Source organism: Gemella sp. 27098_8_149, assembly GCF_041433745.1.
Lineage (GTDB): Bacteria > Bacillota > Bacilli > Staphylococcales > Gemellaceae > Gemella.
On the sequence record NZ_JAPWCB010000010.1, the window covers coordinates 1 to 57,671 of the forward strand.

Below are 57,671 nucleotides of genomic sequence, written 5' to 3' on the forward strand. Positions count from 1 at the left end.
AACGGCACAGTTCCAAACGCAGAAGACAGTGTAAACAAAACCGGCTTACCGGAAGGTACGACTGTAACATGGAAAACAAATCCAGAAGTAAGTACACCAGGAAGTCATCCAGGAGTAGCGTTAGTACACTATCCAGACGGAACAGAAGACGAAGTCGAAGTACCAGTAGTTGTTCGTCATAGTAATGAAAAAGGAATACCAGAAGTTCAGCCAGCCTTACCGGAATTCAATGGAGGAGCGAATGGAGAACCAGAGGTTCAACCAGTCTTACCGGAATTCAATGGAGGGGTAAATGGAGAACCAGAAGTTCAACCAGCACTACCAGAATTCGCTGGAGGAGTAAATGGAGATCCAGAGGAACAACCAGCCTTACCGGAATTCAATGGAGGAGCGAATGGAGAACCAGAGGTTCAGCCAGCCTTACCGGAATTCAATGGAGGAGCGAATGGAGAACCAGAGGTTCAACCAGTTTTACCAGAATTCAACGGAGGAGTAAACGGAGAATCAGAGATTCAACCAGCTTTACCAGAATTCAACGGAGGAGTAAACGGAGAACCAGAGGTTCAACCAACCTTACCAGAATTTGCTGGAGGAGTGAACGGAGAACCAGAGGAACAACCAGCTCTACCAGAATTCAGTGGAGGAGTTAATGGAGATTCAGAAACTCCAGAATATGTTGAAAGAATAAATGATGAATCAAAAGTTCAACCTGTTATTCCGAATAAATCTTCTAAAATTACTAAACGCCTAGCTAATACAGGAGAAACTACAAATAATAGCGAATTGGCAGGGCTTGGCCTAGCTATAGTAGGGTTATTTGCGGCGATTAAACGTCGTAAAAACGATGAGGATTAGTTTGCAAAATAGATTCTTTTAGAAAAACACATAAAAATCCCTTGGAAAAACAAAATTCCAAGGGATTTTACATATTTTTAGTATTAAAAAAGGTCCGACATTGTCAGACCTTAAAAATTTAATTTATTATTTTTTTAGTAAATCACGGATTTCTTTAAGAAGTTCTTCTTTAGCATCAACTTCTTGTGTTTCTGCTTCAGCTTCTTCTTTAGACATTTTATCTTTAGCTGTGTTGATAGCTTTAACGAAGATGAAGATTGCGATTGCTGTAATTAAGAAGTCGATTGTGATTTGGATAAAGTTACCGTATTTGATACCTTCCCAAGCTAAGTTTGTGAAGTCTGGTTTAGCTGGGAATACAAGAGCGATAAGTGGCATCATAATGTCAGTTACTAATGAACTAACGATTTTACCGAAAGCAGCCCCCATGATAACCCCGATAGCTAGGTCTAATACATTACCTTTAAATGCAAATTTTTTAAATTCGTTTAACATGAAATACATTTCTCCTTCTAAAAATTTTTAATACTTCAGTATAATATATCAAAATTGAAATAAAATCAAGTATAAAGTTTAATTTTTTTTAAAAAAATTAAAGAAAACGTATCTTTATAATAATTTTGGCATTATTTAAATAAATTATTTGAAAATTAAAGGAGTTGACTATACAAATATACAACACTTAATATATAAATAACAGACTTAAATATATTAATAAAATAGAGAAGAAACATTATATAATTTCTTCTCTATAGTTGTATATTATTTTTCTTCTTCAACTTTATCTTTCTTTAAGAATTTGTTAAGTAGATTAGAAGCCTTAGCTTTATTTTCTTCTACTTTTTCAGAAAGATTTTCAATTTTTTGATCTGTATTTTTTTTGAATCCAGTAACATTAGATTTCATGTTATCTACAGATGATTGTAAACCATTGATAGATGTTGCTAATCCTTCTGCAGAATTGAATAATGGATCTAGTTTTTCAGATTTAACTTGTAAGTCTTCTGCTAGAATGTTTGTATTTTGTAATAAAATATTAGTTTCTGCCATGATTGGCTCTAAGTTACCTTCTACTTTCTTAACTGTTTCATTAAGATCTTTAGCAAGATTTAGTGCATCTTCTGCAATGTTTGTTACATCTTCTACACATTCAGTAGCAACAGTAAGTGATTTTCTAACAGTTCCAAGTGTGATTGCTGCGCTTATGCATAGGATTAATACTCCTACTCCCGCTAAAAAGATTCCAGCATAAGCTAAAATTAACCAGTTTATATCTAACATAATGTTTCCTCCTTTATAAGTCTTTATAATCAATTATATTTTAATATTGACTATAATACAACTAAATTATTTTGATTTTTGTTCGATAAATTTATGACAAAGTTTATTAATATTACCAGCTCCCATAAATAGGAATACACTATTGTCAAAGTTAAGTTTATCAAAATCATTTTCACTATTTATTATTTGAGCGCCTTTAGTTACTTTTTGTAGATCTTCGATTCCAACAATTTTTTCTTTCTCACGTACTGAAGCGAAGATTGGGCAAAGGAATACTCTATCTGCAGTTTCTAAGCTTTCAGCGAATTCATTTAAGAATTTAGCTGTACGTGTATAAGTATGAGGTTGGAAGATAGCGATAACTTCTTTTCCTTCATATTTTCTACGTGCGCTGTCGATAGTTGCTTTAATTTCACTTGGGTGGTGAGCATAGTCATCTACAATTACATTATTTCCAATTTTATGTTCGCTAAATCTTCTTTCAGCGGGTTTGTATTGATCAAGTGATTCTAGAATTTTTTCAACACTAATACCATTGATATCAGCTAAAGCTATAGCTGCTGTAGCGTTAGAAATATCGTGTAATCCAAATACTGCCATAGTAAATGTTCCTAGTAATTCAGAATTTTTATAGATGTCGAATTTACTGTGTTCTGATGTAGTTTGAACATTTTTTATTTGGTAATCATTTCCTTCATTGAAACCGTACTTAATAGTTTTTGCATTTGCAGGTTTAAGTTGAGAGGCTAAACGATCATCTCCACAAATTACTACAGTATCTTTTACTTGATTCACAAAGCTTTGGAATGCGTCAAACATATCATGTTCATCGTTGAAATAATCAGGGTGATCGAAATCAATATTAGTAACAATAGCGTAATCAGGATGATACGCTAGGAAATGTCTGTAATATTCACATGCTTCAGCTATCATAAACTCAGAATGTTTTTCACCATGTCCAGTACCATCCCCAATTAGGTATGATGTAATATGGTTATGTTTAAAGATGTTACTAGTCATAGTAGTTGTAGTGGTTTTTCCGTGTGCTCCAGTTACTGCAATTGATGGAATTTCAGAAAGTAATTTTCCTAAAAATTGAGAATAAGTGTAAGTTTTTAAACCTAATTCTTTAGCACGTCTATACTCAACATGTGTTTCATCAAATGCGTTACCTAAAATTACATCATATCCTTCTTTAATATTTTCTGCTCCATAGTAGAACATTGGAATGTTTCTTTGTTCTAGTTTTTCTTGTGTAAAAAAGTATGTTTCTTCGTCTGAACCTTGTACTTCATGCCCCATATCATAAGCAATTTGTGCAAGAGAGCTCATTCCAGAACCTTTAATACCTATAAAATGATATTTACTCATTATCATATCTCCTAAGTTGTCTTTATAAAATAAAAAATTTCCTTAATATTTTTTTCATAAGCAATTCAATTTTACACCAAATCTGATAAAAATTCAATAAATAGGGATTTTTTATATCATGGTATTTTCAAAAATTTTCTGTTTTTTTCATGTGATATATTATAGGAAGTGAGGGTAAGTTAAGTATTAACTTTAATATATTTGCTAAAGATTAACATATGTGTTTTTTAAAATTTTACTTAATATTTTCTATGTAGTATAATTTTAGAGTAAATATTTTTGTAAGGAGAATATGATGACTAAATTTTATGCGGTAAGAAAAGGAAAAAAAACTGGAATTTTTTCAACGTGGGATGAGTGTAAAGAGCAGGTTACAGGCTTCAAGGGTGCAGTTTATAAAAGTTTTAAGACTTTAGAAGAAGCAGAAGAGTTCGTAAAAGGTAATGAAGAAAAGATAGAGAATGTGGAAGCAGTCGATGGAGTGTATGCATATATAGATGGTAGTTTTGATAGAGTACGTGGCATCTATGGTTCTGGTGTAGTTATAGTAGATGGAGATAAGAAATATGAGTTCAAACATGCTGGGAATAGAGAAGATTATGCACAATTACATAATGTCGCTGGAGAATTAGAGGCGGCCAAATATGTAATGTGGTACGCAGTAGATAGAAAAATCAAAGAAATCACTTTATTTTATGACTATCAAGGAATAGAATCTTGGGCAACTGGGGATTGGAAAGCAAATCTTCCTTATACTCAAGATTATGTGAAATTTTATAATAAGGTAAAAGCAGTAGTGAAGGTTAATTTTGTAAAAGTTAAGGCACATACAGGTGTTGAACTTAATGAAGTAGTAGATAAGCTTGCGAAGGATGCAATTGAAGAATTTAAAGCGAATTAAATAAGAAATAGATTAAGTTGGGTAATGATTTGAAAATATAATTTTTGAGTCTTACCCTATTATTTGTTTAAGTGTTTAAATGTGTTATAATTATTAAAATACATAAATAAAGGAGGGTGAAAAATGGACAAAACGATAAATAATAAACAAATATTCAACAAAATTGCGACTCTTATATACAGAGATAAAAAACGTATAATAATTGCATTGATAGTCTCAATTGCATCTTATTATTTTACATTATACCCAACTGACAGATTGAGTTATATTGTTGATGGTATAGCAGGAGGAAATATTGACTTCGATGGTGTAGTTAATGAAATTCTAAGAATTGTTTTAGCCGGAATAGCACTGTATATAGTCTATTTCTTTAAAGAATACTATACGTTTATAGGATATGATAAAGTAATTAAGGATATGACCTATGATATTCAATATGATATTTATAGACATACTCCAGTATTTTTTAATAAATTTAGTATAGGTGAGGTAATTAGTAGATCGACCAATGATATTACAAACTATATTGCACCACTTTTTGGTTATGGTATTTTATTAATTTTTGATGGGATAATTTACAATTTATTTATAAGTGTTCTTATATTTAACAAATCGAATTTTATCTATTTATTGCTAATTCACATACCACTAGTAATACAAACTATTTATTTAGTAAGTAGACGAAAAGTACAAGAAAAGTACTATAATGAAATGGCGAAAACTATGGATGAAATTACAGAAGAGACTTTAGAAAATGTTAAAGGTATTCGAGTTATTAGAGCGTATAGCTTACTGGATAAAGTGAGAAATAGTTTTGTAGGAAAACTTAGAAGTTATGCTAGAAGTAATGAAGAATACATGAAAAAAACTCTTGTCTATCAACCGCTTAATACAGTATCGTTAGCGACAAGTTATGTTATAGCTGTAGCTTGTGGATTTTATTTTATTAGTTTAGGAATGATGACATTAGGGGAGTTAATCTCAGTCTGTGTAGTTATAGGTATGATTCAGTGGCCATACATTGCTTTATCTGAGTTAGTTATTATGATTATAGAAGTTCGACAAGCTACGAAAAGAGTCTTAGAGATCTCTGATAAAAAAGCTGATGTTAATAATGAACTAGCTGAAAGTAATTTTGAGTTTAATAGTAGTATTGAATTTAAGGATTTTAATTTCAGTTACGAGGATAATACTCATGTGCTAGAAGATATTAATTTTATTATTAATAAAGGTGAAACTATAGGAGTAGTAGGGAAAACTGGTAGTGGGAAAACGACATTTATCAAGCAACTATTGCGATTATATCCAATAAAAGAAAATACGTTACTTCTTGATGGCAAGGGGATTGAGAGATACAATGATTATTCAGTAAGAGCCAAGATAGGATATGCACCTCAAGAGTATCAGTTGTTTTCAAAATCTATAAAAGAAAATGTATTATTTTATAGATATGATTTAGAGGATAGATTAGACGAGGTGTTGGAACAAGCGGATATCAAGAAAGATATTAGTAGATTTAAAGATGGTATTAATACTCTTGTAGGAGAAAATGGTCTATCTTTATCGGGAGGTCAAAAACAACGTCTAGGTATAGCAAGGGCATTGCTATCTGATCCTGAAATATTAATACTTGATGACAGTTTAAGTGCGGTAGATTCTAATACAGAAAAAACTATTATAGAAAATATTAAGAAAACTCGAGAAGGTAAGACTAATATAATAGTAGCCCATAGGATTTCTGCAGTAAGGCATGCTGATAAAATAGTTGTATTAGATAATGGTAGAATATTAAATTTCGGAACGCATGAAGAACTTATTGAAAAATGCCCTTGGTATAAACAACTAGATGAGTATCAGAATAAGGAGGTAGAAGATGATGAAGAATAAAAATCCGTTATTTCAATTTCTTCCTTATATGAAAAAAGCAAAGAGATCTTATATAATAGGTTTTGTCTTTTCATTACTAAATGTAGGGCTAGGTGTTGCTGGTGTGTACGTGTTGTCGAAAGTTTTTGATGGAATAACTGGAGATTTAACACGTCAGATAATTCTAAAATCATTGGTGGTAGTAGCTGGTTATGGACTTATACTATTATGTTCGGGGATATCTAACTATATTAGAAATATTTACTTAGTAAAAGGAGCTAACGAGGTTTACGTTAGAATTCAGATGCAGGTATACGATCATATTCAAAGTCTGCCGATTAAGTATTTCGATAATATGCCCGCTGGTTCTGTAGTATCTAGGATAACGAGTGATGTAAACCAAATTAGAACATTTTTCGTTTCGACATTTGTGCAGATATTAATAATTGTGCTAAAGATTATTTTTTCTTATGTTATATTATTTTATGTGGATGTACGATTTGGATTATTTATGCTAGTGCTATTCCCGGTAATGTTTATAGTATTAAAAATTTACAACAAGTTATCTATAGATAGTATTAAGGGGTATCGACGTAAGTTTTCTCAAAGTAATGGAATAATAAATGAAAATTATCAAAACTTAGAGATTATTAAAGCATTCAATAAAGAAAAAGAAAGTATCGAAGATTGGAATAAACACAATGAAGAACGCTATAAATATTGGAAAAAATTAAATCTAGTAGATAGTCTATTACTTCATAATATAACTGGAGTATTTAGAATAGTGATTTTCATAGGTATTGTTTATTACTATTCGTATTCACATTTTAATAATGTTTATGGTATTACATTGGGTATGGTATATCTATTTATAAATTATACTACTGATATAATTTATAGAATCGCAGACTTTACGATGGGGATTTCTAATTATATAAGAGCGCAAGGTGCGGCTATAAATATTCAAGAGATACTTAAGTTAGATGTAGAGGAAGACAGTCACAACGATATTATAGAGGATGATTTCCGAGGAAATATTAAATTTGAAGATGTGTATTTTTCTTATAAAGATGATTTTTATGTGCTTCGTGATTTGAATCTTGAAATTAAAGAAAATCAAACTGTAGCCTTTGTAGGTCATACAGGAAGCGGTAAGAGTACTATTATGAACTTAATTGTTAAGTTTTACAGTGCGACTAAAGGTAATGTCCTAATAAATGATAGAAATATAAATGATTATAGTAAGGAGTACCTAAGAGAAAAAACTGCAATAGTCTTGCAAGATTCATTTTTATTCGAGGGAACTTTACTTGAAAATATTACTACTTCTAATGATGAAAAGATTGCCAGAGAGGCCTTGGCTAGAGTTGGAGGAGATTTCATATTAGAAAACCGCTCGTTGGACTCAAAAGTAGAAGTAGGTGGAAATAACTTTTCTACAGGTGAGAAGCAACTTATCTGTTTAGCTAGAGCTTTAGCTAAGGATCCTAAGATTTTGATTCTTGATGAATCGACGGCTAATATCGATAGCGAAACAGAACAAAATGTAAGTCGGGCTATAGAAGAATTAAAACAAGGACGAACAACGCTTATAATAGCTCATAGATTATCGACGATAAAAAATGCTGATATGATTTATGTCCTTAGAAAAGGAAAGGTAATTGAAAGTGGAACACACGAACAATTATTAGTTCTTGAAGGAAGTTACAAAAAAATGTATGAAACTCAAGTAAAAGGATAAAAAAAAGAGTGATTCGAAAATCAGGATTCGGTCAAACCTGATTTTTCGAGTCACTTCTTTTTTAATAATTATTTTTTGAATACAAATTCATATGCTAAATCGATGTCTTTGAATGAAATCATAACTGTTTCATAACCAAGTGGTTTGAAAAGTTCATTAACAGCAGTAGCAACTTTTTCACAAACTTCAACTGGACGGTGAACCCAACCAATTTCAAGATTTGCTCTGCTGATTTCTTCTCCATCAAGAATAGCAACACTCTCAACTAAGTCTAATGTGAATGCTTCGCGTGGTCTTTCGATTATTTCAGCAATAGTATCGAAAAGTTCAGCACTAACTTTTTTTAAGTCCTCTTTTTTAAATCCTCTAGCAACTATACGTGGCATAATAAACCTCCATTATTTGAATTCGTTTACTACAATTATATCACAATATTTTATATTTTTGTTGGGAAATGTTTAGAGATAGGATTTTTAAAGTTTTATGAAATTAAATTTCTGTTTATAATAAATATTTATAAATTTCATTATATGAGTAATTTGAAGAAAATATTGTGTTTTTTAGATGGTTAGTAGAAAGTGAAAAGTAAATTATTGATTATTTTACTTACAAATATTACCATTTATTAGAATAATATGGTATGATAGAAAGTAGGAAAAAAATATTAAAATAAATACTAAGGAGAAATTTTTATTAAACTTTTATATAAGAAATACTTTTCATTAATAATATTAATTTTAGTTTGCCTGGTGATATTTTTATTTTCTAGTCAACCGGGTGAGGAATCATCAAAGATTTCTAATGATTTAATCATAAGAAAATTAGGTCACTTTAGTGAATATATGACTTTAGGTTTTTTCTCTTTTTGTTATTTATCTAATTTTTTTATAGGAAATAACAAGATAAAAGATTTTAAAAAAACTGTTATATTAAGTTTTTTATTTTCTGTTATCTATGCCACTACTGATGAATTTCATCAAACTTTTGTTGTAGGAAGAGATGGAAATATTGTTGATGTATTAATAGATAGTAGTGGATCTTTAGTAGGGATATTACTTTCTAGTATTGTATATTTTCTCGTAATAAAAAAATAGTAAAAAATATTGTAGTTTTTAGTTGTATTTTTTTTAGAAAAGTTATAAAATAATTATTTAGATAAATAAAATTAAATTAAAGGAGGAGTTATTGATGCTTAAAGCGCTTATTATAGAAGATGACAAATTATTAGCTGCATCATTGAGAGCTGCAATTTCAGAAAAATTTGATGCTGATGTTTGTTATAATGGATTAGATGGACAAAGACTTATAAATGAGAACGTGTATGATTTTGTTATAGCTGATAGTATTTTACCAGGAATGGGCGGAATAGATCTACTGGATTACATTCGTGAAGAAAAAGAACTTAAAACACCAGTAATTGTAATAACTATAGCTGAATCAACAGAAGAAAAGGCTAGAGTTATGAAGCATAGAGTAACAGAATATCTACCACGTGTAGCGGATGCTTCTCTTTTATTGACAACAATGTCAAACTTACTTCAACGCGAAAGTAATTTGAAAGGTGAGAATGAGATTACTTATAAAGATTTAGTATTAGATCTTAAAAATGAATTGGTATCTTCAAATGGAGGTTCTTTAGACACCATTAAAGGAAAATACCTTGAATTATTATCATTCTTTGTAATCAATAATAATATCGTACTAGAAAAAGAAGAAATCTTCGATCGTGTATGGGGTGTTGATTCAGAAACAACTATTAATGCTATTGAGGTTTATATTTCTGGATTAAGAAAAGAATTAAGAAAAATTGGTTACGATAAAAATCTAAGAACTGTTCGTGGTGTTGGATACACATTTGAGTAGGTAGAGTATGGAATTTAATTATCCGATAGATTATACATTATACAATACTGATGAGATAACTATTATTATTAAATTTTTAGATTTAATTGAAGAATGTTATTTGACAGGGGTGGAACTTACAGAGTTTAAATCTGCATATAAAGCATTTAAAAGTGTAGTTCGAGCTAAGTCTGAGGAAAATACGTTATATCGTGAATTTAAAGAAATTACTGGATATGATGGTTATCAAGCAGTAAAAGAAATGAAAAATGAAAAACCAAAAATTAAGCTGTAATGCTTAGTTTTTGGTTTTTTCATTTGTTTCAAGAAATCCGAAATGAAACTTAGTGTTTTTTCTAACGATTCTAGTGAAATTATATTTTTCAAATATATTGTCTTTAAAGTGAGCTTTAATAATTATTTTATCTTTTCCGACGCGACTAGCTTCTTTTATGAATTCTTCGTATGGGAAACTTTTATCAGCTAACGGAGTAATCCCTGATAGATTTTCAGATTCTTTAATATTATGCGAGAACATTGGATCAAAGTATACTATATCAAATGAATTATCAGGAGTACTCTTTAAATAATCTATACAATCGTAGTTATAAGTTATGATTTTTCTCATCGCTTTGTTTATTTCCTCACTAGGAGACACATAATTTTTAAGTCCATTACTCGTAATGAGATGAATAATCTTATTCTTTTCAATAGCAGTAACATTGTGTCCGTAATAACTTAATAAAATACTATCACCTGCAAGCCCCATGGTGCAATCTAGAACACTTTGCTTTTCTTTACCTATTATTTCAACTAAAGGCTCATTGTCCGAATTTTTTATTTTTAATGCAGTCGTATCCAAATGGAAGAAAAATTCTGAATCGTTTTCGAAGTAACTTAGTTTATTTTTATAAACGACTATTACTCCTTTTGTGGTTTCTAGCAACTGTTTGATAGTAGTTTTATTTCTTTTGACATATTTCAAATTTAATTCATCAGCTAGTTTTTGTGCCGTATCATTTAATTCTAAGGTGGTTTTTACACTAGTTGTTACAATTATATTTTTCATTTATTATTAAAGTTTTCTCCTCTGTAATAATAATATCTACATTTTTATCGTACTGATCTATTGGAACTTTTTCTTGGAGAAGCTTATCATATGATAAACCTATACTTGTTTTATATTTGTTTTTTGCAAAATATTTATCGTAGTAGCCTTTCCCGTAACCAAGTCTATAGCCGTTCTTATCAAAAACAATCGAAGGAGTGATTACTAGGTCAATATTACCGTTAAAGTACTCGCAACTTGTTGGCTCGAGTACCCCGAAATGGCCTTCGGTTAATTCCTTCAGAGAAGTTATATGTACAAGATTCATCGTATTGTTGTCTATTTTTGGAACAAAAATTTGCTTTTTATTTATCCACTTTTTTATAAAAGGTATAGTTGCTATTTCGCTACCAAAGCCAACGTAGATAAACACTTTTTCAGCTAATTTGAATAACTCGTTGTTCTCAATAGTTGAAAAAATTTTAGTAGATGCATAGTCTCGATACTCTTCAGATAGCTTGTTTCTCTCAATAATAAACTTTTTTCTAAGTTCTTTTTTCATAGTAGATTCACCTCAATTTATATTATATCATAAAATTAAATACAATTTTAATTTGATTGTAGCATACGGGACATCTGAGGTTATGTAAATGAAAAAAAGTATATTTTATGTGTAATAAAAATTTTTAGCCTTTATTATTTCTAAAAGCTAATATAAAAACAAATATGGATTTTAACAATAAATATACTTATGATGAGAGTATATTTATTATGTATTAATTTTTAGAATTTTTATAATAATGTATGTACAAGTATAATCAAAATTTTAAGAAAATATAAATAAATGTAAAATCAGTTAATGTTGATACAAAAGGATTTCAAATTTTCAAAATACTAAGGCATTTATAGAAATAAAAAAATCTTAAATTATGATTTGATATATGTAAAGAAAGAAAGTAGTAAAATAAAAAATAATTATTCATTATTTAATGGAAATAATAGTATAAATATGATATAATATAAAAGAAAATTTATGAGAAAGGAATCTTCTACAAATAATGACAAATTCAGAAAAAAATAAAGATATATTAAGCACTGATGAATTGGGAAAAAATAGTAAAAAAGCAGATGATTATTCAAGTTTACTAGAAAAGATTAGAAAACAAGTAGACATAGAAAATTCTTCTACTTACACTAGAAAGCCGCATGACGAACAAACAGGTCTTGAAGAAACAGTCGTGATGCCTACTGTAAGTGAAGAAGTAGATGTTCATGCTGAAACAGTCGTACTCGACAGAAATGAAATAGTTCATGCGATCGAAAAAGAACAAGCAAAAGAAGTGAAGAAAGAAGAAGTGGAAGAAAATCCAGTTGTGTTAGAAGTTTTAGGACTTAAAAAACGTATTGGATTAAAAACAATAGTTGAGGATATTACTTTTGACATGCGCGAAGGTGAAATTATCGGACTATTAGGGCCAAACGGAAGTGGTAAGACTACTATAATGAGAATGATGGTAGGATTAACTAAAACAACTAAAGGGGATGTTTATTGCTTTGAGAAACCTTTAGGTTTAGGAAAAACTGCTATGCTTAAAGAAGTTGGAGCGATGATCGAAACACCTGAGTTTTATAACTATATGTCTGGATGGTCTAACTTAAAACAAATTGCTCGTGTTTGTGGTAAAAAAGTAACAAGAGCACGTATGAAAGAATTAGTAGAATTTGTTGGACTAAAAAAAGTTATTAGAAAGAAAGTTAAAACTTATTCTCTAGGTATGCGTCAACGTTTAGGATTAGCGCAAGCATTACTTAATGATCCTAAGGTACTTATTCTTGATGAACCTGTAAATGGTCTAGATCCACAAGGGGTGCAAGATTTCCGTAATAAACTTAAAGAGATAGCAGCTACTGGAGTATCTATTTTAATCTCGTCTCACCTATTAGACGAAATCGAAAAGGTTTCTGATAGAATTATCGTTATCGAAAAAGGAAAAATCATTGCAGATGATAAACTAGAAAACCTTGTGTCAGATGAAATTATTAAGACATTAATAAAAACACACGATGTAGAAAAAACAGAATTATTAGTAAGAGAATTAGGTATTAGATATGAGTTGACTAAAGATGGATTTGTATTCGAGAACTTAAGTCGTGAAGAAAAATCTCGTATTATTTCATATCTAGTTAATAATAATGTTGAGTTAGATACAATTCGTGAATTACATACATCATTAGAGGATCGATTCCTACAAATTACAGGAGGGGAGAGAAAATAATGAAATTACTAATAAATGAGTTTATAAAAGATTATAAAAAGAAAACTACATGGTTATATTTCTTACTATCATTTGGGATTATTTTATTAAATAGTTATTTTACAAAAAGACAGTTTGAAGACGGTATCGATGCTGTGAAAATCTTAAGCGGAATAACAGTAGTTTCTGCTGCATTAGCTATGGTATTTTCATTAATTATGTTAGCTAATAACTTATCGCAAGAATACTCAAAAGGAACTATTAAATTTTTATATACAAGACCTAAATCACGTTCTGCAATACTAACTGCAAAAATAGTTTTAGCATTTATCAACTATATTATTTTCTTAGTGGTAGGAACAGTATTTGACTTTTTAACAAAGTATTATATATTTTTCGATAGAAAAGTAGGATTAAATCACTTGAATGATACTATAGAAGAAGGATATTTTGGTAGAACAGTTGCTAGACAACTTATCATTACAAATTTATCAGATCTAGCGGTATATATCTTCTTTGTAGCTATGGTAGTATTGGTTTGTGTAGTGTTCAAAACACAAATTTTATCACTAGTACTAGTAATGTTATCTCTTTTAGGAACTTCGTTAATTCAAGCATTAACAGTTTTTGCAGTTTCAAAATATTCATGGGCAAAATACCATATGTTCGATGTACCGTTATTTAGCTCATATTATGCAAGTGAAGCAGGAAGACAAACTGTAAAAGAAATATTCAAATTTGATAATGCAAATGCATTAATTATTATGTTAGTAGCATATAGTGTTGTATTCTTTACAATTTCATATATTGTAAATGCAAGACGTGATATTACAATAGATTAAAATTAAAAGTTGTTAGGAGGTAGGTAAGATGAGAAGTTCATTAAAGAAAATTGAGCGAATTAAGGATATTTTAGATTTAAATGGAGATGTATTGACTTATAAATATACGGATGAAGAAATCCGATTTAATTTAGGGGAAGAACAGTTAAGTAGTATTTTTAGTAGATTTATTAAGAGAAATTTACCTAAAGTAAAAGAAGGACTAAAGGCTGGTAAGTTAGTAAAATGTCAAAGTGGATTAGGAGTTTCTTGTTTATTCATACCAAGTGAGAATGAAGAAGATTTCTACCTAATTACCCCATTTTTAGAGTACTTAATTCCAACAAAATTATTCCAAGAGTCATTAACTAAATACGGAGCAAGTATCAATGAATTAATTTGTGATGTATACTTTTCATTACCAATTACACCACGTAAAAAATTCAACTACTTAATAGAGTTATTAGTAGAAGATGAAAATGTTGACTTCTTAGACGCTATCGTTTTAATTGAAGACTCAAGTGTGAAAAACGTAAGAAGAGCATCTTCTAGAAAAAACACATATTTAAATGGAATTTTAGAGAGTGAAGTTAAATTTAAACGTGAAATATTAGAAGCTGTAGTAGATGGAAATATTTCTCGTGTAAATATGTTATTTGATCTACGTCATAGAAATCATGGAGTGGAAGAAAATCATATAGAACAAGGTGTTAATGTTCGTCGTAGAAAATCATATAATATGAATGATTTATTACGTTATGCTTTAGAACAACATAACGAAGATTACCTAGGGATTGAAGAACTATGGGTTAAGATTAAAAACAAACTTGATAACTACGATTTATCAGAAGATGTTATTAGAAGTTACTGTTTACTTGTAGATAGAAATAAATACAAAGATAAACAAGCTGTAGTGCGTAACTGTATTGCATATATTAATGATCGTATTTCTGAAAAAATCAGCTTAGACAACGTAAGTGATTACTTAGGTGTTAACAAGAGTTATCTATCTTCGATTTTTAATAAAGACATGGGGATTAGTATTGTAGACTATATTCACGATAAACGTATTTCTAATGCTTGTTATCTACTAGCGAATACTGATTTTTCTATCTCAGAAGTAGCTGATTATATTGGATACTTTGATACAAGTTACTTCATTAGAATATTCAAAACTCTAGTGAAAATGACACCTCTTAAATATAGAGAGTCATTATCGAAAAGATAATAATAAAAAGATTGTTGGCTAATATATTAGTCAATAATCTTTTTTGTTTTTCTGGTAGTTTAATTTATTGACTTTAATATATTTGTATTTTACTATTTGCATTAGAATAATTGTGGTATAATATAATCATTCTTAAAATAAGTTAATCATAGGAGATTGTAAATGATTTTTGCATTAGATGTTGGAAATACGAATATTGTACTTGGAGTATTTGGAAGTGATTATAAGATGCTGCACTCTTGGCGCATTGCGACAGATAATACTAAGACTGAAGATGAACTTTATGTTATTATTCGAAATTTCTTCATTGATAAAGGGATAAAGTTTGAAGATTTTGATGGAGTAGTTATATCAAGTGTAGTGCCTAAGATGATGTTTGCTCTAGAACTACTGAGTAAAAAATATTTTAAAAAGGAACCTATTATTGTATCTGCTGAAATTAATACTGGTATAAAAGTTCCGGAACCGTATAGTAGTAAACTTGGAGCGGATCGTGTTGTTGATATCGTAGGAGCGAAAGTTAGTTCATACTTACCTGCAATTGTTGTAGATTTTGGAACAGCGACTACATTTGATTGTGTCGATGAAGATATGAATTACTGTGGAGGAATTATTTGCCCAGGAATGAATATTAGTGCAGAAGCATTGTATGCAAGAGCTGCTAAGTTACCAAGAGTAGAATTTGAAGCTGTGAGTACTTCATTAGGCTTAGATACAACTAGCCAGATGCAAGCGGGATTATTCTATGGCTTCTTAGGACAATTTGAAAATATTATTAAGCATCTTAAACAAGATTTAGGTAAAGATTATAAGGTAGTATTAACAGGTGGTTTATCTAAATTTATCGCAAAGCATAGTAATGTAGTTGATATAGTTGATGAAGAATTAACTCTGAAAGGTATTATTGAATTATATAAAATAAATAAAGAGCAATAATATTATTTGTTAATAAGAAGAATTGAAGATTTACCACTTGAAAAGTAGAGGTAAGTCTTTTATTCTGAATATAGTAAAAACAAAGATTTTAGTGTAGTTTAAAAGGAGATAAATTGATATGAAAATTACTGTTTTTTGTGGTGCGAATAATGGTAGAAATGAAGCATATAAAGAAAATGCTAAAGAACTTGGAAAGTGGATTGCTGACAATAACCACACTCTAGTTTACGGTGGGGGTAAAGTAGGATTAATGGGTATTATAGCTGATACTGTATTAGAAAATAATAGTGAAGTTATTGGTATAATGCCTCAATTTTTAGTAGACAGAGAGATTAGCCATACCGGCATAACTGAATTTATTATTGTTGATGACATGTCTATAAGAAAAGAAAAGCTTGTTAATTTAGGTGATGTATTTGTTGCTTTGCCAGGAGGTCCTGGAACATTAGAAGAAATATCACAGGTGATTTCATGGGTTCGAGTAGGAAAAAAAGATGCACCATGTATTTTAATGAATGTTGACGGATACTATGATTTTCTGGAACAATATTTTGATAAGATGGTTGAAGAAGGATTCTTAACTAAAGTAGATAGACAAAGAACATTATTTACTGATAGTGTAGCTGAGATGCACGAGTTTATCGCAAATTATAATAATAAATAAGAAGTAGTTATGTTAGGGAGGTTGACTCAACAAAATCTTGTTTCTTAAGAAATCACGATTTTTGAGTCACTCACATAAAAAAATAGACAATAATAGAAATTAAATGTATAATAGAAAATCGTAAGAAATTTTTAGAAGTATAAGAATTTGAAAGGAAAATATTTTAATGAAAGATTATTTAATTAGAGGACTAGCCTTTAATGATGAAATTAGATTTTTTGTAACAAAAACTACAGATTTAGTAGAAGAAATCAGACAAAGACACGATGCGTATCCAACGGCGATTGCAGCAGTGGGACGTACTGCTACAGTTACTACTATGATGGGAGCTATGCTTAAGAGTGGAGATAGAATTGATGTAGCTGTGCGTGGAGATGGACCTGTAGGAACTATATATGCTTCATCAAATGAACTTGGAGAGACTACAGCATACGCGAAAAATATGCAAGTTCATATTCCAAGCAATGCACAAGGGAAACTTGATGTAAAAGGAGTAGTAGGTGGTGGTAATATCACAGTGGTGCGTGATTTAGGATTAAATGAAAAATACACTACTACATCACCAATTGTATCTGGAGAAATTGCTGAAGACTTCACATATTACTTCGCAGCTAGTGAACAAGTGCCTTCAGCAGTCTCTTTAGGGGTGTTAGTAGAAACTGACAATTCTGTAATAGCTGCAGGTGGATTCATTCTACAAGTACTTCCGAACGCTACTAATGAGACAATTACTAAGATAGAACAAGCGATAAGTAATATTAAACCAATTTCTACGCTTATTCATGAAGGGAAAACTCCAGAAGAAATTGCAAATATTATCTTTGGTGGAGAAGAAAACTACCGTATCTTACATAAAAATGACGTAGAGTTCAAATGTACATGTTCTAAAGAACGTTATGCTGATGCTCTGGTAACATTAGGTAAAGAAGAATTAGAAGATATTGCTAAACAAGAGACAACAGAATTAGTTTGTGCATTTTGTAAAGAAAAATATCATTTTTCTCAAAAAGAAATAACAGACTTATTAGAAAATTTAAAATAATATTATGAATAAAGAGCCTTAATGAATAACATTTCATTAGGCTCTTGAATTTTCAATGAAAGTTTGGTATCATAAATAAAATTACTCAAAGTTTATATAGGAGGAGTTATGGAATTACTAAGAGAAATGGTTATTACCGATGGTAAAGTTTATGATAATAATGTCCTTAAAGTTGATTCATTTTTAAACCATCAAATCGATGCTGGTTTAATGATGAAAATGGCAGAATCTTTTTACGAGTATTTTAAAAAAGAGAAGATAACGAAGATTTTGACAATTGAGGCAAGTGGTATTGCACCAGCAATTATGGTTGCTAATTTATTTAAAGTGCCGATGGTGTTTGCTAAAAAGAGTAAGCCATCTACTTTGAAAAATAATGATGTGTATACTGCAGAAGTTCATAGCTATACTAAAAATATAACTAATACTATAGTAGTTTCTGAAAAATTCATTAATAAAGATGATAAAGTTCTTATAGTCGATGATTTCCTTGCTAACGGGCAAGCTACATTAGGACTTATGGAAATAGTAGAACAAGCTGGTGCCGAAACTGTGGGTGTTGGTATCTTAGTTGAGAAAAGTTTCCAAGATGGTAGAAAATTATTAGACGAGAGAAATGTAAATGTTTGTTCTTTATGTAGAATAGCTTCTCTTGAAAATAACGAAGTTAAATTTAATATATCAGATGATGAAAAATAAGAAAGGATTTTAATAAAATGTGGGAAAATAAATTTCAAAAAGAAGGTTTAACATTTGATGACGTACTATTAGTACCAGCAAAAAGTGATATCTTACCTAAGAAGGTTGATTTAAAAGTTAGTTTAACGGAGAAAATCAAATTATCAGTACCTGTTATTTCTGCTGCAATGGATACAGTAACAGAACACAAAATGGCGATCGCAATGGCACGTGAAGGTGGTCTAGGTGTAATTCACAAAAATATGAGTATTGAAGAACAAGCAGAGCAAGTAAGAAAAGTTAAACGTTCAGAAAGTGGAGTAATAACTGATCCTTTCTTCCTTACACCAGATAGCTTAGTATATGAAGCAGAAGAGTTAATGCAACAATACAGAATTTCAGGTGTACCTATTGTAAACAATGAAAAAGATATGAAAGTAGTAGGAATCATCACCAACCGTGATATGAGATTCTTAACTGATTTTGATATTAAAATTAGTGAAGTAATGACTAAAGAGCACCTTATTACTGCTCCAGAGAAAACTACTTTAGAAGAGGCTAGTGAAATCTTACGTAGCCACAAAATTGAGAAATTAATCTTAACTAATGAAGAAGGAAAATTAACAGGATTAATTACAATTAAAGATATTGAAAAATTAGCTAAGTACCCTAACTCAGCAAAAGATGCTAAAGGACGTTTATTAGTAGCTGGATCTGTTGGTATCACAAACGATACAGTAGACCGTGTAGATGCTTTAGTAGCCGCTGGAGTAGATGCTATCGTAGTTGATACAGCTCACGGGCATTCTAAAGGAGTATTAGATGCTGTTAAAACATTAAGAACAAACTATCCTAACCTAGACATTATCGCAGGTAACGTAGCAACTGGAGAAGCTGCTCGTGATTTATTCGAAGCAGGGGCAGATGTTGTTAAAGTTGGTATTGGACCAGGATCAATCTGTACTACTCGTGTAGTTGCAGGGGTAGGTGTACCGCAAATAACTGCTATCTATGACTGTGCGACAGTAGCTCGTGAATTAGGAAAAACAATCATAGCTGATGGTGGAATTAAATATACTGGTGACGTAGTAAAAGCTATCGCAGCTGGTGGACATGCTGTAATGTTAGGTTCTATGCTTGCGGGTTGTGAAGAATCACCAGGTGAATTAGAAATCTTCCAAGGTAGAACATTTAAAGCATACCGTGGAATGGGATCAATTTCTGCGATGGAAAAAGGATCTAAAGACCGTTACTTCCAAGAAGACGGTAAAAAGTTAGTTCCAGAAGGAATCGAAGGACGTACACCTTATAAAGGTGCTGTTTCTGAAACAATTTACCAAATTATTGGTGGATTACGTGCAGGTATGGGTTACACAGGTTCACGTGATTTACGTGCACTTCGTGAAAACTCACAATTTGTTCGTATGACAGGAGCAGGATTAATCGAATCTCACCCACATGACGTTCAAATTACAAAAGAAAGTCCAAACTACTCTAAATAATAATTATGAATAATAAAGAAGCTAGGATCTTGAATTTCAAGTTCCTAGCTTTGTTTTATTTCTTAGATTTGTTTAGTTAAATCGATCATCTCAAGAAGGCCTTGGGCGCAGTCGCTACCTTTGTTTCCTGCTTTTGATCCAGCTCTTTCAATAGCCTGATCTATGTCTTCAGTAGTTATAACACCGAACATAACTGGAATGTCGCTATTAAGACTAATGTGACCAACACCTTTTGCAACTTCGTTACAAACTAGGTCATAGTGACTAGTGCTTCCACGAATAACACTCCCTAATGTAATAACACCATCGTATTTATTTGTAGCTACTAATTTTTTAGTGATAAATGGAATTTCAAATGCCCCAGGAACCCAGTAAACATCGATATTTTCTTCTTTTACTTCGTTTCTAATTAGGGTATCCTTAGCTCCACCTAATAATTTAGATGTAATAAATTCGTTAAAACGAGCTACTACAATTGCTACTTTAATATCTTTACCTATAAATTTTCCTTCAAATGTTGTCATAATAATATTCTCCTTATATGTCTAAAAAGTGATTAAATTTAATTTTTTTTGTTTGTAAATAGTGTTTATTTTCTTTTTGTGGTTTTATATTTATTGGAACACGGTCTACCACATTAATTCCTAGAGAGCTTAGTTGCTCTACTTTGTCAGGATTATTCGTAAGAAGTTTTACCGATTTAATCCCTAAGTAATCAAGCATGTCTACGGCTATAGTATAGTCTCTTTCATCGGGAGCAAATCCTAGTTGAACATTGGCCTCGTAAGTATCAACGCCTTGTTCTTGTAGTTGATAGGCAAGAAGTTTATTTCTTAATCCTATTCCTCGTCCTTCTTGTCGTAGATAAAGAACTGCTCCGCGACCTAAGTCTGAAATCTTTTGTAGAGCAGCATGTAGTTGTTCCCCACAGTCACACCTGTGTGAAGTGAAGACATCACCAGTTAAGCACTCTGAGTGAACACGTATTAATAAAGGCTCTTCAGAAGTCAAATCACCTTTACTAATTATTAAATGTTCTTTATTAAATTCGTCTTCGAATAGCTGTAAATCAAAATCACCAAATTCTGTAGGTAATTTTACTTTGACACTATCTTCAAATGACAAAAAACGTGTTAGTTCATCCAAATCAACAACCGTTAAATTCCATTTTTTAGCGAATTCATATAAGTCATCTCTTCTAGCCATAGTGCCATCTTCATTCATAATTTCACAGATGTATGTAGCTTCTGTACTATTAGCTAATCTTGCTAAGTCTAAACTTGCTTCTGTGTGACCGCGACGAACCTTGATTCCACCGTCACGACCGATTAGTGGGAACATATGTCCAGGTCTATTGAAATCATCAGGTCTAGAATTAGGACTTGCTAATTCTTTTATAGTTGTTGCTCTTTCGAAAGCTGAGATTCCCGTAGTTGATGTTTTGTGGTCGACGCTCACAGTGAATGCAGTCTCATGTGGATCTGTATTTTTATCTAGCATAGAGTGCAGATTTAATCTTTTAGCTATTTCAGTTGAAACTGGTGCGCAAATTAATCCACGAGCATGTTTTGCCATAAAATTAACAGTTTCACCTGTAACGAATTCTGCTAGTCCTACTAAATCTCCTTCAGCTTCTCTGTCATCATCATCGATAAGAACGATTAATTTTCCAGCTTTTAAATCTTCTATTGCTTGTCTTACGTTATTAATCATTAAACTTTCCTCCAAATAGTTTTAATTGAGCTTTTATGTATTTTGCTAATATATCTGTTTCTATATTTACACTATCGCCAATTTTTAATTTTTCTAAATTCGTATGTTTAGCTGTATGTGGAATTAGCGATACCGTAAATTTGTTATTATCACAAGTTACTACTGTCAAACTTATCCCGTTAATTGTAATAGATCCTTGGTTAATAATTTCACCTTGGAATTTACTTGGATAAGAAAAAGTAAGTAGGATGGCATTTTCGTCTTTTTGTCTTGCTGCTAATTGTGCTAAACCATCACTATGTCCAGAAACAATATGACCTTCAAATCTATCTGAATGTCCCATTGCAGGTTCTAGGTTGACAGCGTCATTTATTTTCAAATCTTTAAATGTCGTTCTTTTATAAGTTTCTGGCATAATATCTACAGTAAACTGTGATGAACTTTTTTGTACACATGTTAGACATACACCGTTTACCGCCATACTATCACCAATTTTGTATGTTTCTAGTAAATTCTTACTCGCTTGAATAGTTAGTTTTATACTGTGGCTAGACTTGATAATTTTTACTATTTTACCTTGTTCTTTTATTAATCCTGTAAACATTGAGATATTCTCCTTCCTGAGATACGTATATCTTCGCCAAGTTTAGTAATCTTAGTATCATGAAGTTTTATTTTTTCATTTGTTATTCTACTACTAGTGAATGATGAAGTATTGTTCCCCCCTAAAAGAATAGGTGAGATATAAGTTATGACTTCATCCCAATAACCGCTAGCTAAAAATTGATCGTGAATGTTAGGTCCACCTTCTACATAAACCGATTGAATACCTAGTTTCGCAATTTCTGATAAAATTTCTTTTATGCTGAAATCATTAGGTGTGATAAGAGTCACATGTGAAGGTAAGTTTTCGTGTTTAACTTTTGTGAAAACTATAACTTCAGATGAACTATTGTTAAATAAGTTAAGATTACTTTGTTCAAAGATAGAGCCTTCAGCATCTAGGACAATTCTTTTTGGTGGGAACAGTGATGTATTAGCGCCAAGTAATGTTGGATTATCTATTAATACCGTTTTGGCACCTACGAGAATTGCTTGATAATTATCTCGTTCATTTCTGACAAAATCATAGACTTCTTTACCGGTAATCTGTGTTCTTTCATCGGTAAAGGCTAGCTTTCCATCGAGACTAGTAGCTTGTTTTAAAACTACATAAGGTCTTTTTTCAGTATGATATAGATTATAAGCGTAGTTTAAATTATAAGCCTCTTTTTTAAGAATACCAGTTATTACTTCGATACCATTGTCCTGCAAGTATTTGATACCTTTTCCACTAACGATAGGATTAGGATCTAATTGAGCAACGACTACCTTTGAAATTCCCATTTCTATGATAGCATCTGTACAAGGTGGTTGTTTCCCTTTATGATTACAAGGTTCTAGCGTAACGTATAGTGTTGAATTAAATAATTTTTCAGGAGTTTTGCAAGTAGAAATTGCATTTTTTTCAGCATGTTCACAGCCGTATCGAAGGTGCGAACCTCTTGCGATAATTTCATTATCTTTTATAATAACTGCTCCAACCATTGGATTAGTATGTGTATACTTAGCACCACGCTTGGCTTCAAGAAGAGCAAGATTCATAAAATATTCATGCATATTATCAACTCCTTTCTAAAAATAAAAATCCCAATTACATTTGAATTTCAAATTTAATCGGGATTGATGGTTAGTTTTATATTCGATTAATACACCTTAGTACTCTTAGATGCACCATAGGCTATAAAAATATTCTCGATAAAGCATTAGGTATTTTTATCCTAATACTACTAATTTCTTCTCCCATCCAGACTTTACTGTCGGTTCTGGAATTTCACCAGATCAGCTTGCGCTCACGGACTTCTAGTAAACTAGTCACCGCCGGTTGGGACTTTCACCCGACCCCGAAGAAATATTTAATTCATGACTTAATATTAACACTAATGAAAACGGTTGTCAATGATAAAAAATAAAAACTATCACAAAATATGAAATATACAATGTGATAGTTTTATTTAATTTATTATAAGAATTGTGCTAAACAAACGATAAGGATAATAATTGGAAGTACATATCTTAGTAAGAATAACCATACTTTGAATAATGCTAGGCTAGATTTTTTATTTTTGTCGATGTGTAATTGTTCTAAAGCTACTTTTTTATCAAGTACATATCCTGTGAATATTGATAAAGCAAGACAACCAAGTGGCATTAGAATATTAGAAACTAAGAAATCCATTAAATCAAAAACTGTTTTTCCAAATATTAATGTATTAGATAATGAACCGTAAGATAGGGCAGAAGGAATTCCAACGATAAAAGTTAAGATTCCGATAATGATACTAAATTTAGTACGATTAGTATTTCTTTGATTAGTGATATTTCCTACATTAATTTCTAACATAACTACTGATGAAGTAATAGTAGCGAATAAGAATAATATTAAGAACAAGATGTAGAAGATTTTACCAAATGCCATATTATTGAATAATTGAGGTAGCACGATGAATAATAAACTTGGTCCACCTTCAGACTCCATACCGAATGAACTCATTGCAGGGAAGATTGCAAGACCAGCCATTACTGAAACAGCGATGTTCATTAATACAACTGAGATACCAGATTGAACAAGATTAGTTCTTCTATCAAGGTAAGAAGCATATGTAAGCATAGCTGTAACCCCGATTGATAGTGCGAAGAATGATTGTCCTAGTGCGAATAATATTCCAGAACTAGTGATTTTAGTGAAATCTGGTTTTAAGAAATAAGTTACTCCGCTCAACGCATTAGGTAATGTTAATGATCTAGCGATAATTACTAAGAAGATAATGAATAATAGTGGCATCATGATTTTTGATGCTTTTTCAATACCTTTTTGAACACCACGAGATACTATATAAATATTCAATAAGATGAATAGTGCTTGAGCACCTAATGCAATCCAAGTGTTAGAAATAATACTAGTGAAAAGTGTTGCGTGATCAGTAGTAGCGTGGATGCCAAGTGCATCCGCGATTGAAATACCAAGATATACTAAGATCCATCCACCGATAACACTGTAGAATGATAGTAAGATAAATAGTGCGAATCCACCGATATAACCAATAACATTGTATTTTTTATTTTTTCCTAATTTACCAAAAGTTCTAATTGCTGATACTCCCGCACCACGGCCTAGTACGAATTCAGCTAGAAGAAGTGGTAAACCAATTAATAATGTAAAGATAAGGAAGACCAGTAAGAATCCACCTCCACCATTAGCTGCGGTCATATACGGGAACTTCCATACTGCACCTAGTCCTATTGCAGAACCAGCAGAGGCAAGTATGAATCCTATTTTAGAACTCCATTTTGAATTATCTGACATAAATTTTTCCTCCTAAATTTGATGTTAAAAATAAGTAAAAGCTATTTAGAAAATACTAAATAGCTTTTTAGAAATATATATTATTATACTCAAAGACCATTTAGTATTTTTACCAATGGCCGAAAACAAACTTAACTAGCCATTGTAGACATCGTTGCACTTATATCTACAATGCTATGAGATATAAGTGCTGCTAAAATGGCACAAAAAAGTATTCTCTTTTACTAGTTAAAATTGTGTTTTTCATAATTGAGTAGCTCCTTTTTATAATTGTTGATAAAATCTTAACATTTATCTGAAAATTTGTCAATTATTTTTTTGTAATCTTTATGAAAAAAATGAAATAGGTATTAAATTTTCAATTGTAAGTAGAATCATTATTCTATGAATTAATGTTAATTTATGAAAGTGGTTTTAATTGATAAAAAATATCGAATAGGGGATAAGTTAAATAATTAATATGATTAAAATTTTTATTATAAAAAGTTAAAGAAAGCTTAATATAATAAGGAAAGTTGAAGTTAAATGAATTTTAATTATAATTATTATTTAAAAAATTGTAAAAAAACCTTTAAAAATTTACGTAAAGTGTTGCATTGAATTTTGATATATGTTAATATTGTAACTATATGAATTTAATGCATAAATTAATGTATTTATAGAAAATTTAGGAGGAAGTTTAATAATGAACAAAAATGTTAAAAAATTAGTAGCAGCTACAGTAGTTGCTGGATTAGCAGTAGCACCAGTAGCAGCTCAAACAACTACAACAGTAGCACAAGCTGCTGAACAAGCTCAATCAAAACACGTTGTAGCTAAATTCGTACAAAACGCACAAGGTAACTTCGTACAAGTTACTGCAACTCAAGATGTACAAGATGCAAAAGTTACAATCTCAGTTGACGGGAAAGGTCAACACGTAGTAAACGTTGGAAACCTTAAAAAAGGTGAAACTAAATTAGTACCTTTCAACGTTGATGCTAAAAAAGTAGGAAACGGATTTGCTCCAAAAGCATTACCAAAAACTGCTGCAGTAACTGATCACGTAACAATCTCAAAAACTATCAACTCTCACTTAGTAAGAGCAACAGTTTCTTACAAATATGAAGATGGTAAAGCAGCTGTTAAACCTGAAGGTAAACCAGGAAACAATGATGGAAATGGTAAAAAAGAAGAAGGTAAACCAGGAGATCGTCCAAGATTTGATGAATTAGTAGCTGGAGGAGAAAAACCAACTCCAACACCAGCACCAGGAAATGATGTGAAACCAGGACCAGCTCCGGCTCCAACACCAACTCCAGAACCACAACCAGCACCAACTCCGGAACTAAAACCTACTCCAACACCAGCACCAGGTGAAGGATCAACTACGAAACAAGAAAGACCAAAGTATAAAACAACAATTGGTCACGACGCTGACGAGTTCCACTTCTAAAACTTGATTGATAATCTAATTATTATTCCAATCTAACATAGATATTTCAAAAATGGATGTAATCCTTAATTTAGGATTGCATCCATTTTCTTTTAATATCTTTTATTACACAGAAAACAGACTCTAGAACTCTAGAATCTGTTTTTCTTTATTTTATTCGTTATCTAATTGCATGTAAACAACCTGAGTAGTTAAGTATTCTTCTAAACCGTGTTTACCGTCTGCTCCACCGATACCAGATTTACGACGTCCAGCGTGGAATCCTTGCATTGCTTCGAAGTTTTCACGGTTGATATATGTTTCACCGAATTTTAGGCCATTAACTGCTTTGAATGCAGTGTTTAGATTAGTAGTATAAACTGATGAAGTTAACCCGTATTCTGAATCATTAGCGTATTCTAATACTTCTTCTAAAGTTTTGAATGTAGCAATTGGAATTACAGGTCCGAATGTTTCTTCTTTCATGATGTTCATTTCGTTAGTTACGTCTGTTAAAACAGTTGGTCCAAAGAAGTATCCAACTTGATTTTCATCGCGAGTTCCACCGTAAGATAGAGTAGCACCTTGTTTAACTGCATAAGCAACTTTTTCTGCAACTGTATCTAAAGCACGTTTTTCAATAAGTGGTCCATAATCTACGCCACCGTCTTTATTTGGATCACCGAATTTAACTTTGTCAAGTTCTGCGAATAATAATTTTTCGAATTCAGCTTTAACATCTTCGTGTACATAAACTCTTTCTGCACAGTTACATACTTGTCCAGAGTTAATTACACGTGAAGCTACGATTGCTTTTGCAGCAAGATTTAAGTCAGCATCTTTAAATACGATAGCTGGTGCTTTTCCTCCAAGCTCTAGAGAAACATTAGTAATATTTTCAGCTGCGGCTTTCATAACTTCTTGTCCAGCTGTTAAGCTACCTGTTAAGCTTACTAATCCAACTTTAGGGTTAGAAGCTAATCTATTTCCAACTACAGATCCACGACCGTGAACAATGTTTAGGATACCTTTAGGTAGGCCTACTTCTACACAGATTTCAGCGAAAATATCTGCGTTAATTGGTGTTAATTGGCTTGGCTTTAATACGATTGTATTCCCTGTAAGTAAAGCTGGTGCAGCTTTTCTAGCGATTAAGAAGAATGGGAAGTTCCAAGGTAAGATACCAGTAGTTACTCCGTGAGGGCGTTTGAATAGGAAGATGTGTTCATCTTTTCTATCACTTTGAATAATTTCTCCCTCATATCTTCTAGCCCACTCAGCCATGTAATCTAAGTAATCTGCAGTGAATAATACTTCAACTTTAGCTAAATCGAAAGTTTTACCACCTTCGTTAACAATAGTTTGTGTTATTTCTGGTTCGCGTTCACGAATACGATCCGCAATTTTTCTCAGGTATGCTCCTCTTTCAACAGCTGGTAATTTCTCCCAATCAAGTTGTGCAACTTCTGCGATATCGATAGCGCGGTCTACATCTTCTCTAGTTGAAGAAGGAACTTTTGCGATAACTTCTTCTGTTGATGGATTTAGCACGTCAAGATAATCATAATTTGAATTATTTTCGAATTCCCCATTGATAAAATTTTTTAAAACTTTAACTTCACTCATAGTTTAGTTCTCCTTTTTCTTTTTCGGTAAGTAAACGTTACCATTTCTTGCTAACATTATATATTATGAAAAAGTATAAATCAAGTGTTTTGTTTAAGTTTTTGATATATATTTATATATTTAAAGATTAAATTTGATAATTTTAATAAAAAAATTGTATATGTATATTTTCAAAAAATAGTATTAATTAATGAGAGGAGAGAAAAATCAAAAAAATATAAATATCTGTAATATAGCAAATAAAACGCATACAATAAAGAAGGGTGTTATTGGTGTACAAAAATTAAATTTTTGTACTTGTTACAGATTAATGTTAAATTTAATATTTAATACATTAAGTAATTAAAGTAAATAATAAGAAAAAATTTTCTCGAGCAAAATTATTTCCATATTCAATATGTTTAGTGGTATAATCTTAGGTAAGAAACAATTAGGAGGTTCATTAATGAAACAGAATATAGGAGTTATTGGTTTATCAGTAATGGGAAGCAACTTAGCTTTAAATATCGCGGACAATGGATTTAAGGTTGCGGTATTTAATAGAACAACAACAGTTGTGGATAAAATGCTAGAGGAGCACCCACACAAAAATGTAGTAGGAAGATATTCTCTACAAGAGCTAATTGACGGTCTAGAAAAACCTAGAAAAGTTGTTTTAATGGTTAAAGCTGGGTTTGCTGTTGACAGTTTAATAGAACAATTAACACCTCTACTAGAAAAAGGTGATATTATTATCGATGGAGGAAACTCATTCTTCAAAGATACTCAAAGAAGATACGACTTATTATTAGAAAAAGGAATCAACTACTTCGGTGTTGGTGTATCAGGAGGAGAAGAAGGTGCAAGATTTGGTCCTGCTTTAATGCCTGGTGGAGATGAAAAAGCATATGAAGAAATTCGTCCGATTTTAGAAGCTATTGCTGCTAAAGTGAATGGCGTTCCTTGCTGTAGCTACACTTCAACTGGTGGAGCAGGTCACTATGTGAAAATGGTCCACAATGGTATTGAGTATGGAGATATGCAATTAATCTCTGAAGCATACAAAGTTCTTAAACACCTAGGTGGATTTACTAACGAAGAATTACAAGAAACTTTTGAAGAGTGGAATAAAGGTGAACTAGAATCTTATCTAATTGAAATCACTGCAAATATCTTCAAAGTTAAAGAAGAAGACGGAAGCTACTTAGTAGATAAAATCTTAGATAAATCTCAACAAAAAGGTACAGGTAAATGGACTAACGAACAAGCTATTGACTTAGGAATTGATGTATCAGTTATTACAGCTGCTTTAAATGGAAGATATATGTCAAACCTTAAAGAAGAACGTGTTCGTGCTGAACAAGAATTCACTCGTAGACCTTATGCAGTTGTAGAAGATAAAGAAAGATTAAAAAATATTGTAAAAGATGCATTATTCATTTCAAAAATTGTATCTTATGCACAAGGATTTAAATTACTACAAGCTGCTGAAAAAGAATACAACTGGACTTTTGATTATTCACAAATTGCTAAAATTTTCCGTGGTGGATGTATTATTCAAGCGAAAATTTTACAAAACATTATCGAAGCATACCAAAATAATTCAAAATTAGAAAACTTAATCTTTGATCCATTCTTCAAAGAAGTAATCGAAACAAGACAAGATAGTTTACGTGAAGTTGCTACATTAGCAATTACTAATAGATTACCACTAAGTGCTATGACATCTGCAATTTCATACTTAGATATCTACACTACAGCGAACAGTGGTGCTAACTTAATTCAAGCACAACGTGACTATTTTGGAGCACATACTTTTGAAAGAACTGATAAAGAAGGAAGTTATCACTATGACTGGGTTGGAAACAATGGAAAATAAAACAGCTATAACACTTTTTGGGGGTACAGGAGACTTAACTTATAGAAAACTGTTACCTGCATTATATAACTTAAACGCATTAGGTAAATTAGCCGATGATTTTAAGATTGTTGTGATAGGTCGTAGAGGATACACACAATCAGATTATATTGATATTGCTCGTACGTGGGTTAAAGAATACGCTCGTACAAAATTTGACGATGCACAATTTGATGCGTATGCTAAGAGAATTATTTACTTCAAAATGGATATGACAAATGAAGATGATTATGAAATGCTGCAAAACTTCTATGTTGAGCAAGATATTCAAAATCATGTATACTACTTTGCAGTAGCTCCTACGTTCTTTATTACTATTACGAATGGACTTAAAAAACATTGTTCTGAAAATAATGCGAAGGTTATTATTGAGAAACCATTCGGAGAAGATTTAGAAAAAGCTGGATTATTAAATGATGAGCTTGCTAAATTCTTCGATGAAAATGAAATTTATCATATCGACCATTATTTAGGTAAAGAGATGATTCAAAACATTCTTTCTTTACGTTTTGAAAATATAATCTTCAAAGGTATTTGGAATAAAGACTTTATCGAAAATGTTCAAATTACAGCTGCTGAGACAGTAGGTGTAGGAACAAGAGCTAGTTACTACGATAAAAGTGGTGCTTTAAAAGATATGGTTCAAAACCATTTATTACAAGTATTATCACTTGTAGCGATGGAAGAACCTAAAGAAGAGGGAAGCCGTGGTATTCACGAAAGTCAATATAACCTTCTTGCTTCACTTAAACCAATTGAGGATGTTCACGAAAGTCTAGTAATGGGACAATATGAAGGGTATCTACAAGAGGAAAACATCCCTGCTGACTCTAAGACAGAAACTTACGCAGCGTTAAAATTATTTGTAGATAATGAGCGTTGGGAAGGTGTACCATTCTTTATAAGAACTGGTAAAAAACTAGAGAAAAGAGAAACTCAAGTAGTAGTTCAATTTACAGCTGTTGGATCATCTCCGGGTAATGTATTAATAATAAAAATTCAACCTGAAGAAGGTGTGTATTTCCAATTTAATGCTAAAAAACCAGGAGCAGAGCAAGAATTACAACCTATCTCTTTAGACTTCTGTCAAAGTTGTATATTAGAAAATATTATAAATACTCCAGAAGCGTATGAAAGATTATTAGATGCTTGCTTCAGAGAAGATAGAGCACTGTTCTCACAATGGAACCAAATCGTAGCTTCTTGGACGTTTGTTAATGAACTAATTGCTAAATATGAAGAACAAGGTTCTCCATTATATACTTATGAACAAGGTTCAAAAGGGCCTAAAGAAGCTGACGAACTTGTTAATTGGGTTAAATAAATAATTAAATGTATTGTGTGAGTAAAATCATGCAATACATTTTTTTAGTTTTAGATATTATTTAGTAGGGTTGCAAAGTTTACGATAACGGATAAGTGTAGTATAATTAAAAGATATAAAAATAATAAAGATTTTGAAAAGGAGCAATTAATGAGACTTTTAGATTCAATGTTAGAATATAACGAATATTTTGTAAAATTTGAAGAATATCAAAAATATAAAACTGAGGATAAATACCCGGCTAAAAGAGTTGTAATGTTTACATGCATGGATACGAGATTAGTTGAACTTTCAACAAAATCTTTAAACTTGTCTTCTGGGGATGTAAAAGTAGTAAAAAATGCTGGAGCAATATTAACGCATCCATATGGTTCGATTATGAGGAGTTTGATAATAGCAGTTTATATGCTTAAGGCTGACGAAATTATCGTTATGGGGCATCATGATTGTGGTATGCAAAATATTGATACTAGTTTAATTATGGAAAAAATGCAGAGTAGAGGTGTAGGTAAGGAAACTATAGATATTCTGCAGTATTCAGGCCTTGATTTGAGTTCATGGTTACATGGATTTGATGATGTTAATGAGAGTGTGGCCCATGACGTAAATATGATAACAAAACATCCATTGATTCCAAAAGATGTTCCTGTTCATGGGTTAGTTATTAATCCTGAAAATGGAAAAGTAGACTTAGTTGTAAATGGATATGAAAATCTAAGAAATTAGGGGGGAACGCGAGTTGAAAAAAATATTAATACTAAATACAGGTGGAACTATCTCAATGAGTGAGGACCAGAAAACTGGGAAAGTTGCCCCAACTGATAGTAACCCGATAGGTGCTGGTGGAAACATATTTTCTTATATTGGAGATTTGTATGTAGAAGATTTATATCATCTTGCTTCTCCTCAAATAACAGAACGTGAAATGTTAGGTATAAAAAATAGAATTGAAGAAGCTGTGAAAGAGGGCTATGAAGGTGTAGTAGTTACTCATGGAACAGATACACTAGAAGAGACGGCTTATTATTTAGAGTTGACATTAGATATAAACATTCCTGTTGTCGTAACAGGTGCTATGAGATCAAGTAATGAAATAGGTGCAGATGGACTAGCTAATCTTAGAAGCTCTTTAGTAGTTGCTGTTGATGATGAGAGTAGGGATAAAGGTGTATTAGTAGTTATGAATGATGAGGTTCATACTGCAACATATGTTACAAAGACACATACTACTAATGTAGCGACATTCCAGACACCAACATTTGGTCCGATAGGTCTGGTATCTAAAAATAATGTTATATATTTCCAAAAATTGATTAAAGAGGAACATTATAAGGTAAATACTACTGAAAAGAAAGTATATTTACTAAAAGCGTATGCTGGTATGGATGAGAAGTTGATTAATGCTGTATGTGATTTAGGTGCGGATGGTTTAGTTATAGAAGCTTTAGGAGCTGGGAATCTACCGCCAAAAACTGTTTCTTCTGTTAGAAACTGTATCGAAAAGAATATACCTGTAGTTTTTGTTTCTCGTGCATTTAATGGAGTTACTCAAGATGTTTATGACTATGAAGGTGGAGGAAAAAGATTCCAACAAGATGGAGTTATTTTCACAACAGGCTTGAGTGGTCAGAAGGCCAGAGTAAAATTAATGATTTTATTGGAAGCGGGTATATCATTTGAAAAACTAGGAAAACTATTTTAATAATTGTTTTAATTACTATACTATATTTTTATAAGGTTGAATAATTTTTATAATTATGGTAGTATATTAAATGATTAAAATTAGGAAAGAGGTGTAAAATTGAAATTTAAATATCACAAGTCGTATCGCGGTTTTTATCTACTTGATGAAAACAAATTTAAACGACCATACCAAAAATTAGATCAAGAGAAAACATTAAAAAACTTAGGTAATAAAACTGAGTTTAATAAAAATGAAATAATAGAAATAGAAGATAAGTTAGTAGTCTTTTTTGAAAAAAATGCTGAACAATCTACAAAACAAAATAATACAAAAAAACAAAAGAATTCAAAAAAAATTGAGGGAATTGATTTTGAAGTACTAGAGTTAAAATATAAAACTCCAAAGCTTCTGTTGAAAAAATTATATAGTATTATTTCGGAAAATTCTAATAAAGCAGGACGCGACTTAGAGTCAGTTTTATCAGTAATAGAAAATATTACGCTTGCTGATAGTTTATTCTCATCAAAAGTTAAGAAAATATTCTATTATAGTGATAAAGAATTGGAGAGTCTATTAACTAGATATAATTTTGACGATATTAATGTTGCTGACTTGAAAAAAGATATAGAAGTGAATTACCCTAGTCAATACATCTCTAATTTGCCGATAGATTATAAAGAATATGAAATGATTTTCGTATTTTACTTTATAATACTAATTGAATTACTAACAATTTTAAAATAAAAAATGGATTTTTTGATTAAAATCTTCCTAAAGACTTGATTTTTTGTTAAGTCTTTGCTATAATTTTAATCAGAAAGTTTATTTTTTTAGAATAAGTTGGTCGAAAAACGACCTAACTGGACATTAATTGTCCACAGGATAAATTTTCAATTTTACAGGGGAAACTTAAGATGGATATTTTACATTTGTTACATATGCAAAGTAGACTCGTTCCTGAAATGTTTATGAAATTTAATAATAGATACGAACTACTAGTTGTTATTAAGGTTAATCAACCAGTAGGTAGAAAAACACTGTTGAATTTCATTAATATGACAGAAAGACAATTACGTACGGAATGTGAAGTTTTATCCAAGTTAGGATTGATAACCAAAAAAGCTACAGGGATGAGTGTTACAGAAAAAGGAGAAATGCTTCTTTTGGAAATAAAGGAATCGGTAATAAACGATGCGTTTGTTAAAGAGAGAAGTTTTATTAAGAATCATTTTTCTATAAAACAAGTTCATATAGTTGCGGGTGATTTCATAAATAATGAAGCCACTAGGGAAGAAATGACAAGCCTACTTCTGGATAAGGTTAATGCTAAAATAACTAAAGATTGCGTAATTGGAGTCAGCGGAGGAAGTACGATGTACTACATAGCCGGCAAAGCTAATGCAACATTTGGTTATGGAAAAAATGTTACTATAACCCCAATTAGAGGTGGATTATCTGTGGTAGATACAGAATATCAAGCTAACGATATTGCCTCTAAAATGGCAAAAAATTCTGGACATGCTTATCAATTACTACATGCACCAGATAATATAGGAGAAAAAGCATTAGAAGAACTCGTGAAAGAGCCAGTTGTAAAAAATGCACTTGATGTTATAGGAAAAACATCCATAATAATCCATAGTATAGGAAATGCTTTTGAAATGGCGGAGAGACGAAAGTCATCAAAAGAAATTTTAGAAGTATTACATGAGAAAAAAGCCGTTAGTGAATCATTCGGAAGTTATTTCGATGAAAACGGCAATGAAATATTTAAAACCTCTACTATAGGTATGAGTTTTAAAGATGTTAATGGCATTAATAATGTCTTTACGATAGTTGGTGGAGACGCAAAAGCTGATGCGGTATACAGTTACTTAAATACTAATCCAGCGAATGCAACACTGATTATTGACGAGGCTATTTGCAAAAAAATAATAAAAAAAGTTAATAAAAATTTTTAGGAGGAACTAAAAAATGACAGTAAAAGTAGCAATTAACGGATTTGGACGTATCGGACGTCTAGCATTAAGAAGAATCCAAAACGTAGAAGGGATCGAAGTAGTAGCAATTAACGACTTAACACCAGTTGCTCAACTAGTTCACTTATTAAAATACGATACAACTCAAGGTCGTTTTGACGGAGAAGTATCAGCAGCAGAAGGAAGCATCGTAGTAAACGGTAAAGAAATCAAAGCTTTCGCTAATCCAAACCCAGCTGAATTACCATGGGGAGAATTAGGAGTAGACGTAGTATTAGAATGTACTGGTTTCTTCACTTCTAAAGAAAAAGCTGAAGCTCACATTAAAGCAGGAGCTAAAAAAGTTGTAATCTCTGCTCCAGGTGGAAACGACGTTAAAACTGTAGTTTACAACGTAAACCACGAAATCTTAGATGGAACTGAAACAGTTATCTCTGGTGCTTCATGTACTACAAACTGTTTAGCTCCAATGGCTAAAGCATTACACGATAACTTCACAGTAGTTGAAGGATTAATGACAACTATCCACGGATACACTGGTGACCAAAACACACTAGACGCTCCACACCCTAAAGGAGACTTACGTCGTGCTCGTGCTGCAGCTGTTAACATCGTACCTAACACAACTGGTGCTGCTAAAGCAATCGGACTAGTAATCCCAGAATTAAGCGGTAAATTAGATGGAGCTGCTCAACGTGTACCTGTACCAACAGGATCATTAACTGAATTAGTAGCAGTAGTAGAAAAAACTGTTACAGCTGAAGAAGTTAACGCTGCTATGGAAGCTGCTTCTAACGAATCATTCGGTTACAACGTAGACCCAATCGTATCTTCTGATATCGTAGGAATTTCTTACGGATCATTATTCGATGCAACTCAAACAAAAGTTATCACTGTTGGTGACAAACAATTAGTTAAAGTTGTATCTTGGTACGACAACGAAATGTCTTACACTGCTCAATTAGTAAGAACATTAAAATACTTTGCAGGATTAATCAAATAATCTAATTAGGTAATAAATAAGAGTAGATAAGGGGCTTTCCCAAAAGTCCTAAAACTTAACAAAGTTCATATGAGAGCACATAAACGCAGTGGTTTATTGATATCTAAATTCGCTTTGTAAAAGCTCTTTAGATATCTAATAAACTTTGCGGGGGTGACTCGACAAAATCGATTTCTATGAAATCACGATTTTTGAGTCACTCCCTTGTCTCATATATTCCAAAAATATTTAAAAGGAGCTTTCCATGAAGAAATCTATTAAAGACTTAGGTAACTTACAAGGGAAAACTGTCTTAATGCGTGTTGATTTCAACGTGCCTTTAAAAGATGGTGTAATTACAAACGATAATCGTATTACTGCAGCATTACCAACTATTGAGTATGCTTTAAATCAAGGAGCTAAAGTAGTAGCGTTCTCTCACTTAGGACGTGTTAAAGAAGAAGCTGATAAAGCTTCGAAAAGCTTAGCGCCAGTTGCTAAAAGATTATCAGAACTATTAGGTAAAGAAGTAAAATTCGTACCTGAAACTCGCGGAGCTGAATTAGAAGCAGCGGTTAAAGGATTAAATGAAGGTGAAATCTTAATGTTCGAAAATACTCGTTTCGAAGATGTAGATGGTAAAAAAGAATCTAAAAATGATCCAGAACTTGCTAAATATTGGGCTTCTCTAGGTGATGTATATGTAAACGATGCATTCGGTACAGCTCACCGTGCTCACGCTTCAAACGTAGGTATTGCATCTAACATTGGTGAAGGAAACTCTGCTTCTGGATTCCTAGTAGATAAAGAAATTAAATTTATCGGTGGAGCAGTAGATAACCCAGAAAGACCACTTGTTGCAATCTTAGGTGGAGCAAAAGTTTCTGATAAAATTGCAGTAATTGAAAACTTATTAGACAAAGCTGATAAAGTAATCATCGGTGGAGGTATGGCTTATACTTTCATGAAAGCACAAGGTAAAGAAATAGGAATTTCACTTTGTGAAGATGATAAAGTTGAATACGCTCGTGAACTTATGGCAAAAGCAGGTGATAAATTAGTATTACCAATCGATACAGTTGTAGCTAAAGAGTTCTCAAATGATGCGCCTAGCCGTGTTGCTGAAGGTGATATTCAGCCTGATGAAGAAGGATTAGATATCGGTCCTAAATCTGTTGAATTATTCAAAAATACTCTTGAGGGAGCGAAAACTGTAATTTGGAACGGACCAATGGGTGTGTTCGAAATGCCAAACTTTGCAAAAGGTACAATTGGTGTATGTGAAGCTATCGCTCACCTAGAAGGTGCTACTACTATTATCGGTGGTGGAGATAGTGCGACAGCAGCTATTTCTTTAGGATATGCAGAGAAATTCTCACACATTTCTACAGGTGGGGGAGCTTCTCTAGAATACCTAGAAGGAAAAGTATTACCAGGAATTGATTCATTATCAAATAAATAATTTTTAAAACTCAAGGAGAGTAACATTATGTCAAGATTACCATTTATCGCAGGAAACTGGAAAATGAACAAAAACCCAGAAGAAACTAAAGCTTTCGTTGAAGCAATCGCTGGGAAATTACCATCAGCTGACAAAGTTGAAGCTGGTATTGCAGCTCCAGCTGTAGACCTAAGTGCATTACTTAGCGCTGCTGAAGGAACAGGATTAAGAGTTGCAGCTCAAAACTGTTACTTTGAAAATTCAGGAGCATACACTGGTGAAACTTCACCAAAAGTATTAGCTGAAATGGGAGTAAATTATGTAGTAATCGGTCACTCAGAACGTCGTGAATATTTCCACGAAACAGATGAAGATATTAACAAAAAAGCAAAAGCTATCTTTGCAAATGGATTATTACCAATCATCTGCTGTGGTGAAACACTTGAAACTTATGAAGCAGGAAAAGCTGCTGAATTCGTAGGAGCTCAAGTAAAAGGAGCTTTAGCTGATTTAACAGCTGAACAAGTAGCATCATCAGTTATCGCTTATGAACCAATTTGGGCTATCGGAACTGGAAAATCAGCTACTAAAGAAGATGCACAAAAAATGTGTAAAGCTGTTCGTGATGTAGTTGAAGGACTATACGGAAAAGAAGTTGCTGAAAAAGTTCGTATCCAATACGGTGGTTCAGTAAAACCTGAAAACGTAAAAGAATACCTATCATGCCCAGACGTAGATGGAGCATTAGTAGGTGGAGCTGCTTTACAACCAGAATCATTCTTAGCTCTTTTAGAAGGCGGAAAATTAGATTAGGTTTAGCAATTTTTAAAAAATTGTAGTATAATAGAAATATAAATTAAACAACAAGGAGAAAATTAATGTTAGCAAAAACATTTGATATTATCGCAGAAGTATATGCAAGAGAAGTTTTAGATTCACGTGGTAATCCAACTGTAGAAGTTGAAGTAACAACTGAATCAGGAGCGTTTGGACGCGCACTAGTACCATCAGGAGCATCAACTGGACAATACGAAGCAGTTGAATTACGTGATGGAGACAAAGGTCGTTACTTAGGTAAAGGTGTAACTAAAGCTGTAACTAACGTTAATGAAGAAATTGCACCATTATTAGAAGGTAAATTCGACGTATTTGATCAAGTAGGAATTGACTACGCTATGATCGAATTAGATGGAACTGAAAACAAAGGTCGTCTAGGAGCTAACGCTATCTTAGGTGTATCTTTAGCAGTAGCACACGCTGCAGCTGATTCTTTAGGAGTACCTCTATACAGATACTTAGGAGGAACAAACTCTAAAGAATTACCAACTCCAATGATGAATATCGTAAACGGTGGATCTCACTCAGATGCTCCAATCGCATTCCAAGAGTTCATGATCTTACCTGTAGGAGCACCTACATTTAAAGAAGCTTTACGTTGGGGAGCTGAAGTATTCCACAACTTAGCTAAATTATTACACAACCGTGGATTATCTACTGCAGTAGGTGACGAAGGTGGATTCGCTCCAACATTCGAAGGAACTGAAGATGCAGTTGAAACTATTCTAGCTGCAATTAAAGCTGCTGGATTAGAACCAGGTAAAGACGTATTCTTAGGATTTGACTGTGCGTCATCTGAATTCTACGAAAACGGAGTTTACAACTACGCTAAATTTGAAGGTGAAGGTGGAGCAGTTCGTACTTCAGCAGAGCAAGTTGATTACTTAGAAGAATTAGTAAATAAATACCCAATCATCACTATCGAAGATGGTATGGATGAAAACGACTGGGAAGGATGGAAATTACTTACAGACCGTATCGGTGACCGTGTACAATTAGTAGGAGACGATTTATTCGTAACTAATACTAAGAAATTATCACAAGGTATCGAACAAGGTGTTGGTAACTCAATCCTAATCAAAGTTAACCAAATCGGTACTTTAACTGAAACTCTAAACGCTATCGAAATGGCTAAACGTGCTCGTTACACAGCTGTTATTTCTCACCGTTCTGGAGAAACTGAAGATTCAACAATCTCAGATATCGCAGTTGCTACTAACGCTGGACAAATCAAAACAGGTTCTCTTAGCCGTACAGACCGTATTGCTAAATACAACCAATTATTACGTATTGAAGATGAATTAGATGCAACAGCTGAATACCCAGGAGCTAAAGCATTCTACAACATCAAACGCTAATTAGAATTTTTTTAAAAAGGTAGGAGTCTATGACTCTTGCCTTTTTTTGTTGTTCTATAAAATATAAAGTGAAACTATTTATTTTTAAAATTAAATTAAAACAATAAAAGTTGCTATTAATTAGTCATAATATACAAGATAACTTCTTAAGTTATGATTAATTAATAGTTTTATTTTATAACAGTATATATATACTTAATATGATACAGATAGGTAAATGAAAATGAATATCAATGAAAATGAAAGTTGTACTATTACATTTTTATTTTTTTCTAGTTTATATTTGTTTTTTTAGAAATTTATAATAAACATATTTTGATAAATTTTAAATAACTTAGAAGGCTATAAAGTATTGTTATATTAGTATTTTCGGATGGTGAAGATTAAATATAAAATATATTTTTTGGTTTTTTTATGAAAAATTAAAATAAGTATATTACTTATTATTGTGTTTTTTAATGAAAATATCATGTTATACCTCCTTTATGAGTTAAATATTTTATTGATTTGAAGAGAATTCTGTTATATAATGTATTTGAAGTATTAATCATCTATTATTACTTTGTCTTTTAATAACAGGTTTCTTGTAGATGTATACAACATATTTAGTTATCTTAAGCAAATAAATTTTTTATTGTAAGGTGTAAAAAAATGGAATTAAGAAGAAAGTCCTTAAAATTAATGGGATCTCATATAGATATTCTTATTTTTGATAGCGTTGATGCTGAAAATATTTTAGATGATGCTGTAGAAATGTTAAAGATGTATGAACACAGATTTAGCGCAAACGATGACAGTTCTGAATTAATGGAAGTTAATCATAATGCAGGTATCAAAGCAGTCAAAGTCCATCCGGATTTATTTGATTTGATTAAGATAGGAAAGGTTCATAGTTGTGCTAAAAATAGTTTTTTAAATATTGCTATTGGCCCAATTGTGCAAATATGGAGAATAGGGTTTAAAGATGTAAAAGTTCCAACGAAACAAGAAATTGATGATTTATTAGAAATAACTGATCCTAATCAAATAATTCTAAATAATGAAGAGCAATCTGTATATCTTGCCAAAAAAGGAATGGCTATTAATTTAGGTGCCTTAGCGAAAGGATATATTGCGGATCTTATGATTGAATATTTGAAAAAAAGAGGAGTAGATGCAGGATTGATTAATCTAGGTGGTAATGTATTAACTTTTGGTGATGCTAAGCATAATCAAGATTTAATGTGGCGCATAGGTATACAGAATCCGGTTGAACCAAGAGGAAATCATTTATTTACGATAGGAATAAAAAATCAATCAGTAGTAACTTCTGGTATTTATGAACGTAATCATACAGAAAATGGAAAAACTTACCATCATATTCTAAATCCAAAAACAGGTTATCCCGTCGAGACGAATGTAGCCGGGTTGTCTATAATCTCTAAAAACTCTGTAGATGGAGAAATTTGGACAACAAGATTATTTGGGAAAAATATCCAAGATATTATGGATGAAACAAATAGTTTACCTGACATAGAATGCGTTGTAGTAACAACTGAAGGTAAAGTCTATTATACAAGCGGAGTGCTAGATAAAATAATATGTTAAATAACAATATCTTGAAGAATACTGAGTATATTATTAAGTTAAGGAGGCTCTATTAAAGTGGCTGAAGAAAAAAACAAAAAAAATGTTAAAAAAACAAGACAAGAAAATCTAGATACAAATAAAGTAGATAGTAAAAAAAATGAGAGAGGAAACAAAAACATGGTAAAATTAATTGGTCTAGTTGGAACAAACTCTAAAAAATCTACAAACCGCCAACTTTTACAATATATTAAAAAACACTTTGCAGGAAAAGCTGATATTGAGTTAGTTGAAATTAAAGATCTTCCTTTATTCAACAAACCAGCTAATAAAGAATTACCTGAAGGAGTTAAGGAAATTGCAGCTAAAATTGAAGCAGCTGACGGGGTTATCATCAGTTCACCTGAGTATGACCATGCAGTACCTGCATCATTAATGAGTGCAATTGCTTGGTTATCTTATGGAATTCACCCATTACTTGACAAACCAGTAATGTTAACAGGAGCTTCATACGGAACATTAGGATCATCTCGTGCACAAGCTCACCTTCGTCAAATGATGGATTCACCAGAAGTTAAAGCACGTGTAATGCCAAGTTCTGAGTTCTTATTAGGACATTCTTTACAAGCTTTCGACGAAGTTGGAGATATCTCTAACCCAGAAACTGTAGCGAAATTAGATAGTTTATTTGCTGATTTCTTATTATTCATCAAAATTACTGAGAAATTAATTAATGCACATAAATTAGCTGAAAAAGAAATTGAAAACTTCTCTTGGGAAGATTTAAAATAGGATAGGAGTGTAGACACATGAAATTAGTAGGAATCGTAGGTTCAAACGCGGAGATTTCTTATAACCGCAAATTAATGGAATTTATAGCAAAAGAATATAAAGATTTATTCACTTTAGAATTATTAGACATTACTAACTTACCAATGTTTAACCAAGATGAAGATCATTCAAGAGAAAACAAAGATTTATTAGTAATGAACCGTAAAATTTTACAAGCTGATGGTGTTATCATCGCTACACCTGAGCACAACCACACAATTACTGCATCACTTAAGAGTGCTTTAGAGTGGTTATCATTTGAATTACACCCACTTGAAAATAAACCAGTAATGGTACTTGGTGCTTCTTACTATGATCAAGGATCATCTCGTGCTCAATTACACTTACGTCAAATCTTAGACGCACCAGGTGTTAACGCAATCGTATTCCCTGGTAACGAGTTCCTTTTAGGAAAAGCTAAAGAAGCTTTCGATGCTGAAGGTAACTTAAAAGATGACCGTACAGTAGGTTACTTACGTACATGTTTAACTAAATTCGTTAAATTTGCTACAGTAGCGCAATCATTAGCAGAAAGAAAACCAACACCGCCAGAAGACTTAACAGCTAGTGGAAAATGTGATACAACAATTGAAGGTGTTGATGGAAATGCTGATGACTGGTATGAAAAAGCAGCTGAAAAAGTTAACGCTGTATCTGGAGATACATATGTTAAACTTGATCGTGGTATCTTAACAGTAGACCAACTTAACTACTTCTTAAACTCTATGCCAATGGAATTAACTTATGCAGACAGCAATAACCAATTCTTATACTACAACTACCACAAAGAAGATTACGAAATGCTTGCAAAACGTCGTCCAGTACAAGTTGGATGTTCATTAGCAAATGTTCACCCAGAGCACCCAGAGAGAATACATAAGAGTGTAAACTGGTTAGTAGGATTACTACGTTCAGGACAAATTGATGTATTCCGTACACACGTTCCAACTCATGGACCAGATAAATATGTTGTGCACAACTACCAAGCTATGTACGACAAAAATGGTAAATATGCAGGTATCAACGAGTACATCTTAGACTTCAAACCAATCGTAGATTGGTACTTAAAACAAACAGGTCAATCATTAGTTAAAAATGGAGTACCTGTAGGTCACGGATATGCAGCAGCACCAGCTCCCGCAGCGGCAGACGCAACAAGTGGAGCTTCTGATGCAGGTCATGGTGGAGCAGCACCAGCAGCGCCAGCACCAGCAGCAGATGCAACAAGTGGAGCTTCAGCATAATAAAATAGAAAAAATTATAAAAGGCTTAAGTGTTATTCTTAAGTCTTTTTTATTTCTAGAGCAAATTTAGAGAATATTAGGAAATATTAAGTTATAATATTAAATAAGTACACATTAGTGTAAAATGATATTTACTGAATACGGAGAGTATTGTATGAATAAAAATAATGTTTTATCTAAGTTATTTCATAGGTATTTTATTGTTGCTTTAAATGGAATGGCCTTAGGGTTGTTTTGTACTTTAATTATTGGCTTAATTATTAAGCAGATAGCCATAAATCTGAGTGGGAGTTTATCAAGTTTCTTACTTGTTATAGCGAGTATTGCAATGGCATTAACAGGTCCAGTTATTGGTATAGGTGTTGCTCATGCCCTTAAAGCTCCTAAGTTAGTAATTTTAGCTTCAGGAGTAGTCGGATTTTTAGGTGCATTCGGATCGAATCTAGGTACTAATAATTTGCTAGATCAAGGTAAATTGATAATTAGTGGTTCTGGAGATCCATTAGGAGCTTTCATAGCTGTAGTTATAGCTGCGGAAATAGGTAGACTTATTTCTGGGAAAACCAAAATAGATATTATTATCACTCCATTTGTAACAATAATCATAGGGGGAATAATTTCTTATCTAACAGGTCCATATTTAATAAAAGGGATGAAAATTCTTGGTACATTTATAAGAGAAGCAACGGAATTACAGCCGTTTATTATGGGAGTAGTTGTTTCTGTTGTTATGGGGATAATTTTAACATTACCTATAAGTTCTGCGGCATTATCTATTATACTTGGATTATCGGGTATCGCTGCAGGTGCATCTACTGTGGGATGTGCAGCTCAAATGGTTGGCTTTGCAGTGATAAGTTTTAAAGCTAATCGTTGGAATGGATTGCTTGCTCAAGGATTAGGTACATCTATGTTGCAAGTTCCTAATATTATGAGAAAACCAGTAATTTGGATTCCGCCAATAATAGCGAGTGCTATCTTGGGTCCAATAGCAACGATTATTTTTAGAATGGAAAATAATCCAGCTGGTGGTGGAATGGGAACGTCAGGGCTAGTAGGACAACTTATGACATGGCAAACAATGTCATCTTATACAGCTCATTCAGTGCTATTAATTGAAATATTGTTACTACACTTCATATTACCTGCGATTATTTCATATGGAGTATATTACTATATGGAGAAAAAAGGCTTTGTTAAAGCTGATGATTATAAATTAGATTTATAAGAAATTAAGAACTAGCTATAGAAAAATATAGTTAGTTCTTTTTTATTTTTGTATTTATAATTTTTGTAAAGATAAAAGGTAATCGAGTGTATATATGGAACTAGAATGGTATTTGTAATAGGAAATAATATGTATTTTTCTAATGAATACTCTCAAAACATGGTCAAAGCGAAAAAAAGAAGCCCTGTTACTGATGTAATAGGGCTTTTAAGCTTCTTCTTATTAACGTACTTCTTTAATACGAGCAGCTTTACCACGTAAGTTACGTAGGTAGTATAATTTAGCACGTCTAACTTTACCTTTACGTACAACTTCAATTTTTTCAACTTTTGGAGTGTGAACAGGGAATGTTCTTTCAACACCAACACCGTTTGAAATTTTACGTACAGTATAAGTAGCAGAGATTCCTCCACCACGACGTTTGATAACTACTCCTTCGAATTGTTGGATACGCTCACGTCCACCTTCAACGATACGAACGTGTACTCTTACTGTATCCCCAGCTTTAAATTCAGGAATGTCTGATCTTAATTGCGATTTAGTGATCGCTTCAATGATTTTGCTCATTATTCTTTCTCCTTTTTTTACAAAATGTTCATTACTAATGCTTGATTAACAGAGGAACATCGTAATTTAATGTTTTCACATCTTGACTATTATAACATTATTTCAAGTAAATATCAATAGAAAACTTAATAAAATTTATTATAAAAGAGCTTTTTCCCAAGTTTCTTCTTTAAATCCTAGAAGAAGAATATCATTTTTCAAATCAAATGCTAAAGGACGTTTAATTAACATACCATTTTCATGAAGTAATGTTAAAGCTTCCTCAAGAGAAAGAGTCTCTAACTTGTCTTTTAATCCAAGTTCTTTATAAACTAGCCCACTAGTGTTGAATAATTTCTTTAATGGTAGATCGAATGTCTTAATAATCTTTTTAAATTCTGCTACTGTTGGTGTTTTTTCTTTAACATTGAAATATGTTGCTTCAATGTTGTTTTCTGTTAAAAGTTTTTTTGCTTTTCTACATGTCGAGCATGTTGGGTATTCGTAAATAGTTAGCATATAATCTCCTCAATAATTTTATGTAAATTCTAAATAATTATTGATATTATAATATTTATTTTTATTAGTGTAAAGAAATCTGTTTAGGATTTAGTGTATATGAAAAGCGTTTAGATTAATTGAACAAATAAGTTGTGATATAATTAACTTATAGAAATAAAGGAGAAATACTATGCAAAAAATAATTGTAAAAGATGTTTCTAAAATATATGGAGAAAATAGTAATAAAGTTATAGCGAATGACGCCATTAGTTTTGATATTAATGAAGGAGAATTTGTTGTAATTTTAGGTCCAAGTGGAGCAGGAAAGAGTACACTTCTTAATATTATAGGTGGAATGGATAATGCGAGTAAGGGGTCTATTAATATTTTTGGAAAAGAGATTGTTGGTTTAAGTGAAGCAGAACTAACGAGATATAGAAGAGAAGATATAGGTTTTGTTTTTCAATTTTATAATTTAATTCCGAACTTAACAGTTTTGGAGAATGTTGAATTAGCTGGGCAAATAGTAAAACAACCAAAAAAGGCAACTGAAATATTAAAGTTAGTAGGATTAGAACATAGAATGGATAATTTCCCTTCGCAAATCTCTGGTGGAGAACAACAGCGTGTTGCTATAGCGAGGGCGATAGCTAAGAACCCAAAACTATTACTTTGTGATGAACCAACTGGAGCATTAGATTATAAGACGGGAAAAAACATCTTAAATATCCTAAAAGACTATAGTGTGGATGAGAAAAAAACTGTAGTTATTATTACTCATAATAGTTCTATAGCTGAAGCTGCAGACAAGGTAATAGAAATATACGATGCTAAAGTGAAAAAAGTAACACAAAATATTAATCCTAAAAGTATTGATGAAATAGAGTGGTAGTGTTATGAGAGCAATAAATAGAGATATATTAAGAGAAATATCAAAAACAAAGTCGAAGTTTATATCGATAATGATAATAATGTTTCTGGGAGTTTTTATCTTTGTAGGTTTAAAAGAAACATCACCTGCTATGGTGAATACCTATAATAAGTACATAGAACGCCATAAGATGTATGATTTACGAGTAAGTCATAATTTTGGAATCAATGAAGAGGATATGAAAATTATAAATACTCTGGATAATATTGATTTAAGTGAGAGTTATTTTATAAAAAAACTACAGATAAGTAATAGTAATGACTTTGTAAATGTTGAATCTTTACCCGAAAAATTAGTTTTACCTAAGGTAACCGAAGGTACTTTACCTAATAATGACGGAGAAATAGCTTTAGTTGAGTCTCTTCAAAGTAGTTATAAAATTGGAGATGAGATTTCATTTATTTCTGATAAAAGTGAAAGTAATACTTTAAAACACAATAAGTTTAAAGTGGTTGGTTTTGTTCAAGGAGCAGATCATATTGAGGTTTCTAATAATAATTTAGCTAATAAAGATTATTTTGGATATGTAAAAAGAGATGTTTTTAAATTTGAAAATGTAAGTGGAGTAAATATAAAGCTTAAAAATATTAACTATAAGTATAGTGATAAAGATTATATTATAGAAGTTAATAAGACTAGAGATAGTCTGATAGAAAAATTAAAAACTCAGCAGAAAATTGATGAGAAAAATTATTTAGATAAAAATAATAAAAAATTAAATGAAAATGAAAAAGTAATAAATCAAGCACAAGAACAACTTAATAGCGTTAAAACAAAACTTGAATTACTAAAAAATGTAGACAATAAAAGTTATAATGAACAATTAGAAAAACTGAACAAAGCTCAAAAAGAGATTGATGATAATAAAAAGCAACTAAATGTTGGAAAAGCCAGTCTTTCGGAAGAAAGTTATCCTAGATTCTCAGTAGAAAATATTAGAGGTTTAAAAAACTATGCTCAATTTATAGATTCTGCGAGTAGTTTAACCTTTGTTGCGAATGTTTTTTCAATATTCTTATTCGTTGTATCGATTTTGGTTTCACTTACTACTTTAACTAGAATGATAGATGAAAACAGAATAAACATAGGTACTCTTAAATCGCTAGGATACAGTAATTATCAAATTTCTAGAAAATACTTTGTATATGGTGGGTTATCTACCTTGATAGGTACGATATTAGGAATTATCGGAGCGTATTTAGTAATTGTGCCAATAATATATAATTCTTATGCAAGGTTTTTCACTTTTAATACACCGGAGATCGTATACACACCGAGTATACTTATCGCAGCTTTTGTTATTTCACTAGGATGTGTAAGTTTAGCTATTTATATCCCGCTTAGAAGAAATTTAAGAGAAAAGAGTGCGTATTTGTTACGTCCTAAGGCCCCTAGTGGAGGAAGTAGGATATTTTTAGAAAGAATACCATTTATTTGGTCAAGGCTTAGCTTTTTAAGAAAGGTAACCTTTAGAAATATTTTTCGTTATAAAATTAGAATGTTAATGACAATTTTTGGAGTCGCAGGATGTCTAACTCTTATGTTTATAGGTTTTGGTATTCGTTATGGGGTAATAAATATTTCTAATGAGCAATTCAAAGTAATTAATAAGGTAGATATTGCAGCTACTTATAATCCTTATATAGGCAATGAGAGTGTGGGAAAGCTTCAAAAAGATATTGATAATAATAAGAATGTTAAAGCTAGCACCAAAGTAAATATTCAACTTGCTACTTTCGAGAGTAATAATGAAATTGTTGATTCTGCACAGTTGATAACTGTAAATAAAGATGATTATAAAAATTATATTACATTAACTGATAATGATGATAAAGGAATCAACTTGCCAGTTGATGCAGCTGTAGTTAGTGAAAAACTGGCGTATTTACACAAATTGAATGTTGGAGATAGTTTCAATGTAATTGTAAACAATAAAGAATACATACTTACCGTTGGTAAAATTAATAAAAATTACTTTGGACATACAATATATATTAATAAAGACTATTATGAATCAGTATTCCAAAAACAATATAAGGATAATACGTTTTTAGTACAAACTACAGGAGGTAAGGAAACTGTAGAAAGTGTAGTAAGTAATTTAAATAATAATAGTGACATAGTGAATATAAGCGACAATTCTAAAATACAAGAAATACTTGATAATTTTATTAAAGGAATTGATATAATAGTAGCGGTCATGGTGATCTGTTCAGTTACCTTAGCACTTGTAGTATTATATAATTTAATAAACGTTAATGTATCTGAGAGAATTAGAGAATTATCAACGATAAAGGTTCTTGGTTTTTATCCAAGTGAAGTAACTATTTATGTATTTAGAGAAATCTTTTACTTAAGTGGGGTAGGTATTATTTTAGGTAATTACCTTGGTTACAAAATGTACTTGAAGATAATACTAGAACTCGCGGGTAGAGATATGATGTTTAGTAGTAAAGTACCTTTAGTAGTTTATTTATTAGCATCGGGTATAACAATATTGATTACTATAGTTGTAATGATAGTAATGCATAAAAAACTGAAAAAAGTAAACATGGTAGAAGCTCTTAAGGCAATAGAGTAGAATAGGAGAAAAAATGGCAATTATAATAAATGATGAAGCAAAACAATTATTAAAAGATAAAAATAAAAACTATATATTAGTATCACTATTTCAACAAGCTTGTTGAGGCGGAAGAGTAAATAAAGTTATCGGGGTTTCGATAGCAAGCAAATTCGATAAAGAATTATATTCAAAATATGTAGTTGATGGAATAGATGTGTATATTGACTATAGATTAAATATAGGAGAAAACGTAGAAATAGGTGTAGAGAAATTCCTATTTATGAAATATTTTAACCAAGTGGGAATTACTGCTTAATGAATAAAAAAAAACAACTAGAGATGAAAAATATCATTTCTAGTTGTTTTTGTTTGTTAGTTAGAAGCGGCGCTAAGCTCTTCTTCTTTTTTATGTTTGTCGTTATAGATTTTTTTCATTATACCAATTACGATTGATAGTGCGAATAAACACATTAATCCGATGAACATATTTCTTACTCCACCAGAAAGTGTACCACCAACGTATGAGTAAACTATTGTTGCTGGTAATTGTCCGATTCCTGTAGCGATAAAGAATCTCCAGAAATTCATATTTGTAAGTCCAGCAGCGTAACTAACGAAGTCGAATGATACGAATGGTAATAATCGACAAATAAGAATAGCTTTGTCTCCGTAGCGTTCGAAGAAGACGTCGATACTTGCCATAGCACCTTTACTTGTTAGTTTTTCAACTACATCACGTCCAAGACCGCGAGCGATGTAGAAACATACAGCCGCACCAATCATAGCAGTTGACCAAGATAGAACAGCACCGATTACCCAACCGAAGATAGCAGCGTTAGATAATGTGATTAAAAATGCTGGAATAGGTGCTGCTATAGATTGAAGGACCATAAGAACTCCAGAAACAACTGCAGCCCAAGCACCCCATCCACGTAGATATTCGATTACTGCATTTGTATCAAATTGTGATAAAGTAGCGAATGCTGTATTAATACCAGTTTTAAAACTAGGTACTGTAAAGTAAACTGCGAAGAAAATTGCGAAACAAGCGATTGTAATATATCTAACTTTTTTACGTTGCTCTTTTAATTTTTTCTCTTCTTCAGGATCAACTTCTCTTAAATCACTAAGTTTTACTTCTTTTTCTTTTAATGCTTTAAGTTCTTCTTTAGTATATACTTTTTGGTATTTAGATAGTGTTAGAATGATATAAAGGTTGATTAAGTTAACAATAATAACACCAATGATAAATGGAATCTTAATTTGGTTAAGAGAACCAGCGTGTAATACTTCTCGTGCGATATATAATAATGTTTTAGTTTTTCCTGAGAACAGTGCCATTAAAAGTATTATCGCTTCAATAATAAAGAATGTATACTTACGATTAATTCGTTTGAAATACAATCCTGTCATGATACCATAAACAGTCCAAACGAAAATTACAAGACTTTGGTCAGCTAACATTTCAAACTGTGTAAAGAAGAATAGTAGAAATGCGAAGAAATAACCTACGGCGATACCAACACTAGTAAAATAAAATAACAGTCTTAATCGTTTCATTAAATCTCTCCTTGATATTAATTACTATTTTTTGATGCTGTAGATAACAGCTGCATATGTTCCATCTTCAGGTAGGATATTTTCGTTACCAGTGAACTTAACTTCTTTACGAGTTTCAACAGCTCCATAAGTGTAAGTAGTATTTGAGATAATACCAACAGGGCAGCTATCTAAACAAGATAAACATCCTGTATTTTTATCAATAGCACGCTCTAAGTTACCACCGAAGCGGAAATCGATTTGTTTTCCATTACTGTCTTTTACTACTTCATTGATATCATATTTTTTATCGGCACCATTCCAAGTAATTTCAGCTTTAATTGGAGTTCCTTCTACATGAGTAGTAGTCGCATTGTTTGGATTCATGTTATTTCCAGGTTTTGCACCAATCTCAATTAGAGCATTGTAGAATTCTTCTGGTTTAGCAAATGCTGTGAAGATTGATTTTGCACCGTTTGTACCGCTTTGTTCTACAGAGTTATGTCTTGTTGCTTCATCGAAGTATTTACCGTTAATTTTCGTAAGAACAGTAATAGTACCTGCTTCTTTATCTACTTTAATAGGTTTGTCTAATGATACGCCTGCTACGTAGTCTGCAGGTTGGTTTGAATTTTGTGATGTTGAATTAGATGAACTGCTACATCCAACAGCAGTAAATGCTAATCCGGCAGCCATAAGGACTGATAATATTTTTTTTGGTTTCATAAAAGAAGCCCCCCTATTCTATAAATTTATTATATATTTGTATTATAACATTTATAGAAAAACTGAACAATATTCTATATAAAATATTCTATAAATTTAATTAATAGTATAGCAAGAGTATTTTTAATTGATGGAAAATATTATTGTATTTTAAATATACAATATGTACAAAAATCATAAAAAGAAATATATAGTAAATAAATAATTTATTATAATTTGTATATTCTAGATTATAAGACTGATGAATAATATAAAACAATTCACTGATAGTTGTTATCAATTGCTGAAGGATACAGTTTATATTAAATTAAGCATTATAATTATTAGCGAAATAACTTGAAATATGGTATAATATTTCAGTTATAGATGAAAACATGAAATTTTAATGAATATATGTAAGAAACTAGAGAAAGGAGAAGAAAATGTTAATTCAATTAAATAATGTAACAAAGAATTTCGTAGTTAATGAAATTTTTTCAAATGTAAAATTAGAAATTAATGATAAAGATCGTGTTGCCATTGTAGGAAGAAATGGTGCGGGGAAGAGTACGTTATTAAAAATTATATCTGGTGCTATTAGTTTTGATAGTGGAGAGAGAACTATATCTAAAAATACAACTGTAGGGTATTTATCTCAAGAATTTATCGTAAGAGAAGATTTGTCAATTTATGAAGAGATGATTACATGTTTTGATGAAATTATTACATTAGAAGCAGAATTAGAAAAACTTTCATTTGAATTGACTCCAGAAAATATAGAAAATGATCCAACGCTACTTAATAAATTTGATAGATTGCAAAATGAAGTGTTAACACATAAGGATTATCATTATAAAAGTAAGATAGAGAGTGTTCTTTATGGACTAGATTTTACAAAAGATGTTTTTGATAAAAAAATAAGTACTTTCTCTGGTGGAGAAAAAACAAGGTTATCAATGGCTAAATTATTATTAAGTGAGCCAGATCTATTAGTCTTAGATGAACCGACCAACCACCTTGATATGGAAAATGTAGCATGGTTAGAAAATTATCTTTCTTCATACAATGGGGCAATCGTTATAGTCAGTCACGATAGATATTTTTTAGATAAAGTTGTAAATGTTGTATATAACTTAGAATTCGGTAAACTTAAAAAGTATGTAGGTAACTATTCGAAATTCCTAGTACAATATGAAGAAGATTATGAAAAACAACTAAAAGAATATACGAGTCAACAGAAGGATATAAAAAAATTAGAAGAGTTTGTTCAGAAAAATATTGCTAGAGCATCTACTAGTAAAATGGCTAAAAGTCGTCAAAAAGTATTAGATAAGATGGATCTTATTGATAATCCAAAAAAAGATGATAAGGCAGCGGGTATAGAGTTCCTAATTAAGGAACAAAGTGGTCGTGATGTTCTTACGATTAGTGATTTACAAGTGGGTTATAATGGAACTAAAGTTGGTCAGAGTTATAATCTTTCTGTATATAAAGGTGATAGGATAGCAGTAGTTGGAAGAAATGGGATAGGGAAATCGACATTAATAAAAACTATAGCTAAGAGACAAAAAGAAATTTCTGGTTCTGTTCAATATGGAAGCAAAGTGTCATTAGGATACTATGATCAAAAACAAGCAGAGTTTGAATCTTCAAAAACAATATTAAATGAATTGTGGGATGAATATCCTTTAATGAAGGAGGCGGAAGTAAGAACGGTGCTTGGTAGATTTTTATTTAGAGGCGATGATGTTCTTAAGATAGTAAGAGATCTTTCTGGTGGAGAAAAAGCGAGACTGCAACTTGCTAAATTGATGCTAGAGAAAAATAATCTTCTTATATTAGATGAGCCGACTAACCACCTTGACATTACTAGTAAGCAAGTATTAGAAGAGGCATTAAAAAATTACGAAGGGACTATTCTTTTTGTCAGTCACGATAGGTATTTCATTAATAAGATAGCTAATAAAGTACTAGATATTACTGATAATGGTCATAATATGTACTTAGGAAATTATGATTACTATTTAGAAAAAAGAGAGCAAGAGAGAATAGCTCAACAACTAACTAAACAAAATGAAGAAGTAGTTGTTGAAAAAGAAGCGAATAACTATATACTAGATAAAGAGGCAAAAAGACGTGTTCGAAAATTAGAGAGAACTCGTGATGAGTTGATGAATAAAATTGAAACTTTAGAAGAAGAAATACAAGCTGTAAATAATGAACTTGCCAAAGAGGAAGTTTATACTGATATGATAAAAACTCAAGAATTTAATGAGCAGTTAAAACAACTATCTTCTGAATTAGAAGAGTTAAATGATTCTTGGTTAGAAATTGAAGAGGAATTAGAGAGTATTAATGGATAGTAAAATTAAAATAACGACTTATGTTGACTCTGAAAAAATACATGAGGAATCTTGTGTAGGAAGTTTTTTAGAGCAAACAAGTAGTGAAAAAATAAGCTATAGTGATAAAAATAACAAAAAAATAGAGATTTTTATTGACAAAATAAAAGAAAGTGTTAGTATAGAAAAAGACGATTCAAAAATGTACTTAGCATATACGAAAACAAGTAATGACTACAGTACGCAATATGGTCAGATGAAATTAGAAACACAGCTTGTAAATATAAGTAAAAAAACAAAAAATAGCATTACTTTATACGAAATAGTGTACAATATACATTTCGGAAGTAATGATAAACAGCAAAATAAATTGAAAATATTAGTGAAAAATATATAGTAGGTAATTAGGAGGAATTTTTGGTGAAAAATAAAATAGTAGAATTAATACAAAATTCTTTAGCCAAATTAGAAATCGATGGAGTAGATATTCATGTAGAAACTCCGAAAAACACAGATAATGGAGATTTTTCTTCAAATGTGGCGATGCAATTAACGAGAGTTTTACGTAAAAACCCTAGAGTTATTGCCGAGGAAATAATTAGTAATATAGAAGAAGATGAAGCGGTAGAAAAAATTGAAATAGCTGGACCAGGATTTATTAACTTTTTCGTTAAAAAATCAAGTCTTGGAAGTGTTGTTGGGAAAATCTTAGAAGACGATTTTAAATATGGGGAAAACAACATTGGACAAGGTAAAAAAGTTCTTTTAGAGTATGTATCAGCTAACCCAACTGGAACGTTACACGTAGGACACGCTAGAAATGCTGCATATTCTGATTCATTAGCAAGAATAATGAAAAAATCAGGATATGATTTATCTCGTGAATACTATATTAATGATGCTGGTAATCAAATTAATAATCTAGTAATTTCTGCAATAGTTCGTTATAAACAAGCACTAGGTATGGATGCTGAAATGCCGGATGATGCTTACCACGGTGAAGATATTAAAGTTCTAGGTCAAAAACTAAAAGACGAATTTGGTGAATCATTATTAGAAAGAGAAGACTTAAATGAGTTTATTCGTGAGTATGCAGTAGCATATGAAATGGAAAATATTAAAAAAGACTTAGGAGATTTTGGACTAGAGTACGATGTGTTCTTCAGTGAAAAGTCATTATATGAAAATGGTCTTGTAGATAAAGCTTTAGAATCTTTAAGAGAACAAGGGTTTGTTTATGAAAAAGATGGAGCTTTATGGTTAGAGACAACAGCTTTAGGTACAGGTGATGATAAAGACCGTGTATTAATTAAAGCAGATGGTTCACTAACGTACTTAACTAGTGACATAGCTTATCACAAAAATAAATTAGATCGCGGATTTGATTTATTACTAGATGTACTTGGTGCAGATCATCACGGGTATATTGCAAGATTAAAAGCAAGTATCGTTGCTATGGGATACAAAGCAGAGCAATTAGAAGTTCTAATTATGCAAATGGTACAACTTCTAAATAATGGTGAAGTTGTAAAAATGAGTAAGAGAACAGGTAAAGCAATTACACTTCGTGATTTAATAGATGAAGTAGGTGCTGACGCTGCTCGTTACTTCTTAGTAATGAGAAGTGCAGATAGTCACTTAGACTTTGATTTTGCAGTGGCAAAAGAACAATCAAGTGATAACCCACTATACTATGTTCAATATGCCCACGCTAGAATTTGCTCAATCTTACGTCAAGCAGCTGAACAAGTTGAATATGATGTTAATAACTGTGATTATGAATTATTAACAGATGAGTACTCAGTAGACTTACTGAAAAACTTAGCATATTATCCAGAAATAGTTGCACAAGCAGCTAAAAATTATGAACCACACAGAATTTGTAATTATTTACAAAGTCTTGCAAGTTCATTCCACAAATTCTATAATAATAACAAAGTAATAACTGAAAATAAAGAACAAACTCAAAGTTACCTAGCATTAATCACTGCTGTTAAGATAACTTTAAGAAATGCTTTAGACTTAATCGGAGTTTCAGCTCCAGAAAAAATGTAATAAATAAAAAGAAGGGAATCTAATATAAATGGTAAAATTAAAAGATTTAAGCGCAGAAAAAATTAAGGAAATGTCACTAATTGATTTATGTTATGCATACATGGTAGAAGAAGGAATTGAAAAATTAAATATTTATGATTTCCTAGATTATATTAAACCATTAAGAAATGTTGACGAGGAAGAATTTACTGCACAAGCTGCATATTTCTACACTGATCTAAACCTAGATGGTCGTTTTGTATGTGTAGAAGATGGTAGTTGGAAATTAAGAGATAGTTTATTCGTAGAAGATATTAAAAACTTCGTTGAACCAAGTGTACAAAAATTTGAAATCGATGATGAAGATGATATTGAAGAGCTTGGAGAAGAAGAACAAGAAGATATCCATGATGAAGTTGATGCTCTAATCGAAGAAGAAGATATGGAAGAGAGTGAAGATGTCTTCGATTTTGATAATGAAGGTATTGTATCAAAATTCAACATTGCAACTGAAGAAGAAGAGTTTTAATGGGAGTGACTCAAAAATCGTGATTTCGTAGAAATCGATTTTGTCGAGTCACCTCCGCACAGTTTATTAGATATCTAAAAAGCTTTTATAAAGCGAATTTAGATATCAATAAACCACTGCGTCTATGAGTTCTCATATACACTTTTTTTGGGGTCAGTCCCATTTTTATAAGTCTTTTTAGTTGCATATACTTTCTGTATGAAGTATAATGGAGAAAGTCAATAAAACATATAGTAAAAATTGTAATACAGGTTCTAAGTTTTTTAAGTGATTAACACAATACACATTTATTTTATTTATTATCTTTAACAGCAAGAATACGATTGATTATTGATAATAAAAAAATATAAAGGAGATTGTAACTTATGAAACAAGGTACAGTAAAATGGTTTAACGAGGAAAAAGGATTCGGATTTATCGAAGTAGCAGGAGAAAAAGATATTTTTGTTCACTTCTCAAGTATTAAAAAAGACGGATTCAAAACTTTAAAAGAAGGCGATAAAGTTGAATTTGAAGTTGAAGACGGTGCTCGTGGACCACAAGCAGCTAACGTAGTTGTTCTTTAATTAGAAATTTGAAAGAGTTATAATTAGATTATTAAGTCTAGTTATAGCTTTTTTTATTTTTTTAGACTAGAAATTAATATAAATCGATTGGAAAATATCAGAAAGTTACTATAATGGGAATATATTGAAAACGAATACGATTTTATTGAAAAATTTTCTGTAATAAATTATAATAAAGTGAAAAGGTATAAGATATCATTTGTTACAGAGGCTATTTAAAAGAAGATAAATTTCTTTAATATACTTTCGTAATGGAATATTGACCAAAATTTGATAGTTTATCAAAATAAAAGGAGATTTATAAGATGAAAATTACAGAAGTAAATACACCAAAAGCACCAAAAGCTGTGGGACCATATGTACAAGCAAACAAAGTAGGGAATCTAATTTTTTGCTCGGGTCAATTAGGAATTAACCCAGAAACTGGAAAAATAGTTGAAGGTGGGGTTATCGAAGAAGCGAAACAAGTATTTAAAAATATTGAGGCAGTTTTAGAGGAAGCTGGGAGTTCTATGAATCATGTTGTAAAATCATTAGTATTATTAAAAGATATTGCTGATTTTGCTGAAGTGAATAAAGTATATGCTGAACAATTCAACGATGTACTTCCTGCTAGATCTGCTTTCCAAGTAGCAGCACTACCATTAGGTGGTAATATAGAGATCGAAGTTATTGCTGTAGAAAAATAAGAAAATAGAAAAAATCAAGGATAGTCATTGTTATCCTTGATTTTTTGCGTTATAGCTTGCGATTGCAGCGTTTATTTCCTCATTGGTAAAGTTAGAGATATCGCCTTTTAATTCATTTTCGATAATACTTCTACTAGTGCTACCTTCTTGGGTGTAACGAATAGT

The 57,671-nt window shown here is 31.5% G+C and carries 55 protein-coding genes and 1 riboswitch (1 of these 56 running past the window's edge); of the genes, 38 read left to right on the forward strand and 17 right to left on the reverse strand.

Going from position 1 to position 57,671, the window contains the following annotated elements:
* A partial coding sequence (locus O3801_RS05480; RefSeq protein WP_371454332.1) for a Rib/alpha-like domain-containing protein occupies positions 1-855 on the forward strand: 855 nt, incomplete at its 5' end.
* 126 nt (positions 856-981) lie between these two features.
* On the opposite strand, the gene mscL is transcribed toward O3801_RS05480, so the two are convergent.
* From mscL to murC, 3 genes are all read right to left on the reverse strand, one after another.
* The gene (gene mscL / locus O3801_RS05485) at positions 982-1,350 is read right to left on the reverse strand and encodes a large conductance mechanosensitive channel protein MscL (RefSeq protein WP_371454333.1); all 369 of its coding nucleotides are present in this window, start codon (positions 1,348-1,350) and stop codon (positions 982-984) included.
* Between the two features lie 267 nt (positions 1,351-1,617).
* Positions 1,618-2,136: a DUF948 domain-containing protein gene (locus O3801_RS05490; protein ID WP_060914209.1), complete on the reverse strand. Its 519-nt coding sequence runs from the start codon at positions 2,134-2,136 to the stop codon at positions 1,618-1,620.
* A 66-nt stretch (positions 2,137-2,202) separates the two neighbouring features.
* Positions 2,203-3,507, reverse strand: coding sequence for a UDP-N-acetylmuramate--L-alanine ligase (gene murC, locus O3801_RS05495; protein ID WP_371454334.1), 1,305 nt, complete (start codon positions 3,505-3,507; stop codon positions 2,203-2,205).
* Positions 3,508-3,802: 295 nt separating this feature from the next.
* Here murC and O3801_RS05500 point away from each other — a divergent pair, with 295 nt between their 5' ends.
* The 3 genes from O3801_RS05500 to O3801_RS05510 all read left to right on the forward strand — a co-directional run bounded on the left by O3801_RS05500 (position 3,803) and on the right by O3801_RS05510 (position 8,015).
* The gene (locus tag O3801_RS05500; protein WP_371454335.1) at positions 3,803-4,408 is read left to right on the forward strand and encodes a ribonuclease H1 domain-containing protein; all 606 of its coding nucleotides are present in this window, start codon (positions 3,803-3,805) and stop codon (positions 4,406-4,408) included.
* A 123-nt stretch (positions 4,409-4,531) separates the two neighbouring features.
* On the forward strand, positions 4,532-6,295 hold the full coding sequence (locus O3801_RS05505) for an ABC transporter ATP-binding protein (RefSeq protein WP_371454336.1): 1,764 nt from the start codon (positions 4,532-4,534) through the stop codon (positions 6,293-6,295).
* The gene (locus O3801_RS05510; RefSeq protein WP_371454337.1) at positions 6,285-8,015 is read left to right on the forward strand and encodes an ABC transporter ATP-binding protein; all 1,731 of its coding nucleotides are present in this window, start codon (positions 6,285-6,287) and stop codon (positions 8,013-8,015) included. Before O3801_RS05505 ends, O3801_RS05510 begins: the two co-directional genes overlap by 11 nt.
* Before the next feature lie 68 nt (positions 8,016-8,083).
* On the opposite strand, the gene O3801_RS05515 is transcribed toward O3801_RS05510, so the two are convergent.
* Positions 8,084-8,401: a DUF1904 family protein gene (locus O3801_RS05515; protein ID WP_371454338.1), complete on the reverse strand. Its 318-nt coding sequence runs from the start codon at positions 8,399-8,401 to the stop codon at positions 8,084-8,086.
* A gap of 348 nt (positions 8,402-8,749) precedes the next feature.
* On the opposite strand from O3801_RS05515, the gene O3801_RS05520 reads away from it, so the two are divergent.
* The 3 genes from O3801_RS05520 (at position 8,750) to O3801_RS05530 (ending at position 10,152) form a co-directional block, all read left to right on the forward strand.
* A complete protein-coding gene (locus O3801_RS05520; protein WP_371454360.1) occupies positions 8,750-9,109 on the forward strand; it encodes a VanZ family protein in 360 nt (119 codons plus the stop codon).
* Between the two features lie 94 nt (positions 9,110-9,203).
* A complete protein-coding gene (locus O3801_RS05525; RefSeq protein ID WP_294683329.1) occupies positions 9,204-9,878 on the forward strand; it encodes a response regulator transcription factor in 675 nt (224 codons plus the stop codon).
* Between the two features lie 7 nt (positions 9,879-9,885).
* Positions 9,886-10,152: a UPF0223 family protein gene (locus O3801_RS05530; RefSeq protein ID WP_060913598.1), complete on the forward strand. Its 267-nt coding sequence runs from the start codon at positions 9,886-9,888 to the stop codon at positions 10,150-10,152.
* Positions 10,153-10,155: 3 nt separating this feature from the next.
* Here the strand turns inward: O3801_RS05530 and O3801_RS05535 are convergent, their stop codons facing one another.
* The gene (locus O3801_RS05535; protein WP_294683330.1) at positions 10,156-10,926 is read right to left on the reverse strand and encodes a class I SAM-dependent methyltransferase; all 771 of its coding nucleotides are present in this window, start codon (positions 10,924-10,926) and stop codon (positions 10,156-10,158) included.
* Positions 10,901-11,467 (reverse strand): 5-formyltetrahydrofolate cyclo-ligase, encoded by a 567-nt coding sequence (locus tag O3801_RS05540; protein WP_294683331.1) that lies wholly within the window; start codon positions 11,465-11,467, stop codon positions 10,901-10,903. The genes O3801_RS05535 and O3801_RS05540 overlap by 26 nt, the downstream gene beginning before the upstream one ends.
* 496 nt (positions 11,468-11,963) lie before the next feature.
* Between O3801_RS05540 and O3801_RS05545 the strand changes: the two genes are divergently transcribed.
* The 8 genes from O3801_RS05545 (at position 11,964) to guaB (ending at position 20,031) form a co-directional block, all read left to right on the forward strand.
* Complete coding sequence (locus O3801_RS05545; RefSeq protein ID WP_294683332.1) at positions 11,964-13,181, forward strand: ABC transporter ATP-binding protein; 1,218 nt, start codon at positions 11,964-11,966, stop codon at positions 13,179-13,181.
* Entirely contained in the window at positions 13,181-14,002 is an 822-nt protein-coding gene (locus O3801_RS05550) for an ABC transporter permease (protein WP_294683333.1), read from the forward strand. Before O3801_RS05545 ends, O3801_RS05550 begins: the two co-directional genes overlap by 1 nt.
* A 28-nt stretch (positions 14,003-14,030) precedes the next feature.
* Positions 14,031-15,209, forward strand: a complete 1,179-nt coding sequence (locus O3801_RS05555; RefSeq protein ID WP_371454340.1) for a helix-turn-helix transcriptional regulator — start codon at positions 14,031-14,033, stop codon at positions 15,207-15,209.
* A gap of 162 nt (positions 15,210-15,371) precedes the next feature.
* Entirely contained in the window at positions 15,372-16,145 is a 774-nt protein-coding gene (locus O3801_RS05560) for a type III pantothenate kinase (RefSeq protein ID WP_371454341.1), read from the forward strand.
* A 118-nt stretch (positions 16,146-16,263) separates the two neighbouring features.
* A complete protein-coding gene (locus O3801_RS05565; protein ID WP_371454342.1) occupies positions 16,264-16,809 on the forward strand; it encodes an LOG family protein in 546 nt (181 codons plus the stop codon).
* A 166-nt stretch (positions 16,810-16,975) separates the two neighbouring features.
* Complete coding sequence (gene hslO / locus O3801_RS05570; protein WP_371454343.1) at positions 16,976-17,851, forward strand: Hsp33 family molecular chaperone HslO; 876 nt, start codon at positions 16,976-16,978, stop codon at positions 17,849-17,851.
* A 108-nt stretch (positions 17,852-17,959) separates the two neighbouring features.
* Positions 17,960-18,550 (forward strand): xanthine phosphoribosyltransferase, encoded by a 591-nt coding sequence (locus O3801_RS05575; protein WP_371454344.1) that lies wholly within the window; start codon positions 17,960-17,962, stop codon positions 18,548-18,550.
* 17 nt (positions 18,551-18,567) lie between these two features.
* Positions 18,568-20,031 (forward strand): IMP dehydrogenase, encoded by a 1,464-nt coding sequence (guaB, locus tag O3801_RS05580; RefSeq protein WP_294683339.1) that lies wholly within the window; start codon positions 18,568-18,570, stop codon positions 20,029-20,031.
* A 62-nt stretch (positions 20,032-20,093) separates the two neighbouring features.
* On the opposite strand, the gene ribH is transcribed toward guaB, so the two are convergent.
* The 5 genes from ribH to O3801_RS05605 all read right to left on the reverse strand — a co-directional run bounded on the left by ribH (position 20,094) and on the right by O3801_RS05605 (position 25,150).
* Entirely contained in the window at positions 20,094-20,555 is a 462-nt protein-coding gene (gene ribH / locus O3801_RS05585) for a 6,7-dimethyl-8-ribityllumazine synthase (RefSeq protein WP_004263049.1), read from the reverse strand.
* A gap of 13 nt (positions 20,556-20,568) precedes the next feature.
* Complete coding sequence (ribA, locus tag O3801_RS05590; protein WP_294683340.1) at positions 20,569-21,744, reverse strand: GTP cyclohydrolase II; 1,176 nt, start codon at positions 21,742-21,744, stop codon at positions 20,569-20,571.
* Positions 21,737-22,348, reverse strand: a complete 612-nt coding sequence (locus O3801_RS05595) for a riboflavin synthase (RefSeq protein WP_004263116.1) — start codon at positions 22,346-22,348, stop codon at positions 21,737-21,739. The genes ribA and O3801_RS05595 overlap by 8 nt, the downstream gene beginning before the upstream one ends.
* Positions 22,333-23,403: a bifunctional diaminohydroxyphosphoribosylaminopyrimidine deaminase/5-amino-6-(5-phosphoribosylamino)uracil reductase RibD gene (ribD, locus tag O3801_RS05600; RefSeq protein WP_294683341.1), complete on the reverse strand. Its 1,071-nt coding sequence runs from the start codon at positions 23,401-23,403 to the stop codon at positions 22,333-22,335. The genes O3801_RS05595 and ribD overlap by 16 nt, the downstream gene beginning before the upstream one ends.
* 171 nt (positions 23,404-23,574) lie before the next feature.
* Positions 23,575-23,699, reverse strand: a riboswitch (FMN riboswitch).
* Between the two features lie 107 nt (positions 23,700-23,806).
* Complete coding sequence (locus tag O3801_RS05605; protein WP_294683342.1) at positions 23,807-25,150, reverse strand: sodium-dependent transporter; 1,344 nt, start codon at positions 25,148-25,150, stop codon at positions 23,807-23,809.
* Between the two features lie 685 nt (positions 25,151-25,835).
* On the opposite strand from O3801_RS05605, the gene O3801_RS05610 reads away from it, so the two are divergent.
* Positions 25,836-26,585, forward strand: coding sequence for a hypothetical protein (locus O3801_RS05610; RefSeq protein ID WP_294683343.1), 750 nt, complete (start codon positions 25,836-25,838; stop codon positions 26,583-26,585).
* Between the two features lie 153 nt (positions 26,586-26,738).
* On the opposite strand, the gene aldA is transcribed toward O3801_RS05610, so the two are convergent.
* Positions 26,739-28,190 (reverse strand): aldehyde dehydrogenase, encoded by a 1,452-nt coding sequence (aldA, locus tag O3801_RS05615; RefSeq protein ID WP_371454345.1) that lies wholly within the window; start codon positions 28,188-28,190, stop codon positions 26,739-26,741.
* A gap of 445 nt (positions 28,191-28,635) precedes the next feature.
* Here aldA and gnd point away from each other — a divergent pair, with 445 nt between their 5' ends.
* The 14 genes from gnd to O3801_RS05685 all read left to right on the forward strand — a co-directional run bounded on the left by gnd (position 28,636) and on the right by O3801_RS05685 (position 44,561).
* A complete protein-coding gene (gnd, locus tag O3801_RS05620; protein ID WP_371454346.1) occupies positions 28,636-30,048 on the forward strand; it encodes a decarboxylating NADP(+)-dependent phosphogluconate dehydrogenase in 1,413 nt (470 codons plus the stop codon).
* Complete coding sequence (zwf, locus tag O3801_RS05625; protein WP_371454347.1) at positions 30,020-31,411, forward strand: glucose-6-phosphate dehydrogenase; 1,392 nt, start codon at positions 30,020-30,022, stop codon at positions 31,409-31,411. Before gnd ends, zwf begins: the two co-directional genes overlap by 29 nt.
* A 150-nt stretch (positions 31,412-31,561) precedes the next feature.
* Positions 31,562-32,137 (forward strand): beta-class carbonic anhydrase, encoded by a 576-nt coding sequence (locus O3801_RS05630; protein WP_371454348.1) that lies wholly within the window; start codon positions 31,562-31,564, stop codon positions 32,135-32,137.
* 13 nt (positions 32,138-32,150) lie between these two features.
* Positions 32,151-33,113 carry an asparaginase gene (locus O3801_RS05635; protein WP_294683348.1) on the forward strand — a complete coding sequence of 321 codons (963 nt, stop codon included), beginning with the start codon at positions 32,151-32,153 and terminating at the stop codon, positions 33,111-33,113.
* A gap of 99 nt (positions 33,114-33,212) precedes the next feature.
* A complete protein-coding gene (locus O3801_RS05640) occupies positions 33,213-33,839 on the forward strand; it encodes an exonuclease SbcC (RefSeq protein WP_294683349.1) in 627 nt (208 codons plus the stop codon).
* 194 nt (positions 33,840-34,033) lie between these two features.
* On the forward strand, positions 34,034-35,056 hold the full coding sequence (locus tag O3801_RS05645) for a sugar-binding transcriptional regulator (protein ID WP_371454349.1): 1,023 nt from the start codon (positions 34,034-34,036) through the stop codon (positions 35,054-35,056).
* Positions 35,057-35,069: 13 nt separating this feature from the next.
* Positions 35,070-36,077: a type I glyceraldehyde-3-phosphate dehydrogenase gene (gene gap / locus O3801_RS05650; RefSeq protein ID WP_294683351.1), complete on the forward strand. Its 1,008-nt coding sequence runs from the start codon at positions 35,070-35,072 to the stop codon at positions 36,075-36,077.
* Between the two features lie 244 nt (positions 36,078-36,321).
* Positions 36,322-37,518, forward strand: coding sequence for a phosphoglycerate kinase (locus O3801_RS05655; RefSeq protein ID WP_294683352.1), 1,197 nt, complete (start codon positions 36,322-36,324; stop codon positions 37,516-37,518).
* Positions 37,519-37,545: 27 nt separating this feature from the next.
* Entirely contained in the window at positions 37,546-38,310 is a 765-nt protein-coding gene (gene tpiA, locus O3801_RS05660) for a triose-phosphate isomerase (protein WP_371454350.1), read from the forward strand.
* Between the two features lie 65 nt (positions 38,311-38,375).
* Positions 38,376-39,692, forward strand: a complete 1,317-nt coding sequence (gene eno / locus O3801_RS05665) for a phosphopyruvate hydratase (RefSeq protein ID WP_294683353.1) — start codon at positions 38,376-38,378, stop codon at positions 39,690-39,692.
* A gap of 651 nt (positions 39,693-40,343) precedes the next feature.
* Positions 40,344-41,279 (forward strand): FAD:protein FMN transferase, encoded by a 936-nt coding sequence (locus tag O3801_RS05670; protein WP_294683354.1) that lies wholly within the window; start codon positions 40,344-40,346, stop codon positions 41,277-41,279.
* A 57-nt stretch (positions 41,280-41,336) separates the two neighbouring features.
* Positions 41,337-42,050, forward strand: coding sequence for an NADPH-dependent FMN reductase (locus O3801_RS05675; RefSeq protein WP_371454351.1), 714 nt, complete (start codon positions 41,337-41,339; stop codon positions 42,048-42,050).
* Between the two features lie 17 nt (positions 42,051-42,067).
* Positions 42,068-43,333, forward strand: a complete 1,266-nt coding sequence (locus O3801_RS05680) for an NAD(P)H-dependent oxidoreductase (RefSeq protein ID WP_294683355.1) — start codon at positions 42,068-42,070, stop codon at positions 43,331-43,333.
* 154 nt (positions 43,334-43,487) lie between these two features.
* Positions 43,488-44,561 carry a PTS sugar transporter subunit IIC gene (locus O3801_RS05685; RefSeq protein WP_294683356.1) on the forward strand — a complete coding sequence of 358 codons (1,074 nt, stop codon included), beginning with the start codon at positions 43,488-43,490 and terminating at the stop codon, positions 44,559-44,561.
* 222 nt (positions 44,562-44,783) lie between these two features.
* Here the strand turns inward: O3801_RS05685 and rplS are convergent, their stop codons facing one another.
* The gene (gene rplS / locus O3801_RS05690) at positions 44,784-45,128 is read right to left on the reverse strand and encodes a 50S ribosomal protein L19 (RefSeq protein WP_004263065.1); all 345 of its coding nucleotides are present in this window, start codon (positions 45,126-45,128) and stop codon (positions 44,784-44,786) included.
* A 138-nt stretch (positions 45,129-45,266) separates the two neighbouring features.
* A complete protein-coding gene (locus tag O3801_RS05695) occupies positions 45,267-45,626 on the reverse strand; it encodes an arsenate reductase family protein (RefSeq protein WP_294683357.1) in 360 nt (119 codons plus the stop codon).
* A gap of 172 nt (positions 45,627-45,798) precedes the next feature.
* On the opposite strand from O3801_RS05695, the gene O3801_RS05700 reads away from it, so the two are divergent.
* Together O3801_RS05700 and O3801_RS05705 are read left to right on the forward strand one after the other, a co-directional pair.
* On the forward strand, positions 45,799-46,500 hold the full coding sequence (locus O3801_RS05700) for an ABC transporter ATP-binding protein (protein ID WP_294683358.1): 702 nt from the start codon (positions 45,799-45,801) through the stop codon (positions 46,498-46,500).
* Positions 46,501-46,579: 79 nt separating this feature from the next.
* On the forward strand, positions 46,580-49,120 hold the full coding sequence (locus O3801_RS05705; protein ID WP_371454352.1) for an ABC transporter permease: 2,541 nt from the start codon (positions 46,580-46,582) through the stop codon (positions 49,118-49,120).
* A gap of 354 nt (positions 49,121-49,474) precedes the next feature.
* Here O3801_RS05705 and O3801_RS05710 read toward each other — a convergent pair whose 3' ends face one another.
* Together O3801_RS05710 and O3801_RS05715 are read right to left on the reverse strand one after the other, a co-directional pair.
* Entirely contained in the window at positions 49,475-50,662 is a 1,188-nt protein-coding gene (locus O3801_RS05710; protein ID WP_371454353.1) for a TVP38/TMEM64 family protein, read from the reverse strand.
* A 24-nt stretch (positions 50,663-50,686) separates the two neighbouring features.
* Entirely contained in the window at positions 50,687-51,367 is a 681-nt protein-coding gene (locus tag O3801_RS05715; protein ID WP_371454354.1) for a YdjY domain-containing protein, read from the reverse strand.
* Between the two features lie 422 nt (positions 51,368-51,789).
* Here O3801_RS05715 and O3801_RS05720 point away from each other — a divergent pair, with 422 nt between their 5' ends.
* The 6 genes from O3801_RS05720 (at position 51,790) to O3801_RS05745 (ending at position 57,506) form a co-directional block, all read left to right on the forward strand.
* The gene (locus O3801_RS05720) at positions 51,790-53,709 is read left to right on the forward strand and encodes an ABC-F family ATP-binding cassette domain-containing protein (protein WP_371454355.1); all 1,920 of its coding nucleotides are present in this window, start codon (positions 51,790-51,792) and stop codon (positions 53,707-53,709) included.
* Positions 53,702-54,085 (forward strand): hypothetical protein, encoded by a 384-nt coding sequence (locus tag O3801_RS05725; RefSeq protein WP_371454356.1) that lies wholly within the window; start codon positions 53,702-53,704, stop codon positions 54,083-54,085. The genes O3801_RS05720 and O3801_RS05725 overlap by 8 nt, the downstream gene beginning before the upstream one ends.
* A gap of 23 nt (positions 54,086-54,108) precedes the next feature.
* The gene (gene argS / locus O3801_RS05730) at positions 54,109-55,743 is read left to right on the forward strand and encodes an arginine--tRNA ligase (protein ID WP_371454357.1); all 1,635 of its coding nucleotides are present in this window, start codon (positions 54,109-54,111) and stop codon (positions 55,741-55,743) included.
* Positions 55,744-55,771: 28 nt separating this feature from the next.
* On the forward strand, positions 55,772-56,251 hold the full coding sequence (rpoE, locus tag O3801_RS05735) for a DNA-directed RNA polymerase subunit delta (protein ID WP_060913557.1): 480 nt from the start codon (positions 55,772-55,774) through the stop codon (positions 56,249-56,251).
* Between the two features lie 365 nt (positions 56,252-56,616).
* Entirely contained in the window at positions 56,617-56,817 is a 201-nt protein-coding gene (locus tag O3801_RS05740; protein WP_003144740.1) for a cold-shock protein, read from the forward strand.
* Positions 56,818-57,122: 305 nt separating this feature from the next.
* Positions 57,123-57,506: a RidA family protein gene (locus tag O3801_RS05745; RefSeq protein WP_003147859.1), complete on the forward strand. Its 384-nt coding sequence runs from the start codon at positions 57,123-57,125 to the stop codon at positions 57,504-57,506.
* A gap of 30 nt (positions 57,507-57,536) precedes the next feature.
* On the opposite strand, the gene O3801_RS05750 is transcribed toward O3801_RS05745, so the two are convergent.
* On the reverse strand, positions 57,537-57,671 hold the end of the coding sequence (locus O3801_RS05750) for a hypothetical protein (protein WP_371454358.1). 729 nt of this gene lie beyond the right edge of the window; 135 of the gene's 864 nt are visible here — the last part of the coding sequence; the start codon falls outside the window, past its right edge — the gene reads right to left on this strand; it ends in the stop codon at positions 57,537-57,539.

Excerpts from the sequence above, each read along its gene's own strand:
- eno (WP_294683353.1), top strand. The coding sequence starts at position 38,376 with ATGTTAGCAAAAACATTTGATATTATCGCAGAAGTATATGCAAGAGAA.
- ribD (WP_294683341.1), bottom strand. The coding sequence starts at position 23,403 with ATGCATGAATATTTTATGAATCTTGCTCTTCTTGAAGCCAAGCGTGGT.
- O3801_RS05685 (WP_294683356.1), top strand. The coding sequence starts at position 43,488 with ATGAATAAAAATAATGTTTTATCTAAGTTATTTCATAGGTATTTTATT.
- O3801_RS05545 (WP_294683332.1), top strand. The coding sequence starts at position 11,964 with ATGACAAATTCAGAAAAAAATAAAGATATATTAAGCACTGATGAATTG.
- O3801_RS05510 (WP_371454337.1), top strand. The coding sequence starts at position 6,285 with ATGAAGAATAAAAATCCGTTATTTCAATTTCTTCCTTATATGAAAAAA.
- gnd (WP_371454346.1), top strand. The coding sequence starts at position 28,636 with ATGAAACAGAATATAGGAGTTATTGGTTTATCAGTAATGGGAAGCAAC.
- O3801_RS05725 (WP_371454356.1), top strand. The coding sequence starts at position 53,702 with ATGGATAGTAAAATTAAAATAACGACTTATGTTGACTCTGAAAAAATA.
- O3801_RS05705 (WP_371454352.1), top strand. The coding sequence starts at position 46,580 with ATGTTTCTGGGAGTTTTTATCTTTGTAGGTTTAAAAGAAACATCACCT.
- O3801_RS05740 (WP_003144740.1), top strand. The coding sequence starts at position 56,617 with ATGAAACAAGGTACAGTAAAATGGTTTAACGAGGAAAAAGGATTCGGA.
- O3801_RS05540 (WP_294683331.1), bottom strand. The coding sequence starts at position 11,467 with ATGAAAAAAGAACTTAGAAAAAAGTTTATTATTGAGAGAAACAAGCTA.
- hslO (WP_371454343.1), top strand. The coding sequence starts at position 16,976 with ATGAAAGATTATTTAATTAGAGGACTAGCCTTTAATGATGAAATTAGA.
- O3801_RS05555 (WP_371454340.1), top strand. The coding sequence starts at position 14,031 with ATGAGAAGTTCATTAAAGAAAATTGAGCGAATTAAGGATATTTTAGAT.
- ribA (WP_294683340.1), bottom strand. The coding sequence starts at position 21,744 with ATGATTAATAACGTAAGACAAGCAATAGAAGATTTAAAAGCTGGAAAA.
- O3801_RS05670 (WP_294683354.1), top strand. The coding sequence starts at position 40,344 with ATGGAATTAAGAAGAAAGTCCTTAAAATTAATGGGATCTCATATAGAT.
- rpoE (WP_060913557.1), top strand. The coding sequence starts at position 55,772 with ATGGTAAAATTAAAAGATTTAAGCGCAGAAAAAATTAAGGAAATGTCA.
- O3801_RS05525 (WP_294683329.1), top strand. The coding sequence starts at position 9,204 with ATGCTTAAAGCGCTTATTATAGAAGATGACAAATTATTAGCTGCATCA.
- O3801_RS05575 (WP_371454344.1), top strand. The coding sequence starts at position 17,960 with ATGGAATTACTAAGAGAAATGGTTATTACCGATGGTAAAGTTTATGAT.
- O3801_RS05715 (WP_371454354.1), bottom strand. The coding sequence starts at position 51,367 with ATGAAACCAAAAAAAATATTATCAGTCCTTATGGCTGCCGGATTAGCA.
- ribH (WP_004263049.1), bottom strand. The coding sequence starts at position 20,555 with ATGACAACATTTGAAGGAAAATTTATAGGTAAAGATATTAAAGTAGCA.
- O3801_RS05505 (WP_371454336.1), top strand. The coding sequence starts at position 4,532 with ATGGACAAAACGATAAATAATAAACAAATATTCAACAAAATTGCGACT.
- O3801_RS05550 (WP_294683333.1), top strand. The coding sequence starts at position 13,181 with ATGAAATTACTAATAAATGAGTTTATAAAAGATTATAAAAAGAAAACT.
- O3801_RS05560 (WP_371454341.1), top strand. The coding sequence starts at position 15,372 with ATGATTTTTGCATTAGATGTTGGAAATACGAATATTGTACTTGGAGTA.
- O3801_RS05695 (WP_294683357.1), bottom strand. The coding sequence starts at position 45,626 with ATGCTAACTATTTACGAATACCCAACATGCTCGACATGTAGAAAAGCA.
- O3801_RS05720 (WP_371454355.1), top strand. The coding sequence starts at position 51,790 with ATGTTAATTCAATTAAATAATGTAACAAAGAATTTCGTAGTTAATGAA.
- gap (WP_294683351.1), top strand. The coding sequence starts at position 35,070 with ATGACAGTAAAAGTAGCAATTAACGGATTTGGACGTATCGGACGTCTA.
- O3801_RS05565 (WP_371454342.1), top strand. The coding sequence starts at position 16,264 with ATGAAAATTACTGTTTTTTGTGGTGCGAATAATGGTAGAAATGAAGCA.
- aldA (WP_371454345.1), bottom strand. The coding sequence starts at position 28,190 with ATGAGTGAAGTTAAAGTTTTAAAAAATTTTATCAATGGGGAATTCGAA.
- O3801_RS05595 (WP_004263116.1), bottom strand. The coding sequence starts at position 22,348 with ATGTTTACAGGATTAATAAAAGAACAAGGTAAAATAGTAAAAATTATC.
- tpiA (WP_371454350.1), top strand. The coding sequence starts at position 37,546 with ATGTCAAGATTACCATTTATCGCAGGAAACTGGAAAATGAACAAAAAC.
- O3801_RS05500 (WP_371454335.1), top strand. The coding sequence starts at position 3,803 with ATGACTAAATTTTATGCGGTAAGAAAAGGAAAAAAAACTGGAATTTTT.
- O3801_RS05535 (WP_294683330.1), bottom strand. The coding sequence starts at position 10,926 with ATGAAAAATATAATTGTAACAACTAGTGTAAAAACCACCTTAGAATTA.
- O3801_RS05745 (WP_003147859.1), top strand. The coding sequence starts at position 57,123 with ATGAAAATTACAGAAGTAAATACACCAAAAGCACCAAAAGCTGTGGGA.
- O3801_RS05630 (WP_371454348.1), top strand. The coding sequence starts at position 31,562 with ATGAGACTTTTAGATTCAATGTTAGAATATAACGAATATTTTGTAAAA.
- O3801_RS05700 (WP_294683358.1), top strand. The coding sequence starts at position 45,799 with ATGCAAAAAATAATTGTAAAAGATGTTTCTAAAATATATGGAGAAAAT.
- O3801_RS05710 (WP_371454353.1), bottom strand. The coding sequence starts at position 50,662 with ATGAAACGATTAAGACTGTTATTTTATTTTACTAGTGTTGGTATCGCC.
- murC (WP_371454334.1), bottom strand. The coding sequence starts at position 3,507 with ATGAGTAAATATCATTTTATAGGTATTAAAGGTTCTGGAATGAGCTCT.
- O3801_RS05655 (WP_294683352.1), top strand. The coding sequence starts at position 36,322 with ATGAAGAAATCTATTAAAGACTTAGGTAACTTACAAGGGAAAACTGTC.
- O3801_RS05610 (WP_294683343.1), top strand. The coding sequence starts at position 25,836 with ATGAACAAAAATGTTAAAAAATTAGTAGCAGCTACAGTAGTTGCTGGA.
- O3801_RS05645 (WP_371454349.1), top strand. The coding sequence starts at position 34,034 with ATGCAAAGTAGACTCGTTCCTGAAATGTTTATGAAATTTAATAATAGA.
- O3801_RS05530 (WP_060913598.1), top strand. The coding sequence starts at position 9,886 with ATGGAATTTAATTATCCGATAGATTATACATTATACAATACTGATGAG.
- O3801_RS05605 (WP_294683342.1), bottom strand. The coding sequence starts at position 25,150 with ATGTCAGATAATTCAAAATGGAGTTCTAAAATAGGATTCATACTTGCC.
- guaB (WP_294683339.1), top strand. The coding sequence starts at position 18,568 with ATGTGGGAAAATAAATTTCAAAAAGAAGGTTTAACATTTGATGACGTA.
- rplS (WP_004263065.1), bottom strand. The coding sequence starts at position 45,128 with ATGAGCAAAATCATTGAAGCGATCACTAAATCGCAATTAAGATCAGAC.
- O3801_RS05490 (WP_060914209.1), bottom strand. The coding sequence starts at position 2,136 with ATGTTAGATATAAACTGGTTAATTTTAGCTTATGCTGGAATCTTTTTA.
- zwf (WP_371454347.1), top strand. The coding sequence starts at position 30,020 with ATGACTGGGTTGGAAACAATGGAAAATAAAACAGCTATAACACTTTTT.
- O3801_RS05515 (WP_371454338.1), bottom strand. The coding sequence starts at position 8,401 with ATGCCACGTATAGTTGCTAGAGGATTTAAAAAAGAGGACTTAAAAAAA.
- O3801_RS05680 (WP_294683355.1), top strand. The coding sequence starts at position 42,068 with ATGAAATTAGTAGGAATCGTAGGTTCAAACGCGGAGATTTCTTATAAC.
- mscL (WP_371454333.1), bottom strand. The coding sequence starts at position 1,350 with ATGTTAAACGAATTTAAAAAATTTGCATTTAAAGGTAATGTATTAGAC.